Source organism: Stenotrophomonas sp. STEN021 (assembly GCF_056760175.1).
Map to the genome: position 1 here is coordinate 1 of NZ_JBRREH010000040.1, position 41169 is coordinate 41169.

The window sequence follows — 41169 nt, forward strand, 5'->3', positions numbered from 1 at the left end:
GTTAGGGCGCGGTTGCTGCATTGCGCCCAAGCATGTACTTGATGGCATGTGCTTGGCTACCAAGTATGAGAACTACTGGTGCAAAGCAAGTTAGCGTGGATTGCCAGAAGTAGCCATCTTTGTGATCGAGGGCAGCCCAGAGAAGGGAAATGACAGCGGAACCGATAAGGGTTGGGAGTGTGTACGCGCGCATAGCTACAGACCGCGAACGAAACACGAGCCAGATGATGGACACGATGCTTACGAGCCAAGCGATTGGGAAAATGATTTCGACACCCATGATCTGCGCCCTAACTCTTAGTAGACCGCCTAAAAGCGGTGTAAAACCGAGTATGCCCAATTCATTGCCACTTTTGAACCGAAAAATCCCATAAGGAAACAACGGTTTACACGATTCTCCAGTCCACGCCGTCATCGCAAACTCCAAGCTTACTGCCGCTCGGAAGCCGTGATATGGAATACACCCCTGTCTCAGCGGGCGTAAAAGCCGCTAACCCGCCGCGATTGCTGGATCAGGTCCGTCAGCAAATTCGGGTTCGGCATTACAGCTTGCGCACCGAGCAGGCTTACGTTGGCTGGATACGACGCTTCATTCTTACCAACGGCAAACGCCATCCACAGGAGCTTGGTGCTGCTGAAGTGGGGGACTTCCTTACCCGCCTCGCGGTCGTGAAAAACGTGTCGGCTTCTACGCAGAATCAGGCGTTGTCGGCGTTGCTGTTTCTTTATCGCGTGGTACTGGACATGGAACTGCCGCGCCTGGATCAGGTGGTGCGTGCCAAGCGGCCGCGTCGTCTTCCGGTGGTTCTGTCACAGGAGGAGGTTGCGCGACTGCTGCAAGCCATTCCTGAGGGTCAGACGGCAATGATGGCTCAACTGCTGTACGGCACCGGCATGCGCTTGATGGAGTGTGTTCGGCTTCGTATCAAGGACGTGGATTTCGGGCGCAACGAAATTTGCGTGCGCAGCGGCAAAGGCAACAAGGACAGGCGTGTTCCTCTGCCGGTTTCGCTTTGCGAGCGATTGCTGCGGCAACGCGAGCGAGCGCTGCTGATGCATCGCACGGATCTTGACGAAGGAAAGGGGCGGGTACAGCTGCCCTATGCGTTGGCACGCAAGTATCCGAATGCAAACGCAGAGCCGGGTTGGCAGTACCTGTTTCCATCTGCGCGGCTGTCTACCGATCCGCGAACCAGGGCAGTAGGACGGCATCATGTCAGTGAAGAGCCGTTGCAGCATGCGGTGAAATCGGCAAGGGCCCTTGCAGGCATCGCAAAGCCCGTAACCTGCCACTCGCTGCGGCACTCCTTTGCGACGCACCTGTTGGAAGCCGGTCACGACATCCGCACTGTGCAGGAGCTGCTGGGGCACAAGGATGTCGCTACCACCCAGATATACACGCACGTATTGGGGCGGGGGGCGGGCGGTCTACTCAGCCCCTTGGACCGCCTACCGGGAGTGCGGCCACTCCCGGTGTGATGGCAGCAATCAACCGTCCAGCAGTGCTTTGTTGCGTACCGCACCCTTGTCGGCACTGGTAGCGAGCAGGGCATAGGCCTTCAATGCTGTGGTGACCTTGCGCGGGCGCACTTCGACTGGCTTCCAGCCTTTGCCATCCTGTTCGCTGCGGCGACGTGCGAGCTCTGCATCGTCCACCAGCAGGTTGATGCCGCGCTGCGGGATGTCGATCAGGATGCGGTCGCCATCGCGGACCAGGCCGATGGTGCCGCCTGCGGCGGCTTCCGGCGAACAATGGCCGATGCTCAGGCCGGAGGTGCCTCCGGAGAAGCGACCGTCGGTGAGCAGGGCGCAGGCTTTGCCCATGCCCTTGGATTTCAGGTAGCTGGTTGGGTACAGCATCTCCTGCATGCCCGGGCCGCCCTTGGGGCCTTCGTAGCGGATCACCACCACGTCGCCGGCCTGCACTTCGTTGCCGAGAATCCCCTTCACCGCGGCGTCCTGGCTTTCATAGACGCGGGCATTGCCTTCGAATACGTGGATGGATTCGTCCACACCCGCGGTCTTCACCACGCAGCCATCGGCAGCGAGGTTGCCGTACAGCACGGCCAGGCCGCCTTCGCTGGAGAATGCATGGGCAACGTCGCGGATGCAGCCCTCGGCACGGTCCACATCCAGCGACGGCCAACGCGTGGACTGGCTGAAAGCCACCTGCGTCGGAATACCTGCCGGGCCAGCCTTGTAGAACTGATGCACGGCTTGGTCCTGGGTCTGGGTGACGTCCCATTGCGCGATGGCATCGCCCAAGCTGCGACTGTGCACGGTGGAGGCATCGGTATGCAGCAGGCCGCCGCGTGCCAACTCGCCGAGGATGGCCATGATACCGCCAGCGCGGTGCACGTCTTCGATGTGGTACTTCTGCGTGTTTGGTGCCACCTTGCACAGCTGCGGCACGCGCCGTGACAAGCGGTCGATATCGCGCTGATCGAAGGCCACTTCGGCCTCCTGTGCGGCGGCCAGCAGATGCAGGATGGTGTTGGTGGAACCGCCCATGGCGATATCCAGCGTCATCGCATTCTCGAAGGCTTCGAAGGTGGCGATGCCGCGCGGCAATACATTGGCTTCCTCGCCGCCGTACCAGCGATGGCAGAGCTCGACGATCAGCCGGCCGGCACGCTTGAACAGCGCCTCGCGATCACTGTGCGTAGCCACGAGGGTGCCGTTGCCCGGCAGCGACAGGCCCAGTGCTTCGGTCAGGCAGTTCATCGAATTGGCGGTGAACATGCCCGAGCAGGAACCGCAGGTGGGGCAGGCGCTGCGTTCTATTGCGGCCACCTGCTCATCGCTGACTTTGTCATCGCCGGCGGCAACCATCGCATCGATCAGATCGAGCTTGTGGTCGGCCAGCTTGGTCTTGCCAGCTTCCATCGGGCCGCCGGAAACGAATACCGCGGGGATGTTCAGGCGCAGTGCGGCCATCAACATGCCCGGGGTGATCTTGTCGCAGTTGGAGATGCACACCAACGCATCGGCGCAGTGGGCATTGGCCATGTATTCGACCGAGTCGGCGATGATCTCGCGGCTGGGTAGTGAATACAGCATGCCGTCATGGCCCATCGCGATGCCGTCATCCACGGCGATGGTGTTGAATTCCTTGGCCACGCCACCGGCTGCTTCGATCTCGCGCGCGACGAGCTGGCCAAGGTCCCTCAGGTGCACATGGCCTGGTACGAACTGGGTGAAAGAGTTGACCACCGCGACGATGGGTTTGTGGAAATCACCATCGGTCATGCCGGTGGCACGCCACAGGGCGCGGGCGCCGGCCATGTTGCGGCCAGCGGTGGAGGTTTTAGAGCGGTATTCGGGCATGGCAGGCGAGCAGGGCGGACGTGCAGAAGTGCAGTGCGATTGATTCTGCATGAAGTTCCCGGTTGCAGCTGCAACCATTGGTTTGCGGTGGTTTGAGGGTGGAATGGGGCGGTTGGTAGGGGGCTTGAATGCTGCCGGGTAGGGCAAGTGGCAGAGCCAAAGCCAGAACCAGAACCAAAGGCAGGCAAAGCCAAAGCGGAAGCGGAAGCCAAAAGCACCCCTCCCCAACCCTCCCCTGCGCTGCGCGCAAGGGAGGGGGCTGTTTATTGCGCTCGTTCAGGCCGCGAGCGAGCTGCCTTTACCCCCTCCCTTGCGCGCAGCGCAGGGGAGGGTTGGGGAGGGGTGCTTTGGGCTTTGCTCTTCCAACGCACCGCCAGTGCCGATGTGCCGAATAACGAAGCAATCCAAAAATGCCCAAACCCCTGCCGCTCCAAGCCTTCCCGAGCATCAGCTGAAAACCGATTCAGTTTCGGGAGTTTTCCGGTTTCCGCCTTGCAGCCTTCATCGGGCATTATTGGGGATCAAATTGACGGGGAACCGACCATGAAGCGATCCAAGGCCACTGCACTGGTGCTGATGAGCGCCGTGCCGCTGCTGCTGACCGCCTGCCAGAAGGAAGAAACGGTGCAGGTGCAGGAAGGGCTGTACACCTCGGTGGAGGCTTGCAGCGAGGCCACCGGCAATCCGTCCAGCTGCCGCGAGGCCTTCGCCGCCGCGCAGAAGCAGTCGGCCGATGCCGCGCCCAAGTACGCCAGCAAGGAAGAGTGTGCCAAGGAATACCCGGCCGAGCAGTGCGTGCAGCAGCAGACCAGCGCAGGCACATCGTTCATCGGCCCGATGATGATGGGCTTCTTCATGTCGCAGATGCTCAACGGCAGCCGTGGCGCCGTGGCCGCGCCGCCGGCATCGCAACCTGCGTTCAAGGACAACGCCAATGGTTGGGCCAAGCCGGCCGCACCGGGCGGCACCGGCGGTTTGAACACCGGTAGCGGCATTGGTGCAGGCAAGGCTGGCCTGGCGCCGGTCAACGCCACCCCGAACCGCGCGGTAACCGCCAGCCGTGGTGGTTTTGGTGCGCGTAGCGGCGGCCGCAGCAGCGTCGGCGGTTGATGCAGTGAAACGCGTTGCAATTGCCGAGCGCGGCAACTGGAAGGCCCGTGCCGCGGAAGCAGGCTTCCGCTTCCACACCATCGACGGCGCGCCGTACTGGGATGAAAGCGCGTACTACGCTTTCACCCTGCGCCAGATCGAAAACGACATCGAAGATCCCAGCGCCGAGCTGCATGCGATGGCGATGGATCTGGTTGGCGAGGTTGTTGGCAGCGACGCGCTGATGGCGCAGCTGGCCATTCCCGAAGCGTTCCGTGACTGGATCGCCGAGAGCTGGCGCCGGCGTGATCCGCATTTGTATGGCCGTCTGGATTTTGCCTACGACGGAAACGGTCCAGCCAAGCTGTACGAACTGAACTACGACACGCCGACATCGCTGTACGAAGCATCGTTCTTCCAATGGCAGTGGCTGGAAGACCAGCGCAATCGTGGCGCATTGCCGCAACAGGCTGATCAGTTCAACTCCATCCATGAGACCTTGGTCGAGCGCTTCGCTGAGTTGACCTCGAGGCTGCCACCGCCGCTGTATTTCAGCGCAGTGGGGGAGTCCGAAGAGGACCAGGGCACGGTCGCCTATCTGCGCGATTGCGCGGCACAGGCCGGGCTGCATGCAGCGGCGATTACCATCGAAGATATCGGTTTGTCCGAGGACGGCCGCTTCACCGATCTTGATGATGTGGTGATCGGCAGCCTGTTCAAGCTGTATCCGCTGGAAGACTTGATGCGCGAGGAATTCGGCGCGGCCTTGCCGCGTTCGGGCGTGCAGTTGCTGGAGCCGGCGTGGAAAGCGGTGCTGAGCAACAAGGGCATCCTGCCGTTGTTGTGGGATCGCCATCGTGGCCATCCGAATCTGCTGGAGTCCTATTTCGACGATGGCAGTGCCTTGCCGGCCGGTTGGGTGCGCAAGCCATTGCATTCGCGCGAAGGCGCCAATGTGGCGATGCACATGAGCGACGGTAGCTGGCAGGAGAGCGAAGGGCCGTACAACGGGCCGAGCATTCGCCAGGCGTTCCACGCCTTGCCGGTGTTTGATGGCAACTACCCATTGGTGGGGAGCTGGGTGGTGGGTGACCGCGCCTGTGGTGTTGGCATTCGCGAAGACAATAGCCGCATCACCCGCGACAGCGCCCGTTTCCTGCCGCACGCCATCATTGATGATGCGCCGCAGGGCACAACGCGGATCTATCTGTAGGAGCGGCGTACGCCGCGAAGCAGGCGATGCTGGAAATGCCTTATAGAGCCGAGCCATGTTCGGCTGGGGCGTTACCGGTGACGCTTATGCCGAGCATGGCTCGGCTCTACAGGTGGGCATTGCTGGTGAAGCTTCTGCCGAGCATGCCTCGGCACTACAGGTGAGCATTGCTGGTGAAGCCTCTGCCGAGCATGGCTCGGCACTACAGGTGGACATTGCTGGTGAAGCTTCTACCGAGCATGGTTCGGCAATACAGGTGGGCATTGCTGGTGAAGCTTCTGCCGAGCATGGCTCGGCACTACGGGTTTGCGGCGGTGATGCGCCTTACAGCAGACCGTCGCGCTTTACTGCCAGATAGCGTTCTACCAATGCCGCCGGCAACTCTTCCGCGGTGACGTCCAACACCATCACCCGATGGCTACGCAGCGCTTCGTGCGCATCACTGCGTTGCTGCAGGTAGGCGGCAATGGCACCGGCCTGTATCGCATCTGGAACGGTTTCCACTTCGCGTGCCAGTGCCTGATCCAGTTCGCGTTCGCGCAGGCTGGCTACACAAACGAGGTGCCGCTTCTGCAGCAGGCGCACGGCGGCCAACAGGTCTTCGATATCTTCATCGCGCACGTTGGTAACCAGCATCACCAGGCTGCGCCGCGATTGCCGCAGCGACAATTCGGTCGCCGCCGCGAGATAGTCGGTGGCTACCGGCTTGGGCTGCAGGTCGTAGCTTGCGCGCAGCAGGCTGTCGATTGCGCCCATGCCGCGCTTGGGTGCTACCCAGCGGCTGTCACCGCCGCTGGCGAACAGGCCAACGCCGTCGCCTTGACGCAGCGCCAGATATGACACCACCAGCGAGGCATTGAGCACGTGGTCGAAATGCGACAGGCCACCTTCGTCGGCCATCATTCGGCGGCCGGTGTCGATCATCATCACCAATTGCTGGTTCTTTTCGTCCTGGTATTCGCGCGATATCAGCTTGCGCGCGCGCGAGGTGGCCTTCCAGTCGATCTGGCGCAGGCTGTCGCCGATGCGGTATTCGCGCATCTGATGGAAATCTGTGCCTTCGCCGCGGCGCCGCTTCAGGTGTGCACCTACCAGTCGTGACGCCATCTCCGCGCTGAGCAGGGCGAAGCGGGTGAGTGGTGCGAAGTTGGGGTAGACGCGCACGGTTTGCGCTGTACCGACGGTACGCTGCTGCCGCCACAGGCGCAGCGGTGAATGCAGGCGCAGGTGCACGCCATCAAACACGAAGGTGCCGCGATTGGCAGGGGTGAAGCGGTAGCTGAAGCGCGTTTCGCTGGCCTTGCCCAGTTTCAACCGACGCGGCAGGCCGTTGCTGTTCCAGCCATCGGGCAGCAGGTCGAATACGTCGACGCGTTGCTTGCCGTAGGAATCCAGCTGCAGCCAGGTTTCGCGCTCAACGCCCAGGGCGAGGGAGTCGGGCAATTCGCGCCGCACCTGCGGGCTGGGCTTGCGCCATAGCAACGCGAGGTCGATCAGAGCAAGCAGGGCAATTGCCGCAGCGCTGATGGTCCATGCCTGCATGGGCAGGTAGTGCAGGGCCACTGGCAGGCCAAGCAGGCTCCACAGCATCAGCAAGGTGATCAATAGGGGGGCGGGTCTCACTGCGTGGCCCTGGTTGTCTGGTGTGTTGATGCTGAAGAAGAAAGAGCTGCGGCAAGTGCGAAAGCACCCCTCCCCAACCCTCCCCTCCGCGCTGCGCGCGCAAGGGAGGGCGCAGGAGCCAGAGCCCCCCTCTCCAGCTCTCCCCTTCGTACTGCGCGCGCAAGGGAGGGAGCTGAGGCAAGGGCTTCGTTTGGCATGCTGGCGCTTCTTGCCGCGTTGCTCACTTGCGCGGCGCCTCCACCTTGGCGAGCAGGGCGGTCAAGGCGTCGTCGGCGGATTGGCCTTCGATCTGCAGTTCCGGGGCCAGCGCGATGCGGTGGCGCAGTGCCGGTTTGGCGATCTCGCGTACGTCGTCCGGGGTGACGAAATCGCGGCCGGACAGGACCGCCTGTGCGCGGGCGGCGCGCACCAGCGCGATGCTGCCGCGCGGACCTGCGCCCAGGGCGATACCCGGCCACTTGCGGGTAGCCGCGACAATGCGCACGGCGTAATCAATCACCTGCGGGTCAACCGTGATCGCGGCCACTGCTTTCTGCAGCTCCACCACATCGGCGCCGCTGAGTACGCGCGGCACCTGGGTGAGGTTGAAGTCGCTGGCGGTGCGGCCAGTGGTGATGGCCTGCACCATCTGTTTCTCGTCTTCCAGCTGCGGGTAGTCGATCAATACCTTCAACAGGAAGCGGTCGAGCTGCGCTTCCGGCAGCGGATAGGTGCCTTCCTGCTCGACCGGGTTCTGCGTGGCCATGGTCAGGAAGGGCGGAGTCAGGGCGAAGGCCTTGCCCTCAATGGTGACCTGGCCTTCCTGCATCACTTCCAGCAATGCGGACTGGGTCTTGGCCGGGGCGCGGTTGATTTCGTCGGCCAGCAACAGATTGGTGAAAACCGGGCCACGACGGATCTTGAAGCTCTCGGTCTTGGGGTCGTAGACGGCGTGGCCGCTGACGTCACTGGGCATCAGGTCCGGGGTGAACTGCACGCGTGCGTAGTCCAACTCCAGTGCCTGTGCCAGGGCGCGGACCAACAGCGTCTTGCCCAGCCCAGGCACGCCTTCTATCAGTACGTGGCCGCCGGCCAGCAGGGCGATCAGGATCTGGTCGAGCACATCGCCCTGGCCAATGAAGGCATGGCCTACCGCTTCGCGAATGCGCTCGACGCGTTCAATCAGATCCGTGTTGACGGGCGCGGGAGCAGGTGCCGGCGCGGGTGCATCGCCGGGGAGGGCAGGCGGAGTGAACTCGTCGGTCATAGCTGGTTTCTCATCTGGATGAGCAAGCGGATACGGTCACGCAGGGCGATGTCGTCCTGCGAGGGGGGAGTCTGCAACGCGGTCTGCACGCGGCTGATCGGCCACTGCAGATGATCGGCAATGGCTTGCGCCTGTGCGTCGCCGCTCAGCGCGGCAGCCACCGGGGCGCGACGGCGCAGGCGGGCAAGGAATGCCTGGCGAACGGCGTCATGCAACAACGGAGATTTCCGGTAGAGGTGCATGTGCTCGCCGCTGGCGCGCACATGCTCCAGCAGCGAGCGACGGTCCTCGCGCGGTGAGGGCAGCAGCGCGCCGAACCGCTGGCAGCGCATCCACAGCCACGCCAGCAGTGCGAGCAGCAGCGGTACCCACACCGGCCAGCCGCGCTGGAACAGCGTCTTCCACAGCGATGGCAGTTCCATCGCGTAGATCAGGTAGGTGGTGCCCTTGCCGTAGTTGGGTGCCAGCACCAGCCGGGCCAGATCGCGGTGCGGGATGTCGCGCAGGCCGGTGTCACTGTTGTTGCCACCATTGAGCAGGAAATCCATGTCGCCCAGCACATCGACCCGGCCAAGGCCGTAACGCAGGCGGACATATGCCAAGGTGCCGTCGTCACCAGCGTCGGTCCAGCGGCGCTCGGCGCGGGCTTTCTCGGCGAGGGTGAAGCGGTTGCCGCTGCAGAACTCGTTGTGCGATTCCTGGCCTGGCACCTGCCAGATCTGGCAACGCGCCGGGACCTCACTGGGGACCACGCCAAGACGTTCCAGCAGGCCTTGTTCGTCACCATCCAGGTCTTCGTCGGCGTCGGGCGCCTGCAACAACAGGTGGCCACCGAACTGCACCCAGTCCAGCAGGCTCTCAACCTGTGTCGGGGTGAGCAGGCGTGGGTCGTCGAGCATCAGCACGGTATCGACAGGCTGCAGTTGCATGGCGGGCAGGTCGAGCTTGCGCCGGGTTTCGGCCTTGCTGCCGTCGCGGATCAGGGTTTCGCGCAGTGCATACAGCGCGTTGTAGGTGGGCTCGCCATAAGCGGGCAGGGTGATCTCTTCGCTGGTTCTCTCGAAGTTGCGCAGGAACCAGAACGCGATCAGGCCGGTGAGCAATAGCAGCACGATGATCAACGTATTGCGCAGCACAGCGTTCATGCTGGCCACCCATACTGCTGGTGCAGCTCCTTGATCAACGTGTCGAACTCGTTGTCGCTGGGCAGGCGGCCGGCATAGGCGGCGTACTGCCAGGTGCGCACCATGCGTGCGAACAGGCTGCGGTCAGCTTCCTGCGGCATCTTGCGTGATGCGCGCAGGCATTGTGCTTCGGTGGCACCCGGCGGCAGCACGACATTGCCGCGTTCGGCCAGCACTTCCACCGAAGCACGGTATAGCAACGCCAGTGCGTGCCGTGGCTTGCCCTCGCGCCACAGCCGGCGTGCGCTGCCGAGGATATCCGGCGGCAATACTTCTGGTAGCTGCAGGGCTTCCTGCAGTGCCGGTGCCTGCACCTCGCGGCTGCGACGGCCATCGGCACGGAACCACGGCAGCCACCAACGAGCGGTCAGGGCGAGTATCACCAGCAACACGCCGAGCAGTATCCACAGGATGCTTTCGGCGATCAGGGCGGCGAACTTGGCAATGGCGGCGAAGATTGGGCCGACATCGGGATTGTTGCTGTCATCGGTATCTGGCTTCTTGTCCGATGCCTTCCTCACCCAGCGGGTGACGCTGCGCTTGGCACCGAGTTGCGGGTCTTCATACGCGCGTGCCGCAGCCTGACGGAAGCCGGCGGTGTCGGCTGGCGCGGCACCGAACAGCTGTTGCGGCGTGGTTGCAGTAGCGGCAGCCGGTTCGGTTCCTGCCTCTGCAACGTCTTTGTGATTGCCGTGATTGCTGGTGTTGTGGGTATCGCTGCTGTCCTGCGCCCGGGCCTGTAGCGATGGCAACGCGAACACCGCCAGCAGCAGTACCAGCATCGGCGCCAGCCCAGCCAGCCGCTCACGCAGGCGACGGAAGGCGATTTCCACATCCCAGGCTTCCAGCTGGGTGCGGCGGTTGAGGTAGAGGCCGAAGCCGGCACCGCTGTAGAACGGGCCGATCAAGGTCATCGCCAACCATGCCAACAGGTTGAAGCCTATCCACGCCCAGGCCGGGGTGTCCTGACCAATCAGTTCCCAGGTGGCGCGCAGCGATTCGGACAGCAGCTCCACCGGCACGAACATGAAGACCAGAGCGACGCCGGCAAGCTGCAGCATGGCCTCGAAATGCCAGCACACCCAGGTGAGCAGCGATGCATGGCCATAGGCGGCACCGCCAAGTGCATGCCGGCGCCCGCGCCGCTGGCTGGCGTCGCCACCTTCCAGCAGATCGACCGGCATCAGCAGCGAACGGGCAGGGCTGAGTCGGCGCCAGCCGAGGTAGGCGCCGAGACCGCGCCAGCCCCAGTTCCATTGCGCACGCAGGGTCTGGCCGGTAGTGGGCTCGGCACCGAACGCGCCGCGCGAGATCACATACAGCGGAATGCGTTCGAACGCGGGCTTGAGCCACCACAGGATCAGGCTCGACAGCCAGAAATTGTCCAGCCACCAGCCCACAAGATTGAGCAGCGCAAACACCGGCAGCGTCAGCAATAGCCAAGGTTTCCAGATTGCAGCGGCATGCCGGCGGACCAGGGCGGTACCCAGCTCCATCGCCTCCCATTGCGAACGCGCACGCAGCACGACATCGAGCTGATCAATCCGCATGACCACCTCCACGCCCGCCACGCCACAGCCACAGCAGCACCAGCGTCCACAGCACGGCAGACACACTGAGCTTGCCCCACATCGGCACCCAGGCAATCGATGACCAGAATGCCTCGATGAAGGCTGCCACCAGCAACATGAAGGCCACGCCCAGACATAGCCGCGCGCCAATCACGCCGCCTTCGATCAGTGCATCGATGCGACGCTTGCGGCCTGGTGCCAACAGGCGCAAGCCCAGCTGCAGGCCCGCACCGCCGGCAATCACAATAGCGGTCAGCTCGAAGGGCGCGTGGCCGACCACAAAGCGCCAGAACGGATCACCTGAACCTATCTGCTGCAGGTGCCCGGCCACCGCGCCAATGGTGATGCCGTTGAACAGCAACACCAGGATGGTGCCGATGCCGGCCAGCAAGCCGCTGGCAAAGGTGCGCAGGCCGATGCTGATGTTGTTCATGATGTAGTGGCCGAACATCGCCCAGTCGGTGCCGCTGTCGCGGCCCAGATTGTCGGCTGCCGGGTCGTACATCTTTTCCATCTGCGCGAGCTGATGTGGATCCATCAGCATGTGGATCAGCTCAGGCTTGTACTGCAGCAGCACGAAGATGCCGACCAGCGGAATCACGAACAAGGCGCAGGCCACCCACATCGCACCGGCCTGGCTGCGTACGGCGCTTGGGAAATCGGCGAACAGGAATTCAAGCGCACGCTGCCAGCGCGGTGCCGGGGTGCGGTACAGCAGGTTATGGCCGCGCTGCATGAGCTGCTGCAGTTGTTCCACCAGTTGCGGGCTGTAGCCACGGCGCCGCGCCAAGGCCAGTTGCTGGCAGAGGCGGCGGTAGCGCTGCGGTATGGTTTCATCGCCGGGCAAATCGGGACCGGTGCTGCGCCGCTCCTTTCGCGAGCGCTCGCCACGGCGCTGCAACCAGTCCTCGAACTGCTGCCATTCGTGCTGGTAGCGGTTGACGAATTGTTCCTGCCTCATCGCCGCCCCAGCAACCAGTTGGCCATTGCATACAAACGCACCACGCCGGCCTGGCCGCGCTCCTGGCTCAGCCCGCTGACGATGTCAGCCAGCTCACGCTGGCGTCCGGGCGACAGTGCCGGTGCGCGGTCGGCATAGGCGATCAGCGCGGCCTGCTCGCCCGGCTGCAAGGGCAGGGATGGCGCCAGCACGGTATCGATACGGGCCGGTGGCGTAGCCGGGCGTGGAGGTGTGTGGACCACCAGCGAACCGGCGACCAGGTCGCCGAGCCGACGGCCGTGTGCATCGAACAGGCAGGTAACCAGGCCCAGCGCATAACCGAACGGCAGGGCGTCGACAGTGCGCAGCAGGTTGCGCACGATCGCCGGCATCCAGCCCAGTGGTGCGCCGTCGCGGGCGACCACGCGCAGGCCCAGCACCTTCTTGCCCAAGGTGCGGCCGAACCACACCTCCAGCACGATCGGGTAGGCCCAGAACATCAGGAACATCAGCCCCAGGTAGATGCCCTGGCCCAGTTCGCCCAGTGCGACCAGCACGGGGCTCATTACCGCCAGCACGCCAAAACGCACGCACAGGTCGATCAGCCAGGCCAAGGCGCGCGGCACTGGCCCGGCGGCGGGCAACTGCAGGGGCACGCCTTCAGGCGTGATGACTTCGCGATAGGTGTCCAGCATCGGCCGCGCTGTGCTCATTGCAGCGGCTCCAGCAGCGAATGCTGGTACTGCGTGCGGCGGATGGATGCCCGGAGTCCGGCCCGGACGGATGCCTGTGGCATTCGTGTCTCTGCTACGTCCTTATCAGAGTGCTGACTTTAGCTGGCGGCAGCTTGAAAACCCAGCCCAACGCAGGCAGCGGTGGGCCAGGCAAGGTGGGTTTCAGCGCACGGTGCGGTTGTCCTCGCCGCGTACGAACAGCTTCCTGATCGCACCGCCGAGGAACAGCACGCCGATCAACAGCAGCTTCCAGAACTTGGCCAGCAGCAGGCCGAGCTTGGCAAAAAGGCCGGCTTTGGCCGCCAGCCCACCGCCAATCAAGGTCGCCACGCCATACGCGGCGACCTTGTCTGTGCTGGGGTTGTGGTCGGCATAACGCGCGCCCTGGTCGAACTCGGCCATTGGCAGCAGCTTGTCCATGCCCTCGCGGACGAGTGCAAGCTCAGACATCCCTGAAACTGCATTCAAGCTCAGGTAGCCGTGGCGGCCGAGCACACGGATGTCGTAATTGAGGGTGTGATCGGGCTGGTCGTTGAAGGCCAGCTCGCGTGCCCAGTAGAGCTTCTTGCTACCTGCCTCATAGCGGGGCGGCACTGCCCAGCCCACCAGGTCGAGCGAGCCATAGCCTGCCTTCACTCGCTCCGGATTGCTGTCGCGGGTCTCGGCCTGCATGGTCTTGAGCAGGTCGGCGTAGTCGATCTTGCTGGCATCTTCGTCGGACACGTAGCCATCGTCGGACCAGGTCACCACCACTGCCCAGCTATCCGGTTCGGTCAGGCCCGGGCTGCGCGGCACGATCATGCCCAGCACGCTGTCGTCGGGCGGGTTGCCCCACATGTCCTCCAGCACGCGGCGTGCGTCGGCCTTGTCCAGATAGCGGAACTCACCATCCAGATTGAAGTGGGCCTTGGCTTCGGGTACCTCGATCTGCCCGCTGCGGAAATGCAGCGACTGCTCGAACTGCTCCGCGCTCATGCCCGATTCTTCCTGGGCGGAGGCGGCAAAGGAAACCGCACACAACAGCGCCACAGCAGCCAACAGGCGCTGCGCCACGATTTTCATCGACTTCATGTCAAACCCTCAAAGGCGTCCCCACGCCGGGCCGGCAGTGTGCACCCGCAAGGTGGTTGCCGACAATGCCTGCAGGCTCAGCCCTGCATGCCGCGGTACTGGTCCTTGACCCTGACGTAGTGGTCGGCCGAATAGCGCAGGCCTTCGATGTCCTTCTCGCTGAGCTGGCGCATCAGGCGTGCTGGATTGCCTGCCCACAATTCGCCGCTGCGCACCACCTTGCCCGGCCCAACCACCGCGCCGGCGGCGATGAAGGCATTGGCTTCGATCACCGCGCCATCGAGGATGCAGGCGCCCATGCCGATCAGGCAGTAATCGCCGATCGTGCAGGCGTGGATGATGCAGCCATGGCCGACGGTGACGCCTTCGCCGATCAACGTCGGGTAGCCACCCTTGTTGTAGGGGCTGTCGTGGCTGACATGGATGATGGTGCCGTCCTGCACATTGGTGCGTGCACCGATGCGCACGTAGTTCACATCACCACGGATCACCGTACCCGGCCACACCGATGCATCATCGTCAATCTGCACATCACCGATGATGGTGCAGGCCTCGTCGATATAGACGCGCTCGCCCACGGTGGGGGTTTTGTCGAGGAAGGGGCGGAGTGCGGGCATGCTGGAACTCGATGTCGGTGAGGCGTTGATGCGGATGATAGCGCGCGCCTTGTTTGCGGTTTTGCGCAGGGGCTTCAGGCGCTTTGGTTATTGTCTGGAAATCAGCTGCAGCGGAGATGCATTGATGTGAGCGATGTTACGCGGTCGCCGTTGGGATGCTCGCGAACGGCACCCCTCCCCAACCCGTCCGGCCCGAAGGCATAGCCTTCGGTCGTTCATCAGGCCGCGCGCCAGTGGCGCGCAAGCAGGCGCTCTTCACCCCCTGCGCTATGCGCAAGGGAGGGGGCTGTTTCGCGTGTTCTTTCAGCTGGCCGAGCGCCGCTTCTGCTCCCTCCCTTGCGCCGAAGGCGGAGGGGAGGGTTGGGGAGGGGTAGCTTTCAAGCTTCAGCAACCAAAAACCAAAGGCCAACCTAAAAACTCAAGCTACCTTGCCGCGTCGCGCCCGCTCCAGATGCACCAGCAGCAGCGAAATCGCCGCAGGTGTCATACCCGGAATGCGCTGCGCCTGACCGATGGTCTGTGGACGTACGCGCTCCAGTTTTTGCAGTGCCTCAGCCGACAATCCGCGTACCGAGCCAAAGTCGAAACCTTCGACAATCGCAGTGTTCTCATGCCGCTGCTGGCGTTCGATTTCTTCGCGCTGGCGGTCCAGATAACCGGCGTACTTGACGCTGATCTCCACCTGCTCGGCCACGCGTGCGTCTTCCACGCCGGGGCCCAGCGAGGGCACCTGCATCAACTTGGCGTAATCCAGTTCCGGGCGCTTGATCAGGTCCAGCACATTGGTTTCGCGGCTGACCGCCACGCCGGTGGTTTCGGCGACTTCGCGGCCCAGTGCATTGCCCGGCGTCGCCCAGATGCCACGCAGGCGCGCGCTTTCATTGGCGACGGCCGCCTGCTTGGTTTCGAACGCGGACCAGCGGCGGTCGTCGACCAGGCCCAGCTTGCGGCCGGTCGGGGTCAGGCGGGTGTCGGCATTGTCTTCGCGCAACTGCAGCCGGTATTCGGCGCGGCTGGTGAACATGCGGTAGGGCTCGCTGGTGCCGTGGGTGATCAGGTCGTCGACCAGCACGCCGATGTAGGCTTCATCGCGACGCGGGCACCAACCGTCCTTGCCTTGCACGAACAAGGCGGCGTTGATGCCGGCCAGTAGGCCCTGCGCGCCGGCTTCTTCATAGCCGGTGGTGCCGTTGATCTGGCCGGCGAAGAACAGGCCGTTGACCTGGCGGGTTTCCAGCGTGTTCTTCAAGCCGCGCGGATCGAAGAAGTCGTATTCGATGGCATAGCCGGGGCGGGTGATGTGCGCCTGCTCGAAGCCACGGATGCTGCGTACCAGTTCCAGCTGCACGTCGAACGGCAGCGAGGTGGAAATGCCGTTGGGATAGATCTCCACCACGTCCAGGCCTTCCGGCTCGACGAAGATCTGGTGGCTGTCCTTCTCGGCGAAACGCACCACCTTGTCTTCGATCGACGGGCAGTAACGCGGGCCGATGCCTTCGATCTGGCCGCTGTACAGCGGTGAGCGATGCAGGGCGCCACGGATGATGTCGTGGGTGCGCTCGCTGGTATGGGTGATCCAGCAGCTGACCTGCTGCGGATGCTCGCTGACGTTGCCCAGATAGGACATCACCGGCAACGGATCGTCGCCGGGCTGTTCATCCATCACGCTGTAATCCAGCGAACGGCCATCAATGCGCGGCGGCGTGCCGGTCTTCAGGCGATCGATGACGAACGGGCGCTCGCGCAGGCGTGCGGCCAGCGTGGTCGCCGGCGGGTCGCCCATGCGGCCAGCGGTGTATTGGGTTTCGCCGATGTGGATCTTGCCGGCCAGGAAGGTGCCGGCGGTCAGCACAACGGCGGCAGCGTGGAAGGTCAGGCCAGTCTGGGTGACGGCTCCACGCACGGCGTCGCCTTCGATCACCAGATCATCCACCGCCGCCTGGAATACGGTCAGGTTGGGCTGCGCCTCGACGATGCCACGGATCGCCATGCGGTACAGGTTGCGATCGGCCTGGCAGCGGGTCGCGCGCACGGCCGGGCCTTTGGAGGCATTGAGCGTGCGCCACTGGATGCCGGCGCGGTCGGCGGCATGCGCCATGGCCCCGCCCAGCGCATCGATCTCCTTGACCAGGTGGCCCTTGCCGATACCGCCGATGGCCGGGTTGCAGCTCATCGCGCCGACGGTTTCGACGTTGTGGGTCAGCAGCAGGGTGCGGGCACCGCCACGCGCTGCAGCCAGGGCCGCCTCGGTGCCGGCGTGGCCGCCGCCGATGACGATGACGTCGTAACGGTAAAAGGAGTCGCTCATGGGCGTGAGATCGGTAAGGAAGTGTGAAGTCCGTCAGACGGGGTAATCCCACCATGCGACGGCGTGTGTGGTGATTTTACTGCCAAGCGCAACCAGGTACGCGTCAACCCTAAAGTTGGCACGCAACCTGCAGCTAATACATTGCACCCAACGTGGCATGCGACATAGGCGCAACAAGGTCGGAATTGGAACAGGGGCCGACCGAAGCGTACGTTGGGGTAGCAGGGGGCCGGTAGTCGGGGGACTACCGGCCTTGCAATCCAGCAAGGCCCGCCTTGGCGGGAAAGCGTTAAAAGACAAAGCCCCGGCCTAGGCCGGGGCTTTGTCTTTGTAGGCGCCGATGCCCGACAGGGCCGGAACAGGGGGGATCCAGATTTCCTGACGGACATCGACATTGAACTGTCTGGGCGAGACCGGTTTAGGTCACTATGCGACGCAAGCGGTCACCCGTAGGACCAAGAATGCCTGCATTTGCGGCAATTGCAACCTTTTTATGGTTCCTGGGTTTGGGCTGCACGTGGCTGCCGGGTTTGTGACGGCTGTCGGGCCGGCATCGGTCGTGCCTGAATAGCCGGGCGCGCCGCCTGCGGCCGTTGCATCGCCTGTTGCATGGGCTGGGCCCGCTGCATCGGCTGGCTGTTGGCGCGCGGCTGCGGGCGGGTCAGGTTGTCCAGATCGCGCCATGGCGACTTGTTGCCGCCGCCATTGACTGGCGGTGGCGGCCGGGTCGGACGCCCATCGTTGCCACCATTGCCGTTGCCCGGCGGACGCGGACGGTTGTAGTTGGGCCGGTAGACCGGGTAACCATAGCTGCCATAGCCGTAATAGCCGCTGCCATAGCCATAGCCACCATAGCCATAACCACTGTCCGGATACCTGTAGGGATAGCTGTACTGCACCGAAGGAGAGCCGTGGTAATACCCGCCCGAACCGCCGCCTACGTAGTCATACGTGGCACAGCCAGACAGGCCCAGCAACAGGCCGGTGGAAACAATCAGGCGCTTGATCATAAAAAATCCCCCCCTCGTGGGTATGGCATCCAGCTTCGGGCCGCTGCGTTGAATCGGCCCTTAATTCGCGTCTACATGGCTGAACATACAACGTGTGCGCAGGTGAGATGGTCGTGGGACTGGAGGCTGGGCTAACCTTTCACCATGAATGAACTTCCCTTGCCCGGATTTTCCGAGGTTCTGGCCGCCGCCGCGCGGATTGCCGCCCATGCAACGGTTACTCCGGTGCTGCGGGCGCGCGCGCTGGATGCATTGGCCGGTGCCAGCCTGCACTTCAAGGCTGAACACCTGCAGCGCAGCGGCGCATTCAAGTTCCGCGGGGCCTGCAATGCGGTGTGGTCGCTGGATATGGAGCACGCCAGCCACGGTGTGGTGACGCATTCCTCGGGCAACCACGGTGCGGCGCTGGCCTTGGCGGCGCGCTCACGCGGCGTTCCCTGCCATGTGGTGGTGCCTGAGGGCGCGGTGGCGGCCAAGCTGGCCAATATCGAACGCAACCAGGCCACGCTGTGGCGGTGTGCACCGACCCAGGCCGCTCGTGAAGCCGAATGCCTGCGTGTACAGCGCGAAACCGGGGCGACGCTGGTTCATCCCTACACCGACCCGCGGGTAATCGCGGGACAGGGCACTGCTGCGCTGGAGTTGATCCGCCAGGTCGGGGCACCGTTGGATGTGCTTGTGGTGCCTGTTGGTGGCGGTGGTCTGGCCGCAGGCAGCCTGCTGGCGATGCAACAACTATTGCCGAACTGCGAACTGGTGTTGGCCGAGCCTGCCGGCGCTGCCGATACCGCGCGTTCGCTGGCGGCGGGTGAACACCTGATCGATTTCGTGCCGGATACGTTATGCGATGGCCTGCGCGGTGCGCTGGGCGCGCCCAACTTCGCGTTGCTGCAGGGTGCGGCACAGGTGATCAGCGTCGATGACGCCGACACCGTGGCCGCCATGCGGCTGATCTGGCAGGTAATGAAACAGACCGTGGAACCGTCCTCGGCGATCACCTTGGCAGCGGTGCTGGCCCAGCCGCAGCGCTTTGCCGGTCGCACCGTGGGGCTGGTGTTGTCTGGTGGCAATGTCGATCTGGATACCTTGCCCTGGATGCAGGCATGAAGTCAGCTGTTCGGCGCACCGGGTTGATGGGCTGGCTGTGGCGCTTGTGTGTGTTGCTGCTGTTGTGGCTGTTGGGTGTGGCGGCATGGATCATCTGGGTGGGCGACCGTGACCAGGCCGCGCCTGCCGACGCCATCATTGTGCTCGGCGCTGCGGCCTATGACGCCAAGCCTTCACCGGTGTTTGAAGAGCGCATCCGCCACGGCCTGGATCTGTACCGGCAGGGTTATGCACCGAAATTGATTTTCACCGGTGGCTTTGGTGGCACGGGCGCGCGTTTCTCCGAATCACAAGTGGCGCGGCGCTATGCGCTGAAGCAGAAGATTCCCGGCAACGATATCCTGATCGAGACCCGTTCGCGTACCACCCGGCAGAATCTGGTCGAAGCCAAGCAGGTGATGGCCAAGCACGACATGCACAAGGTGATCGTGGTCAGCGACCCGCTGCACATGGCGCGCGCGCTGCGCTTATCGAAGGAGCTGGGTATTGATGCACTGGCATCGTCCACGCCAAGCACGCGTTTTCGCAGCTTCCACACCAGCTGGCGTTTTCTGCTGCAGGAAGTGTATTTTTTCCATCGCGATCTGTTTGTAAGAGGGGCTTGAGCGGTTGGGCATCCGCTCCCCGTTCTTGTGGGAGCGGCGTAAGCCGCGAAGCTGACGCACCGTCCGATGGATTGTCTGCAAGGCCGCTGCCGAGCATGGCTCGGTACTACGGAGCGGCATTTGCACCGTAGGAGCGGCGTGCGCCGCGAAGCCAACGGCGCTTGGCGATCGATTGGCATGCAATCTGATGATCTACGAGCTTGGCGGCTGCGCCGCACCCTCTCCTGCCTTCGGCATCCTCTCCCACAAGGGGAGAGGAGAAGGTCAACTGCCAAAGCCAAAGCCAAAGCAGATTGCTTTGAGTTCCGAATCCCGAACCCTTACTCCGTCGTCTTGCGCCGAATAGGAATCGAAGACAGCGGCACGCTCGCCACATCCTGCCCTTGCTCGCGAATCGGCGCGCCCGGTGCCGGTGCCCAGGCATGCGCATACACCACTTCCCAGCTGCTCGGCAGCTTGCCGTCAGCGCGACGCATCGGCTCGTAAGCATCGCGTGCGGCAGCAAAACGGCTGCGCCCGGTCAGGGTGTGGCGACGGTTGTGCATGGCGTTGGTGGCGCCAATGGCCTTGAGCTCGCGCATCAGCGTCGGCAGGTCGTCATAGGTCAGGGTGAACATGTCGCGATCCAGTACCGGATCGCGGAAGCCAGCCATCATCAAGGCGTCGCCGAACTGGGCGATCTGCACGAAATGGCTGACATGCGAGGTGTCATCGGCCTGCGCAAAGGCCTGGCGCAGTTCCACCAACGTGTCATGCGCGAACGTCGAACAGACCAGCAGGCCATTGGGCTTGAGCACGCGGCGGAAGCCGGCGAATACCGCTGGTAGATCTTCCACCCACTGCAGGCACAGGTTGCTGTAGATCACGTCGACGCTGTTGTCGGCCAGCGGCAGGGCGCGGGCGTCGGCGCAGACGCGTGAGAAAGGGCGCCACCAGCCGGCCTGCTTCTTGGCTTCGGCCAGCATCGGCAGGGCCAGGTCCAGCGCGATCACCTGCGCCTTCGGCCAGCGCTTCTTCATGGCCGCGGTGGCATGGGCCGGGCCGCTGCCCACGTCCAACACCACCTGCGGTTGCCGGTCTTCCAGGTAGTCCAGCGATTCCAGCAGGCGCTTGGCCACTTCCTGCTGCAGCACGGCGGCCGCGTGGTAGCTGCTGGCGGCGCGCGAGAAGGCACGGCGGACGTGTTTGGGGTCGAACAGAGAAGACATGGCGGTGATTCGGTTTCGTAATTCAGGAGGGGAGGCGCTGCTGTGCTCAAGCGGCCAGGGACATCATCGGCCAGCCAGCGCGAATGGCCGCGTAACCGCTCACGCGCAGCCAGCAACAAACTGTTGCAGCAGTCCGGCGACGTGATCGGCGTGGCCAAGGAATGGGGCGTGGCCGCCGCCGTCGATGCTGTGGGCGCTGTGCAGGCCTGCGGGCGCCAATGCGGCGGCCTGGTGCATGGCCTTGGACGGCACCAGCCGGTCGCGCTGCCCGCCTATCCACAGGCCGGGTTTGTGCAGGCTGGGCAGGCTGCCGCGCAGGTCGCTGCGCTCCAGCAGGGCCAGGCCTTCGTGCAGGGCGCGTGGGGCCGGTTCGCCGCGTTCGACCAACGCATCGCGCAGGGTGCGCAGTTCGCTGCGGGCGTGCTGCGAGCCCATCACGTCCAGCGCGAGGAAGCGTTCGAGGGTGCCACGGTAATCCTGTTCCAGATCGCGGCCGAACTGTTCGAACACCTCAGGCTCCACTGCGTTGGGCCAATCGCCATCGCGGACGAAGCGCGGCGTGGCCGCCAGCATCGCCAGCCCGCGCACCTGCGGCAGCGTGGCAGCGCCGTGCAGGGCGACCAGCCCGCCCAGCGACCAGCCACACCACACCGCCGCCGGGGTGGCGCTGGCGATGGCATTGACCAGGTAGGGCAGGCGCAAGGGCGTGGCATCGTCGCGGCTGTGGCCATGCCCGGGCAGGTCGACCACATGCAGTTCGAAGTGCGGCGCCAACCGTTCAACCAATGGCGCGAAGATGCCGCCATGCAGTGCCCAGCCGTGGATCAGGACCAATGCCGGTCCGCTGCCGGTGACGTGGATATGCATGGCGTTACAACCGGTTCTCAGGCAACAGTGTTCAGGGACTTCTGGTACAGCACCACGTCGCGGGCCTTGGCGATGGCGTCCACCAGCGCCTTGACCTGCTCGACGGTATGCAGCGCCGACAAGGTCACGCGCAGGCGTGCCTTGCCTTCGGGCACGGTCGGCGGGCGGATCGCGCTGACCAGGAAGCCGGACTGCTCCAGCGTCGCCGACAAGGCCATCACCGTGGCTTCGTCACCGCAGAGCAGTGGTTGGATCGGGGTTTCCGAGGCCATCAGCTCCAGCCCGTTACGACGTGCGCCTTCGCGGAAGCTGGCGATCAATTCGGTGAGCTTGTCGCGGCGCCAATGGTCGCGGCGCGCGAGCTTCACCGCCGCCAGCGAGGCGGCAGCCTGCGCCGGTGGCAGGGCGGTGGTGTAGATGTAGGGACGTGCGGTTTCAGCCAGATGCTGGATCAGCGCGTCTTCGCCCACCACCACCGCACCGTGGCCGCCCAGCGCCTTGCTCAGCGTCAGCAGCTGCAGCGGAACTTCGTTCACGCCCAGCCCGGCATCGGCCGCGCAGCCGCGCCCATGTTCGCCGACCACACCGATGCCGTGGGCGTCGTCCACATAGAACAGCGCCTCCTGCATGCGTGCCACCAACGCCAGCGAGCGCAGCGGGGCGATGTCGCCATCCATGCTGAAGACGCCGTCGGTAACCAGCATGGCGGCGCCGTCGGCGGTGTTCTTGAGCTGGCGCATGGCGCCTTCGCTGTCCAGGTGCGGATAGCGGCGCAGGCGGCAGCCGGCCAGACGGCTGGCATCAAGCAGGCTGGCGTGGTTGAGCCGGTCCTGCACGCAGATATCGCTTTCTTCGCTGAGCAGCGCCTGCTGCACGGCCAGGTTGGCCATGAAGCCGCTGTCGAACAGCAGGGCGCGCGGATAGCCGAGCCAGTCGGCCATTTCGCGTTCCAGCTGCTCGTGCAGGCTGTGGTGGCCACAGACCAGGTGCGAGGCGGTGCTGCCGGCGCCTTCGCGGCCGGCGGCGTCCTGCAGCGCGGCGATCACCTCGAACTGTTGCGACAGACCGAGATAGTCGTTGCTGCAGAAGCCGGTCAACCAGCGCCCGTCCAGTTCCAATCGCACGCCGTCGCGGCGGCTGATGCGGCGACGGCTGCGGATGCGGCCCTGGGCAAGCCGCAGCTTGCGCTGGGCGTTGATGCGGTCGTGGATGTCAGGACGGGCCATGGCAAGGTTCATGGTCAAGCGGGCGGCTAGCGTACCCGGTTGCCTGTAAGAATGCCCCAAGCGGCGCCCCGGTGCGGGGCGCGGCCGGGATCAGGCGCTGCGGGCGCAGAGCGGGGCGATATCCAGGTGCACGGTACCGGGGTGGTCGTGGTCATCGGCGTCCACGCTTACCTGCATCGGGCTGATGCCGAGGCGAGCGAACAGGGCCTGGTCGCGCTCGGTATCCGGGTTGCCGGTGGTCAGCAGCTTTTCGCCGTAGAAGATGGAGTTGGCGCCAGCCAGGAAGCACAGCGCCTGCAGCTCGTCACTCATGCTCTCGCGGCCGGCCGACAGCCGCACCATTGAACGCGGCATCACGATGCGGGCCACCGCGATCATGCGCACGAACTCGAACGGGTCCAGCTCGGCGCTGCCGTGCAACGGGGTACCGGCGACCTGCACCAGGCGGTTGATCGGCACCGAGTCCGGGTGCGCCGGCAGGTTGGCCAGTGCCTGCAGCAGGCCGGCGCGGTGTTCGCGGGTCTCGCCCATGCCGACGATGCCGCCGCAGCAGGTCTTCATGCCGGCGTTGCGCACGTGCTCCAGCGTGTCCAGGCGGTCCTGGTACTGGCGGGTATGGATGATGGAGTCGTAGTAATCCGGCGCGGTGTCCAGATTGTGGTTGTAGTAGTCCAGCCCGGCGTCCTTCAGCGCCTGCGCCTGGTGGCCCTCGAGCATGCCCAGGGTGGCGCAGGTCTCCAGGCCCAGCGACTTCACCTCGCGGATCATCGCCGCGACCTTGGGGATGTCACGGTCCTTGGGTGAGCGCCAGGCCGCACCCATGCAGAAGCGCGAGGCGCCAGCCTGCTTGGCGGCGCGGGCACGGGCCACCACGCTGTCGGTGTCCATCAGCTTCTGCGCGTCCACGCCGGTGTCATAGCGCTGGGCCTGCGGGCAGTAGGCGCAGTCTTCCGGGCAACCGCCGGTCTTGACCGAGAGCAGGGTGGAGACCTGTACCTGTGCCGGGTCGAAGTGCTGGCGATGCACACTGGCGGCGCGGTGCAGCAGCTCGGGGAAGGGCAGTTCGAGCAGGGACAGCAGCTCTTCGCGCTTCCAGTCGTGGCGGATGACGGTGGACATCGGTGTTACCTGACAGATGGGGCGATGGAAGCGGCGCAGTCTGGTCAGCATAACCATTGCTGTCAACTATCAAGTGAATAGTCTGGTTTACAGGGTCGGGGGTCGGCTATCGGCCTTGCTGTTCCCGCCGCGCTGCCTGGTCTGTGGCGAGGATGGCGTGCCGGGGCGGGATCTGTGCCTGGCCTGCAGTGCTGGATTGCCATGGCAGCGGGCCGCTTGTTGGCGCTGCGCCTTGCCCTTGCCGGGTGCTGATGCGAATGGGTTGTGCGGTGCCTGCCAGCGATCGAGCTCGCCCCTGCAGTCGGCGCTGGCTGCCTTTACGTATTGCGCGCCGGTTGACGGCCTGTTGCTGCGGTTCAAATTCCACCATGACCTCAGCGCTGGGCGATTGCTGTCAGGCTTGTTGCTGGACGCAGTGCAGGCCGCCGAGCGCCCGTTGGCGATCGTGCCGGTGCCGCTGCACCTGTCGCGGCTGCGCCAACGCGGCTATGACCAGGCCTTGGAGCTGGCCAAACCGGTGGCGCGCGCGTTGCAGCTGCCATTGTGCCGGGGCCTGCGCCGGCGCCGTCCAACCCTGCCGCAATCGGAACTGGATGCATCGGAACGTAAACGCAACCTGCGTGGGGCCTTCATCGCGGTGGGGCAGCTGCCGGCACATGTGGTGCTGCTGGATGACGTGATGACCACCGGTGCCACCTTGCATGCGGCAGCGCTCGCCCTGCATCGCGCCGGTGTGCAGCGGGTGGACGCCTGGGTCTGCGCACGGGTGCCGTGATTGCCGCCGCCGTGATCACGAGGCCGGCCCTGCACCGCAACTGGCTTGAAATCGCGGATGTCATCTCTACATGCCATTACCACGGCTATAGGCCTAGACTGGGAATGAAAGGCCTTTACACCTGTTCAACATGAGGAGACAGACATGGGTGCTTCCCCGGGTTTTCCTGCTGGATCGCTGTTTGGCACATTGACGCGCAACTGGTGGGTGCTGCTGCTGTTCGGCCTGTTTGCGGTGATATTTGGGGTGCTGGCGGTGATGGCGCCGGTACGGACTGCGGCGGTTCTGGCGTGGTGGCTTGGCATCATGGCCATTGTTGAAGGCGTGGTGGTGCTGATTTCGGCCTTCAATGGCTCGGCACCGGTATCGCGTGGTTGGGCGCTGTTCTATGCGCTGGCATCGATTGCCTTCGGTGTATTGGCGGTGATCAATCCATTGGCAACGGCGAGCGTGCTGCTGCTGTTCCTGGCCGCGTGGCTGGTGGTTGGTGGCATCTACCGCATCGTGTTTGCCATCCGCGTGCGCAAGCAGATCAGCGGCGAGTGGATGCTGATTGTCAGCGGCCTGCTGGCGGTGGCCCTGGGCGTGATGTTCGCGCTCAACCCGATTGCCGGCCTGGCGGTGACCTCGCTGTGGATTGGCGTGCTGGCCTTGATCTACGGCGTGCTGCAGATAGTTGCAGCCTTCCGCCTGCGTTCGCTGGGCAAGACCATCGGCGCGATGTAGTGGCCTGCTTTGTAGGAGCGGCGTAAGCCGCGAAGCCCACAATGTCCGATGGCACAGCCCTCTCTGGATCTGATGGACTATCTGCTTCGCGGCTTACGCCGCTCCTACAACAGGACAACGGCACCGCAATAGAGAAACGGCCCGCAATGCGGGCCGTTTCTTCAATCCAGATACTGGCTGGCGACAATGCCGGCAAACAACACCGCGCCGACCCAGTTGTTGTGCAGGAAGGCCTTGAAGCAGGGCTCACGTTCTCGGTCGCGGCATAGCCAGAACTCGTAAACCACCAAGGCCATCGCCACGCCGATGCCGGCCCAATAGGCCCACCCCAAGCCCGCGCGCTGCCCGACCAAGGCCATCGCAGCAAAGAACAGTGCGTACAGGATGCCCTGGATGACCAGGTCCAGATCGCCGAACAGGATGGCGGTGGAATGCGAGCCCACCTTCAGATCATCGTCGCGGTCGACCATGGCGTACCAGGTGTCATAGGCGGTGGACCAGAGGATGTTGGCGGCGTACAGCACCCAGCCCAGCGGCGGAACCTCGCCCTGGATGGCGGCGAAGGCCATCGGGATGCCCCAGCCGAAGGCCATGCCCAGATACACCTGAGGCAGATGCGTGTAGCGCTTCAGGTAGGGGTAGCTGGCGGCCAGGAACACGCCGATGAAGCTCAGCGCGATGGTCAAGGCATTCAGGGTCAGCACCAGCGCGAACGCCACCAGCATCAAGCCGGCGAACAGCATAAGCGCCGCGCGGCCGGAGATCGCGCCGGTGGCCAGCGGGCGGTCCTTGGTGCGTTTGACGTGCGGGTCAAGCCAGCGGTCGGCGTAGTCATTGATCACGCAGCCGGCCGAGCGGGTCAGCCAGACGCCGGCACTGAACACGAACAGTATCCACAGCGGTGGCAGGCCGTCGGCAGCCAGCCACAGCGCCCACCAGGTGGGCCACAGCAGCAGCAAGGTGCCGATCGGGCGGTCGGCGCGCATCAATTTCCAGTAGTGCCCGAACCGCGAAGTGCCAGCTGCGGTGGACGGTGTAGTTGGGAGACGGCTCATGCGTAAAGGTTACCAGCTGGGCCGGTTTTTCCAGCCCAACTGCAGCGATCCATGGGTGGGGGCAGACCTGCGGATGCTTTTGCCGTTAGAATGCGCGTCCGCCCGGCTCGCCGGTCGGAGCACAATGCGCCCGTAGCTCAGCCGGATAGAGTAGTGGCTTCCGAAGCCATTGGTCGGGGGTTCGAATCCCTCCGGGCGCGCCAGATTGAAGTCCGAGCATGTTTCAGGATGTCCAAAACCCCGGAGAAATCTGGGGTTTTTCTTTGTCCGTGGTCCAGTCAGGTCCGGGGGCATCTATTGCAATCCGGGGCATCCGGGGGCAAGTTCGGGGGCATCCAGACCCCCGAAATGCGGACATGCCCCCAATGGCCCTGACTGACATCCAAGTACGTAAAGCCAAGCCTGTTGAGAAACCCCAGCGACTCTTCGATGGGGGAGGGCTCTACCTTGAGGTCACCCCAGCGGGTGGCAAGCTTTGGCGGTGGAAGTATCGCGTTGCTGGAAAGGAAAAGCGGCTGGCCTTAGGTTCATACCCGGAGGTGAGCTTGGCTGAAGCCCGTGAGAAGCACATGGCGGCGCGAAAGACTTTGGCTAACGGCATTGACCCTGGTGAGCAGCGGAAGCTCGAAAAGCTGGTTCGCAGCGGAGGCTCTGAGAACAGCTTTGGGGCGATCGCGTTGGAGCTTCTTGCTATGCGAGCCAAGAAGAACGCTAAATCCACGGCTGTAAGGAACGGAAGGATCATTGAGAAGGATCTCAATCCTTACATTGGTGATAGGCCGATCAATGAGATTTCCGCTGTCGAACTGCTTGCAGTGCTGCGAAAGATGGAGAAGAGGGGGGCGGTGGAGACGGCGCATCGAGCGCGTGGTATTGCAGGAATGGTTTTCCGGTACGCCATCGCTACAGGCAGGGCAGAGCGAAATCCTGCTGTTGACCTGATCGGCGCGTTGGAAGCGCCTCAAACGAAGCACTTCGCCAGCTTGACGGAGCCATCCGCGGTTGCGCCGCTTCTACGTGCCATTTGGGGTTACGAAGGTAGTGCCATAGTAACCGCCGCGTTGAAGCTCTCGCCGTTGCTATTTCCCCGCCCAGGCGAGCTGCGTAGCGCACGCTGGGCTGATATTGACCTTGATGCGGCGGAGTGGCGCTATGTCGCTACCAAGACCGACACACCGCACATTGTTCCGTTGTCCAAGCAAGCAATTGAAGTTCTCACTGAGCTGCGCCCTCTCTCCGGCCGGGGCCAGTACGTTTTCCCGAGCCTTCATGGGAAAGGACGTCCGATGAGCGAGAACACGATAAATGCGGCCATACGCCGGATGGGGTTTGACTCAAAAACCATGACGGGGCATGGGTTCCGTGCAATGGCGCGGACTATTCTTGATGAGGTATTAGGGTTCCGTCCCGACTACATCGAGCATCAGCTTGCTCATGCGGTTCGTGACCCCAATGGACGCGCCTACAACCGCACTGCTCACTTGGGTGAGCGTCGCAAGATGATGCAGGAATGGGCAGACTATTTGGACAAGCTGCGAGCTTAAAAGATTGCCTTGTGCCCAATGTCGCGTTGCCGCGTGGCGCAATTCGAACAGCGGTCTGCCGGAGTTTTTAGATGATTGTTTTTGTTCGGTTAGTCAATGAAGGCGTCGAAGTGTTCCGCCCGGTGGATGCTAAGCGAGTTTCCGATCACGTGTTTGAAATCATTGATGAGTGGCAGGGTCTGGACGAGGTTTGGGAATTCAATCATGGTGATAGTGTGCTCTGTGTTGAACATACCTTCCAGGATGGCTCGCAAGGTCTCCTTGCGGTTTCAGCTGTTCCATCTGGCATCACCAATTGATGTGTCTGTTTCTCGATACGCCCTGTTGAAGCGCTGTGAGCATCTTCTCCTGCTCCTACGACTTCATGCGACCCGTTGCGGCCATTCGTGGCTCGGTGGCCAATGTCTGCTGCGCAGAGATTGCAGTCAGCCTGTAGTCTTGCGTCAGCGCCCGCTATCGGTCGCACTTCGGTCATTCCGCTAGCACCAAAGATTTTGCCGCTCGCTCTTCAAAAATCAGTAGAATTCGCTTGCATTCCCCCTGCGGATACTCGGCGTGACGAGATGTATCTATGATGGGGCATAGGGCGAAGAGACGTTCCGTGCTGTGCTTGGGGAAGCATTGATCGGGAGTAGCCCAGTTCATAGGTGATGTTCTGGAGGACCTTGCTCGGTGAAGATCAGAAAAGTAAAAATCCAGAACTTTCGAGGAGTGAAAGAACTTGACTGGAGCCTCCCCAATGCCGACATCTTCTGCCTGATTGGTAAAGGTGATTCTTCCAAGTCCACGATCTTGGAGGCCATCAGATATGCCTTCCATCCCCAGTGGAACCTGACCCTCAGCGACTCTGATTTTCACCAGTGCAAGGTCGCCGACTCAATCGTCATTGAAGTCACCATCGGGGCCTTAACCGAAGCGTTCTGCTCGTTGGACAAGTACGGTCTGTACCTCCGTGGCTGGGATTCAGCGACGCTCAAACTCACTGACGAGCCTGAAGATCACTTGGAGGGTGTCTTGACCGTGCGGCTGACGGTCGACAAGGATCTTGAGCCCAAGTGGGTGGTTGTCTGTGATCGACACCCTGACGGTGTTCCGTTCAAGCAGGGCGACAGGAACAAGGTTAGCGTTGGTCTCATCGGTGCCTACAGCGAGAAGCAGCTTTCGTGGGCTACAGGCACGGCGTTGGCAAAGCTCACTGAGGCACAGAGTCTGAACGAGCTGCTGGCAACTGCCTCTCGCACGGCCAGAGCCTCCTTGGATGCCAATCGGCCTGTCACCCTCAAGAACTTCGATACTGCGGCTGAGAAATCGCAGGAGATTGCGAAGCTGTTGGGGGTGCCGGTGTCAGACGCCTACAAGGCTCACCTCGATCTGGCTTCTATCAACCTGAAAGTTGGTGGGTTAGCGCTCCATGACGGTGACATCCCTCTTCGTCAACTAGGTCTGGGGTCTCGGCGAATGCTGCTGTGCGGTATTCAAAAGATGGGTTTGGAAGAGGGCCACATCACGTTGTTTGACGAGGTGGAGTTTGGCTTGGAGCCGCACAGAATCACCCGTCTTATCAAGCACGTCCGAGAGGACAAGCGAGGTCAATACTTCCTCACCACGCACTCGCCCACGGTCCTGCGAGAACTGACTGTCAAAGAGCTATACGTAGTGCATAGCAAGGGTGGGGTAGTGCAGATCACTTCCGCAGCGAAGGACGGTCTGGAACAGCTTGAAGTGCAAGGAAAGATTCGGTCCAGCACTGAAGCGTTCTTGGCGAAAAAGGTGGTGGTCTGTGAGGGCGCTACCGAAGTTGGATTCGTGCGAGGATTTGACGATCACCAAGTCGGCAAGGGCAAGGACCCTCTGTCCTATCACGGCGTTGCCCTTCTGGACGCGAAGGGTGCCAGCAAGATCAAGGGCTTAGCAAAGGCGTTCAAGTCGCTCGGCTATGATGTTTCAGTGCTTGCAGATGCAGACGCTGAAGATCAGTTCTCTATGGCGGACGCTGCCGCGCTTGTGAAATTGGGTGTCTCGGTCCACATGTGGAGCGACAAGCTCTCCTTGGAAGAACGAGCACTCCAAGATTTGCCTTGGGACAGCGTACTGTTCAGCTTGAGGCTTGCTCAAGATGAGTTGGGCTTTGCTGTCTATGATCAGGTGCGCTCCAAGTTTCAAGAGGCGCTTGACCAGGACATCGCTAAGTGGGCTGATGGTGCGAAGCTGCGGACCGTGATTGGGGTTGCAGCTAAGAAGGGCGGCTGGTTCAAAGACACCACGCGGGGCGATCAGTGGTTCAAAGTCGTGAGCCCTGCGTTCAACGACGCCGCATTCTCAAGGAGGGACTTGGCAGTCAAACTGGGGGCGCTTTGGACTTGGGCAGAGCATGTCTGAGGAATTGGCCCTCAAGCTCAACGACTTCACTACCAAGGGGTATGTGATCGCGCCGGCCGGCTACGGCAAGACGCACCTCATTGCCATGGCAGTGAAAGCTGCCAGCAAGAAGCAACTGATCTTGACCCACACCTTCGCGGGTGTGAACTCCATCAAGGCCAAGATGACGGCTCTTGGCGTGCCGTCTTCCAAGTACCAGATTGACACGATTGCGAGCTGGTCGCTGCGGCTCTGTTTGGCCTATCCGAAGAATTCCGGTTGGAAGGTAGAGCACCCCACAAGCAAGCAGTGGAAGAAGCTCTACGAGTGCTGTTCTGGGCTACTGGGGAAGCAGTTCCTTCGCCGCGTCGTCGCTGCCACCTACGCCGGCGTCTACGTGGATGAGTACCAGGACTGCTCGGATATGCAGCATGGCCTTGTCTGTGTCTTTGCTGAGTTCATGCCCTGCCGAATCTTGGGCGATCCGATGCAGGCCATCTTCGACTTTGGTGGTGACGAAGGCAAACCCGTTGATTGGACGGTAAGTGTCTATCCGACGTTTACCTGCCTCGGTCAGCTAGATACTCCGTGGCGCTGGAAGACAACAGGTGACCCGAAGCTTGGGGATTGGCTCAAGAAGGCGAGAGAGGCCCTGGAAAAGGGTCAAAAGATCGATCTTTCAAATGGCCTGCCTGCATGTGTGAAACGTGCCCATACGCCCCCAGAATTCCTGGCGTCAAAGCAGTACTCCTCTCTCATGGACTTACTTGGGAATCACGATAGTGTGATTGCTCTGCATGGTGGCGATCAGCAGTCCAAGAACAAGACCCATCTGTTAGCAAGAACCATGGGTGGAAAGTTTTCTTCCATTGAAGAGGTTGAGGGCAAGGATCTTCACTCGTTCATCAAGAAGCTTGTTGCAGCCCAAACAACCCAGCAGGGCTTCCTCCTAGCTTTGGCTTTTTCCAAGAAGTGCTTCACTGGTATAGGGGACATTTTGACGGCCGGGACGAAGAAAGGTGAGGTCGCAAAGCAGAGCAAAGTCACCAAGTACCCGTTGGTCCTTCATGCTGCCAATGCCTATCTGAACAGCCCAACAAGTGCTCACCTTAGAGCATTCTTCTTGGCGTTAAAGGACAACCCTAAAACGTCAGCCTACCGTCGTGACCTGCTGTATCGCTTTCTCAACGTTCTGAAGATTCACATTGACGGTGGCGGTGCGACACTGGTTGACGCGGCAAACCTGTACCAACGTGAAATGAGGCGCACGGGAAGGCCCATCAGCCACCGTAAGCTCATCGGTACAACGTTACTGGTGAAAGGGCTTGAGTATGACCATGCAGTCATTCTCGATGCAGACACTCTGGACGCGAAGGATCTGTATGTTGCAATAACCCGTGGCGCCAAGACCCTGACGATAATTGGCGAGAAGCGGTACCTGCCGGTATGGTGAATCGGCTAAGTTTTCCTAGATAACCCAAGGTAGCGTTAGGTCATGCTCAGAATTCTGCAGAAGCCTCAGCGCAATGACTGCTCTGGGTATATCTCAGCAGTCATTGGTTTTTGCTGATTTGAACGACAGCATCCGGCCAAAAGCGGTCTTTCAACAACTTGGTGGCAGGTATAGAGGCAGGGGCACGGCGGCTAGCTCTTGCCGATTTACTGTGTCCTTGGTGGTAAGCCCGAGCCACTGTGCTGGAAGAGCGCTACGATCCGGCCCGAATCGCACGATCACGATCTCGGCATGCAATGTCATGCCATTCGAAAAAGTCAGCGTCTGCATGGCACTGTTATTCTGCGCGGAAGTGAGCGTCACGTTCCGGGTTACCTCCAGAAAAGGGGATACGCCCGCACCGACTGCCTTCTTCGTGCATTGCTCTAGCAGGTGCACCAGGAAGCGGTTGAGCGCATAAGCCTTGGAAAAGCACGCATCCTTGATGCACAGGTGCACGCTGCTCACGTCCTTGCGCAAGCTGGAAAGCACAGCCAGCTTGACGTACTGATCTCCCGCGAGCGATGTGGCCAGTTTTTGATAGGCGGCGTCGAGGATGGGTAGCTCCTGGTTACGGAAAGGATCCGTCGCCGTCCAGATAGCGTTGAGCCCATGCTGTGCCTCCATGGCTTGGATATCAGCCAGCGCCTCGGGCAATACCTTGTTCGTGTCCTTGGCCAAGAGCCGATCCCAAGTGGCGAGAGGATGGTCGTCAATCGTCGCCGCTCGAAGCGCATCTTGCAGGCCACCATCGCCACCGCCGATCACTACCACTCGCGGCGGTGAGGACAGGCCACAATAAGGTTTTCGAATGTCGTCATTCGCCCAGAAGGCGTTTCCCTGCAGCAAGACGTTACCGCTGCTGTCAGTGACGATGTTGTTCTCCGCTCCCATGCCCGCAGCCAGTAGCACGAAACGTGGTATCAGCGGGGTGTATGGCTTATGGCTTCCACCCCAAGGAGTGCCGCCATAAATGGTGACCGCACGCGTGTGCTTGCGTGGATGTCGCTTTTCCGCGATACACCGTTCGGTTTCGAGCCAATGCTTGACGTCTCGATTGGTTGCGAGGCTGTTGATCCCTACCTGTAGCCTAAGTCGGCCGCCCGAATTGGCGATGGCCTGCTTGAGGATCGGCTCCCAATCCTTGACAAGATCATCTGGATTGGCCGGGAAGCTGGTGCTGAATGGCAACGCCGTCGGTTTGCCAGCAGCCCAAGGAAACAGCGCCTCATTCACTGGCGGAGGCATTTCTTGGCAGCCATGTACTGCCAGTGGCCATTCGTACATGTACGGACCCACGTATCGCGTGGCAACACCGCGCTGCAACCGGAAAGGCGCATCTACCGAAGCATCGACGATTTGGACCTCCACACGGTGGCGCGCAAGCACCATGCCCGCCACGACGCCAGCAACCCCGGCACCGACGATCAGCGCCTGTTGGCCGGGCTGGAATTGGTTGCCCGCCACAAGTGCTTCCGCAAGCGCCACGGCGCGATGGATCTGATCGCGCATGCTGACGTGATGCAAATTGCTCGACAGGTCAAAGAGGTTCGGTCCGACCTTGTAGGCCAACAGCGGTAGCGCTGAGACACTGATCATCCGTGAGCTCCTTCTTCCGGAAGTCCGGCGCTGAATGCAGCGTCAAGTAAGGCATCCTGCGCGTCATCGGATAGGCAGAACAGTACGCTGTGCCCAAGGATCTCGGACAATCCCGCCCCGCCGCCGTCACCGGACTGCGGTCCGGTGGGTCCTCCAGGTGTACCACCTTCATCGCCACCACCGTCAAAGCTTGGCGAGGGCAAATCGTTGTCAGGCAAGATGCGACCGTCGCTCCCAATTGACAGCACGCCGATTTCCGCGAGGCCGGCGAGCACTTCTTCCATTTGCTCAAGTCTCTCTGGGCCTACTAAGTTCTTCCCTTCCTTCGACCGCATGTTCTCGCGCTCCACCTCAAGCAGTCGGAGCAGGTCGCGAGCCGTTCGGGCCTGTCCGTTCCTGACGAATTTCAGGACGTGGTAGACGTAGCTGTGTCGAAGAGCCAATGCGTTCCCCTGGGTCGTAGGTTGCCCCCTGACGGGGGCCGTAAATCAAATACTAGTCGGAAAGACGCCATAGCGCTTTCAATGGCCGATGCATGCTTCGTCCCGCCCAGTACTAATTTGGCGCCTATGAGCTAACCATGATCCGTGGGGGTGCATCGCAAATATGCAAGCGGGGCAACATAAGCGAAGCCCTTCGAGCATGTCTCATCTCGAATGGCTGTTACGGGTCGCATGACGCCCTGCGGCCAGGATGAGTCGCTCGTGATCGACGTGCTGGACCTCCGCTTCGGGTCGGCAGCTGCCGTCAGCACCTATCAATGCCAAATGACTTCACGTGCTGGAGCGGGTTCAAGGTCATGGCACCGAAGGTTCCGGTCCCGATAGCCTTGTCCCGCTGCGGCTGGGGCTTCTCCTTGTATAGGGGGTTTCAGCCACCATCTCGCTGGGCGGCTTACAGGCATGAAGCCCACTGCGCGCAACTAGGCAAATCGCGCACCGAACTCATTGATCTCGCGATATGCCATGACGCGAGGGTTCTTGGTTGCCAAGGGGAACTTGCTGACCACGACGTGCTTCACGGAGCTTAGGCCAAACTTGTCCAAGAGGAGATGTTGACGGGCCTCATCCTTCTCTAGGGCTTTGGCGTAGGATCTATCCAAGCTCCTGTTGTAGCGTAGGAACAGCTTCTGATTCTGCTCCATGCGAGCCAGATCTAGAAGATTGTTCTTGCATTGTACGTTGTAGATGATGCCATCCTTGAGTGCGATCACATCGAACTCCTGGCACTGAATCCGCTTGACCTGCTGAATATTGAAGTCCTGATCGGCCAATGCATTCCTCACCAGCGTCTCGAAGTTGAAGCCAGCGCGTATCTGAAAGCGCTTGACTCGGTTGAGGCAGACGGTCGCCCACTTCAACGCAAACCTCGAAAGCAAGGTCACCGTGGTTACTGCATTTCCGCCCACGATAATGAAGGGAGCGAACGAGTTTACGGCCTCTTCGAAGCTGTCACCTGCGTACACGAGCTCTCGCCGCGCGGTTGTCGAAAGCGCACAAAGACTCATGAGGGAGTTGAGCTCAGACTGGCTGATCCGGATGTGATAGTTGTCCTGAGCACGCTCGCTGCACGCGACGATGAACCTGGCCATTGGGCTGAACTCCGTCGTTCCTAACGCAAACTCGGCGTACATGGCCTCCATTGTCATGAGGTCATTACATAACTCCGCTGCGGAGAAGATCTGACCCTTGGGAACGGAAAGGCGACCCTGAAGTTTGCCAGAGTCGATCTTGTCGCGTTGCACCTCGGTCATGGACAGCCTGTCGGGCTCCAGGTAAATCTCATCGAGCGTGTCGAAGGAGTAGTTTCCATGACACATGGTGGGTCCTGCCGTCAGCACAAAGTCATCGTGCATCTTCGCGAGAAGTAGTTTGCGATACAGAGTGGTCAGCCCGACACAACTCATCTCGACGATGGGGAGAAACTGATTCAACGCATCTAACGGCTGCACCCTCTGCGCACCCTTGCAGTAGCTGGGCATGCAATACAGGAACGCTAACATCTGACGGCGACGGGATTGAAGATAATCAAGCGCCCCATCGACACTGCGGAGTTTCTCTCCGCACGGAAATCCCCGCTTGCGAATGCCATCGCCAACGACGGCAATCATGGTCAACGTACGGAGGTATCGATCAACAACAGGCGGAGCAAGTTCCGTTAGCAGCATTGTCCTAATCTGGAGGCGATGCGCCAAAAGCCAGTTGGGGTCATCGAGCCTAATCGCTCCCAGCTGGTAGACGAGGTTTTCAACTTCGAGCCCGAACATCGGGATGTTGATGAACTCCTCAATGCCACGCCAAGTCTCTATCCACGCAGATGTTGCGCTGCCGACCTCAAAAGAAGCCAAGACGCGTCGGATTCCACCCGCATGCTGGTCGATCTGACTTACAAGGAGTTCCTCGGCGTCAGCGCCGGACAGTTCCTGAAATGTAGTATCCATACCTTCCTCAATCCCCAGCTCAACTTCCTTCATCGTCCCCGAACTACGGCTTATGAGGAACTCAGCCTTCTCTGCTGCGGCCAATCCTCTGGGACCAGTGCCGGTGGTTTGACCCAAGGATTCTCCACGAGCGCATCCTGGAACCACTGGTCTCGTAGATTCGCGTGCTCAGTAACGATCAGCTGGAACCCTGGTGCATCCTCTCGCGTGAATTTATAGAGCAGATCGAACAGGCGCCGCACCGCCACCATGTCGGCGTCAGCTTCCGTCCTCTGGATAGAACCGTCCGCCTGCTCGTAGACCTGTTCGGAAGGAAAGTAGACTTGCGTCGGCTGGTCGATCAACAAGAAGCGCGGGATGGGTCGATTGTTCTTGGCCGCAAACAGATGCAAGGCAAGTAGCGCCGACAGGTGATATGCCAGATGATTCTCACCGCCGCCGGTCCTACTCATCGGCACCGGCCGCTCTGGCCGATCAATCACGACAGTGAGGTTCATCAGGTCAAACCGGGCCGGAAACTCGCAGAACTCCGCGTCGAACTTGCGGATGTACTGCGAAACTTGGCTTGAGATGATGTTGAGGATCGAGCTAAGTCGATCACTACTATCATCGGCACCAATGCTCTCTTGCAGGGCCTCAATCGTCGACCTGAGGCGGCGCTGCTCAGCTTGGAGCCTCGCGAGTTCATCGTCCGGAGTGAGGTTCTCCAGAAACAGGCTTACGCGACCCACTACCCGTGCCGCTGCCGCGTTACGCGTGCCCATCGTCGCTATCATTTCATTTGCCGCGATGGCTCCGGCAAGCTCGGCTTCCTTCTCCCTGATCGAACCTGCAACCCCTCTCAGCTCCTCGTCCAGCCCCTTTTGGTAGGCATCGAGCTTGGGACGCTGACCAGTAGCGATCAAAAGTTCAGCATCGAGGGACTCAAGCTCCTTGAGGAGCACCTTCGCAACCGGTGATTCAAGCGCCAGATTCCGCTCGCTGAAGGGCCACTGCCACTCTCCAGTCGCGGGATTCCTCGGCAATGCCTTGATGGAGGACAGACGATCGCGCTGTTCGGCAGCTTCAGTCTCGTAACCACTCGCACGCTTCGCGAAACGACGGGCCGCATCGATTCGGCTCTGAACGTCACCCCGATCCTTCCGGAGCGCCTCGATTTCTTGTTCCAGTGCAGAAGTTCTGCTTCCGTCATCCTCGGAAGCCTGCTCAGGCTTCCACCGGAGCGCGCTCTTGAGGATTTCGATCAGCCGATCAGCGTCGGCTCCCTCGATGTTGTCACTGAGCACCCCCACCGCCTTAGCTTCTGAGTAGAGGCTGATGGCTCGCTCGTGAGAGGTGTTGATAGCCTCTCTTGCCTGCTCCAGCAGTTTCGCATTGAGCCTTAGCTCGCGCTGCACGACACGCAACTTCGCTTCGAGTTCATAACGATCGTTGGATGAGATACCCAAGAGTATTGGAAGAGTGTCGCGGATCGCTTGGGGCTGGAACTGCTCGTTCTGTCGGTAGAAGAGCTGATCCTTGTTAGCTACCAATCCTTGCTTCTGGAATAGGTAGTAGAACGTATGTTTTACGTTCGCCTCAAAGCTGTCACGACTTTGATCAATCGGGACATCGGTCTGGTTGGTCGGAATACCCAGTAGGCGAGACAGGAGGTCTACAACTGCCTCATCATCGGTGTTTTCGCTCAGCTCCTCAAATGCGGGAGCCTTAAGGTCGCTCCCCAGGCGCACCATTGCCGTACTGCAGCTCGCACCGCCACCGCGCGGCGTGGGCTTGGCTACAAGCACCTGCTCTCGATCAAAATGGTAGATCACGGCGAACCACGCAACCTTGTCTCGGATGATGCCTTCCGGAACATTGAAGGTCGACCTTCCCATGCAGTACTCCACGATCTCCGACAGGGCGGACTTGCCGGTGGAGGACCTGCCGGTGATGACATTGAGGCCATTTACCTTGAATTCCAGGTCGCGGCGCTGCCCGTCGTGGCTGTAGATATGGATGGACTTGATCTTCATGGACGGATTCCGAAAGTCGTGTAGATGGTTACGCGGTCGGCGATGGTTGCGAACTCCTTGCCCACGAACCGTGCTACGCGCTGAGAGGCAATGGTCTCCGCGGTTCCCTTGGTGTCGACAGTCTTTCGCAGTGTCTTGTCCACAGTGCGGATCCTGCCGTCATCGGAGACAGTGATGCAGCCTCGCTCCATCATTAGGCCGAATGCTTCCAAGGCATAAGGAAGCATGGCGGTCGCCCTCTCCGCGAAGCCGACGTGTACCTGGGGATTCTTTTCAGCCACCTTGAGCAAGTAGCCACGTGCCCATGCGGCCAAGGATTCGCGCGAGTATTTGTGTAGGCACAGGGGAAGGATAAGCAGCGTCAACGAATAGGGCATGCCCCGGTCATCATTCTCTTCAAAGCCCTGAAGAGCGCGGAAAAGAATCAGACCGCAGAACGCTGGATTGAAGAGGTTCCTGATCTCGAAGGGACGCTCGTCCCAGGGCTTGATCTGAATGGTACCTTGTACTTGGGCATTCATGCGGTCACCTCCAGTGCCTTACCTACGCGGCTAAGGAATCGCGGGTGCCAATAGACTCTTGGTTCAGGCGCATTGGCCAGGATGTGGTAGTTGCCACGCGTGACGTAGGGTTCGGTGACGCGCTCTCGGATACGCAGTGATTGAATCTTTCCGCTCTCAAGGTCCGCCCATTTGTACAGCTCTTTCCCCGCACGCTTCAGCGCGTCTTCCGCACTGTGCTCGTCCAGCTCCTCGAAGACCACGTCCTTGAAACGCCTCCACTCATCGACAAGCCTATCCTCGTAGCCTTCGATCTCACCGGACACAAGAAGGTGTTCACGTGCCCATTCGGAGCGCTGCGCGAATGCGCGATAGAAGTCGAGGATGGCGCTGTAGATTCGGTCTCGCGAGATGCCAATCTCCTTCAGCTGCCGCACGAATTGTCGCGAGTCGCCATCGATGTCTATGTCCTCCTCGGGCATCTTGCCCGCGAAGGTGATGGGGAGATTGTCGGATCTGTACTCCTCGGACAGGGAAAACAGCTTTTCTGAGATCTCGGCACCGACTACAGCCTCCGTCCTTGCGCCGGTCAGCAGCAGGATGACCTGTTCATTCCACCACCCTTCCAGCCGCTCAAACACGGCGCTCCTATGCGGGGGACGGATGATTCGCATGGACGGCCCTTCCTTGATCAACGTTGGAATGTCATCAATTCGTGGACTGCGGTCGAGGATCAGGATGCGCGCAAGAAAGTCATTCTTTTCGACATCGCTAAGCTCGTTGAACTCCTTTTCGATCTTCCCGATAAGTTCTGACTTCGACTTGGCAAGAGCTTCTTCAGCTTGCTCTCGCGGCGTCTTCAAGGTGGCCACACCTGGAGTCTTGCAAGCCAGGAAGCTTGTAAGGAACGAACCTGCAGCGACCTCATCGGTCGTGAACAGGAAGAACTTCAAATTTGACTTGGCGCGTCCATCTCGCTTGTACCTAGCAAGCCAGATACGCACGGACTTCCAGAAGTCCGTGGATAGATCAGTCAGGCGTTCGCCGATAGCCTTGTGCTTGAGCGAGGCGAGCGACTTTCCGCCATCGCCGTCTTCGAAGTCTACGTCGTCGTCCTTTTCAAAGAGGACGGTGGTGGCTTCCGGCAGCAGGAGCATCTGATGCAGGGCCAGTCGTCCTTGATAGATGTATCCCAACCCCTGCTCACCGGCAGCGTACTTGTCGCTAGATGACTCAACCATGCCCAAGTCCTTTCCTTGATTCTCGGCTTGCAGGTATGACGGAATAGCAGGGGCGGATGCTTCTTCCTTCGCATCGTGTCCTGTTGTGGCTTCATTGTCCCTGTGACTATGGCCGCAGTCACCTCCCCACTCGGCTGTCGCCAGCGATGGTAGCAAATCGCAGGGAGACAATGTCTCTCCCCGCATTCCATAGATATGATGGGTCGTCTGGCCTGCTTCTATAATGCGGGGCATGGCTTGCAACTATGATGGCACCGGCTCAGGCGTGGGGCTTCTAGTTCCATGCCTGTTAGAGTCACGCAAGCGCTGGCCATGCTCATCCAAAGGGCGGCGAAGCGCAGTACTGCTAGTCATACCTGATGACACAATTTGGATGAGTTTGGAGTCCGACTGGAATCCGAAAAAGAGTTGCTCGGGAAATTCGACCGACCGAACTGATGCCCGCTTCAGGCCGGTAGCCGTCGGTTGCCATGTCAGGCATAACTGTCGAGCGGTTGCGTTGCACCCTTTGATTAGAACTGATTTCAGACCCTTAGTACTACGCTGAAGCAGGATCCCCCTGCTTTGCGTGTGCGCCGCGCATCGGCGTATCGCTTCGAGTACTAAGCATGAAAGATAAATCCGAGTTCCTCTACTGCGTCTTCATCGTGGCTGCGGCCATCTTGTCGGCCGTAGCCCGTTGTTCGTTTACCCGCCCCGACCAGTTCGGTCGGGACTCTTACGACTAACCCCCCAATCCAGATAGACCCACAAGGCCCGGCATCGTCCGGGCCTTGTGCGTTAAGCCGTCTATGAAAGGAGACCGAGATGCATCACGTTGAAACCATGGCCTATGCAGGCCAAGTCCCATGGCATGGCATCGGAAGCCAGCTGGCTCCAGGGCAGTCCATTGAAGTATGGCGCGAGCGCGCCGGCATGAATTGGTCCTTGGAGGAAGCCGAAGTGCGATTCGCCGCCGAGGCTGAAGATCAGTATCCGGTGCGGGCGTTCCCCGGGCAGAAGGTGCTTTATCGCTCTGACACCAAGCGACCGTTGGCCGTGGTGTCCAAGCGCTATCAAGTCGTCCAGCCGCGGGAGATCCTCGAGTTCTACCGCGACCTGACGCGGTACAGCGGCTTTGAGCTGGAAACGGCAGGCGTTCTTCGCGGCGGGCGGAAGTTCTGGGCATTGGCCCGTACGGGGCAGGGTGTGGCCCTAAAGGGACAGGATCAGGTCAATGGCTATCTTCTTCTGGCTACGGCCTGTGATGGAACGCTGGCTACCACCGCCCAGTTCACCTCAGTTCGCGTGGTGTGTAACAACACCCTGCAGATCGCTGTTGGGGATCGAACCGGAGCCATCAAGGTCCCGCACCGCAGT

General features: G+C 61.5%; 36 protein-coding genes and 1 tRNA gene. 15 read left to right on the forward strand and 22 right to left on the reverse strand.

Features of this window, described 5'->3' with window-relative positions:
• Positions 1-453: 453 nt before the first annotated feature.
• A complete protein-coding gene (locus ACVOL0_RS10410) occupies positions 454-1479 on the forward strand; it encodes an integron integrase (RefSeq protein WP_481549030.1) in 1026 nt (341 codons plus the stop codon).
• Positions 1480-1488: 9 nt separating this feature from the next.
• Here the strand turns inward: ACVOL0_RS10410 and ilvD are convergent, their stop codons facing one another.
• Positions 1489-3327 (reverse strand): dihydroxy-acid dehydratase, encoded by a 1839-nt coding sequence (gene ilvD, locus ACVOL0_RS10415; RefSeq protein WP_481549031.1) that lies wholly within the window; start codon positions 3325-3327, stop codon positions 1489-1491.
• A gap of 543 nt (positions 3328-3870) precedes the next feature.
• On the opposite strand from ilvD, the gene ACVOL0_RS10420 reads away from it, so the two are divergent.
• From ACVOL0_RS10420 to ACVOL0_RS10430, 3 genes are read left to right on the forward strand one after another with little or no spacing between them, the layout of a single operon-like run.
• Positions 3871-4437 carry a DUF1190 domain-containing protein gene (locus ACVOL0_RS10420; protein WP_481549032.1) on the forward strand — a complete coding sequence of 189 codons (567 nt, stop codon included), beginning with the start codon at positions 3871-3873 and terminating at the stop codon, positions 4435-4437.
• A gap of 4 nt (positions 4438-4441) precedes the next feature.
• Positions 4442-5629 carry a glutathionylspermidine synthase family protein gene (locus ACVOL0_RS10425; protein ID WP_481549033.1) on the forward strand — a complete coding sequence of 396 codons (1188 nt, stop codon included), beginning with the start codon at positions 4442-4444 and terminating at the stop codon, positions 5627-5629.
• Positions 5630-5684: 55 nt separating this feature from the next.
• A complete protein-coding gene (locus ACVOL0_RS10430) occupies positions 5685-5987 on the forward strand; it encodes a hypothetical protein (protein WP_481549034.1) in 303 nt (100 codons plus the stop codon).
• Here the strand turns inward: ACVOL0_RS10430 and ACVOL0_RS10435 are convergent.
• The 8 genes from ACVOL0_RS10435 to ACVOL0_RS10470 all read right to left on the reverse strand — a co-directional run bounded on the left by ACVOL0_RS10435 (position 5954) and on the right by ACVOL0_RS10470 (position 14615).
• Positions 5954-7252 (reverse strand): DUF58 domain-containing protein, encoded by a 1299-nt coding sequence (locus ACVOL0_RS10435; RefSeq protein ID WP_481549035.1) that lies wholly within the window; start codon positions 7250-7252, stop codon positions 5954-5956. The two genes, ACVOL0_RS10430 and ACVOL0_RS10435, sit on opposite strands and share 34 nt — an antisense overlap.
• A 220-nt stretch (positions 7253-7472) precedes the next feature.
• On the reverse strand, positions 7473-8498 hold the full coding sequence (locus ACVOL0_RS10440; RefSeq protein ID WP_481549036.1) for an AAA family ATPase: 1026 nt from the start codon (positions 8496-8498) through the stop codon (positions 7473-7475).
• A complete protein-coding gene (locus ACVOL0_RS10445) occupies positions 8495-9643 on the reverse strand; it encodes a DUF4350 domain-containing protein (protein ID WP_481549037.1) in 1149 nt (382 codons plus the stop codon). Before ACVOL0_RS10445 ends, ACVOL0_RS10440 begins: the two co-directional genes overlap by 4 nt.
• On the reverse strand, positions 9640-11232 hold the full coding sequence (locus ACVOL0_RS10450; protein ID WP_481549038.1) for a DUF4129 domain-containing protein: 1593 nt from the start codon (positions 11230-11232) through the stop codon (positions 9640-9642). Before ACVOL0_RS10450 ends, ACVOL0_RS10445 begins: the two co-directional genes overlap by 4 nt.
• A complete protein-coding gene (locus tag ACVOL0_RS10455) occupies positions 11222-12214 on the reverse strand; it encodes a stage II sporulation protein M (RefSeq protein ID WP_481549039.1) in 993 nt (330 codons plus the stop codon). Before ACVOL0_RS10455 ends, ACVOL0_RS10450 begins: the two co-directional genes overlap by 11 nt.
• Positions 12211-12906: an RDD family protein gene (locus tag ACVOL0_RS10460; RefSeq protein ID WP_481549040.1), complete on the reverse strand. Its 696-nt coding sequence runs from the start codon at positions 12904-12906 to the stop codon at positions 12211-12213. Before ACVOL0_RS10460 ends, ACVOL0_RS10455 begins: the two co-directional genes overlap by 4 nt.
• A 183-nt stretch (positions 12907-13089) precedes the next feature.
• On the reverse strand, positions 13090-13998 hold the full coding sequence (locus ACVOL0_RS10465; RefSeq protein WP_481549041.1) for a DUF2167 domain-containing protein: 909 nt from the start codon (positions 13996-13998) through the stop codon (positions 13090-13092).
• A gap of 77 nt (positions 13999-14075) precedes the next feature.
• The gene (locus ACVOL0_RS10470; protein WP_481549042.1) at positions 14076-14615 is read right to left on the reverse strand and encodes a gamma carbonic anhydrase family protein; all 540 of its coding nucleotides are present in this window, start codon (positions 14613-14615) and stop codon (positions 14076-14078) included.
• Here ACVOL0_RS10470 and ACVOL0_RS10475 point away from each other — a divergent pair.
• Positions 14614-14745 carry a hypothetical protein gene (locus tag ACVOL0_RS10475; RefSeq protein WP_481549043.1) on the forward strand — a complete coding sequence of 44 codons (132 nt, stop codon included), beginning with the start codon at positions 14614-14616 and terminating at the stop codon, positions 14743-14745. The genes ACVOL0_RS10470 and ACVOL0_RS10475 overlap by 2 nt on opposite strands.
• Positions 14746-15033: 288 nt before the next feature.
• Here ACVOL0_RS10475 and mnmG read toward each other — a convergent pair whose 3' ends face one another.
• Together mnmG and ACVOL0_RS10485 are read right to left on the reverse strand one after the other, a co-directional pair.
• Complete coding sequence (mnmG, locus tag ACVOL0_RS10480) at positions 15034-16923, reverse strand: tRNA uridine-5-carboxymethylaminomethyl(34) synthesis enzyme MnmG (RefSeq protein ID WP_481549044.1); 1890 nt, start codon at positions 16921-16923, stop codon at positions 15034-15036.
• A gap of 491 nt (positions 16924-17414) precedes the next feature.
• Entirely contained in the window at positions 17415-17933 is a 519-nt protein-coding gene (locus ACVOL0_RS10485) for a hypothetical protein (RefSeq protein WP_481549045.1), read from the reverse strand.
• A 144-nt stretch (positions 17934-18077) separates the two neighbouring features.
• Between ACVOL0_RS10485 and ACVOL0_RS10490 the strand changes: the two genes are divergently transcribed.
• Both ACVOL0_RS10490 and ACVOL0_RS10495 read left to right on the forward strand, forming a co-directional pair.
• The gene (locus ACVOL0_RS10490) at positions 18078-19040 is read left to right on the forward strand and encodes a pyridoxal-phosphate dependent enzyme (RefSeq protein ID WP_481549046.1); all 963 of its coding nucleotides are present in this window, start codon (positions 18078-18080) and stop codon (positions 19038-19040) included.
• Positions 19037-19645 (forward strand): YdcF family protein, encoded by a 609-nt coding sequence (locus ACVOL0_RS10495; protein ID WP_481549047.1) that lies wholly within the window; start codon positions 19037-19039, stop codon positions 19643-19645. The genes ACVOL0_RS10490 and ACVOL0_RS10495 overlap by 4 nt, the downstream gene beginning before the upstream one ends.
• A gap of 320 nt (positions 19646-19965) precedes the next feature.
• On the opposite strand, the gene bioC is transcribed toward ACVOL0_RS10495, so the two are convergent.
• From bioC to bioB, 4 genes are all read right to left on the reverse strand, one after another.
• Entirely contained in the window at positions 19966-20853 is an 888-nt protein-coding gene (gene bioC, locus ACVOL0_RS10500) for a malonyl-ACP O-methyltransferase BioC (RefSeq protein WP_481549048.1), read from the reverse strand.
• A 99-nt stretch (positions 20854-20952) separates the two neighbouring features.
• Entirely contained in the window at positions 20953-21720 is a 768-nt protein-coding gene (gene bioH, locus ACVOL0_RS10505; RefSeq protein ID WP_481549049.1) for a pimeloyl-ACP methyl ester esterase BioH, read from the reverse strand.
• Positions 21721-21737: 17 nt separating this feature from the next.
• Complete coding sequence (gene bioF / locus ACVOL0_RS10510) at positions 21738-22946, reverse strand: 8-amino-7-oxononanoate synthase (RefSeq protein ID WP_481549050.1); 1209 nt, start codon at positions 22944-22946, stop codon at positions 21738-21740.
• A 90-nt stretch (positions 22947-23036) separates the two neighbouring features.
• A complete protein-coding gene (gene bioB / locus ACVOL0_RS10515; protein ID WP_481508107.1) occupies positions 23037-24065 on the reverse strand; it encodes a biotin synthase BioB in 1029 nt (342 codons plus the stop codon).
• A gap of 16 nt (positions 24066-24081) precedes the next feature.
• Here bioB and ACVOL0_RS10520 point away from each other — a divergent pair, with 16 nt between their 5' ends.
• Positions 24082-24840 carry a ComF family protein gene (locus ACVOL0_RS10520; RefSeq protein WP_481549051.1) on the forward strand — a complete coding sequence of 253 codons (759 nt, stop codon included), beginning with the start codon at positions 24082-24084 and terminating at the stop codon, positions 24838-24840.
• 144 nt (positions 24841-24984) lie between these two features.
• Positions 24985-25566 carry an HdeD family acid-resistance protein gene (locus ACVOL0_RS10525; RefSeq protein WP_481549052.1) on the forward strand — a complete coding sequence of 194 codons (582 nt, stop codon included), beginning with the start codon at positions 24985-24987 and terminating at the stop codon, positions 25564-25566.
• A 161-nt stretch (positions 25567-25727) separates the two neighbouring features.
• Here ACVOL0_RS10525 and ubiA read toward each other — a convergent pair whose 3' ends face one another.
• Positions 25728-26621, reverse strand: coding sequence for a 4-hydroxybenzoate octaprenyltransferase (gene ubiA, locus ACVOL0_RS10530; RefSeq protein WP_303747878.1), 894 nt, complete (start codon positions 26619-26621; stop codon positions 25728-25730).
• Positions 26622-26747: 126 nt separating this feature from the next.
• Here ubiA and ACVOL0_RS10535 point away from each other — a divergent pair.
• From ACVOL0_RS10535 to ACVOL0_RS10555, 5 genes are all read left to right on the forward strand, one after another.
• Positions 26748-26824, forward strand: a tRNA-Arg gene (locus tag ACVOL0_RS10535).
• Positions 26825-26986: 162 nt separating this feature from the next.
• Complete coding sequence (locus tag ACVOL0_RS10540) at positions 26987-28165, forward strand: tyrosine-type recombinase/integrase (protein WP_481529638.1); 1179 nt, start codon at positions 26987-26989, stop codon at positions 28163-28165.
• A gap of 71 nt (positions 28166-28236) precedes the next feature.
• Entirely contained in the window at positions 28237-28464 is a 228-nt protein-coding gene (locus ACVOL0_RS10545; protein ID WP_481529637.1) for a hypothetical protein, read from the forward strand.
• A 373-nt stretch (positions 28465-28837) separates the two neighbouring features.
• Entirely contained in the window at positions 28838-30544 is a 1707-nt protein-coding gene (locus ACVOL0_RS10550) for an ATP-dependent nuclease (protein ID WP_449368399.1), read from the forward strand.
• On the forward strand, positions 30537-31976 hold the full coding sequence (locus tag ACVOL0_RS10555) for a UvrD-helicase domain-containing protein (protein WP_481529636.1): 1440 nt from the start codon (positions 30537-30539) through the stop codon (positions 31974-31976). Before ACVOL0_RS10550 ends, ACVOL0_RS10555 begins: the two co-directional genes overlap by 8 nt.
• A 150-nt stretch (positions 31977-32126) precedes the next feature.
• On the opposite strand, the gene ACVOL0_RS10560 is transcribed toward ACVOL0_RS10555, so the two are convergent.
• The 6 genes from ACVOL0_RS10560 to ACVOL0_RS10585 all read right to left on the reverse strand — a co-directional run bounded on the left by ACVOL0_RS10560 (position 32127) and on the right by ACVOL0_RS10585 (position 39810).
• On the reverse strand, positions 32127-33614 hold the full coding sequence (locus ACVOL0_RS10560) for a hypothetical protein (protein ID WP_481529635.1): 1488 nt from the start codon (positions 33612-33614) through the stop codon (positions 32127-32129).
• The gene (locus ACVOL0_RS10565) at positions 33611-33898 is read right to left on the reverse strand and encodes a hypothetical protein (RefSeq protein ID WP_481549053.1); all 288 of its coding nucleotides are present in this window, start codon (positions 33896-33898) and stop codon (positions 33611-33613) included. The genes ACVOL0_RS10560 and ACVOL0_RS10565 overlap by 4 nt, the downstream gene beginning before the upstream one ends.
• Before the next feature lie 638 nt (positions 33899-34536).
• On the reverse strand, positions 34537-36171 hold the full coding sequence (locus ACVOL0_RS10570) for a hypothetical protein (RefSeq protein WP_481549057.1): 1635 nt from the start codon (positions 36169-36171) through the stop codon (positions 34537-34539).
• Positions 36105-38069 (reverse strand): DUF3732 domain-containing protein, encoded by a 1965-nt coding sequence (locus tag ACVOL0_RS10575; protein ID WP_481549054.1) that lies wholly within the window; start codon positions 38067-38069, stop codon positions 36105-36107. The genes ACVOL0_RS10570 and ACVOL0_RS10575 overlap by 67 nt, the downstream gene beginning before the upstream one ends.
• Positions 38066-38590 (reverse strand): three component ABC system middle component, encoded by a 525-nt coding sequence (locus tag ACVOL0_RS10580; protein WP_481549055.1) that lies wholly within the window; start codon positions 38588-38590, stop codon positions 38066-38068. The genes ACVOL0_RS10575 and ACVOL0_RS10580 overlap by 4 nt, the downstream gene beginning before the upstream one ends.
• Complete coding sequence (locus ACVOL0_RS10585; protein WP_481529630.1) at positions 38587-39810, reverse strand: ABC-three component system protein; 1224 nt, start codon at positions 39808-39810, stop codon at positions 38587-38589. The genes ACVOL0_RS10580 and ACVOL0_RS10585 overlap by 4 nt, the downstream gene beginning before the upstream one ends.
• A gap of 807 nt (positions 39811-40617) precedes the next feature.
• Here ACVOL0_RS10585 and ACVOL0_RS10590 point away from each other — a divergent pair.
• Positions 40618-41169: DUF932 domain-containing protein (locus ACVOL0_RS10590; protein WP_481549056.1), on the forward strand; the 552-nt coding region annotated here is incomplete at its 3' end.

Coding starts and splice junctions, on each gene's coding strand:
- ACVOL0_RS10410 (WP_481549030.1), top strand. CDS start 454: ATGGAATACACCCCTGTCTCAGCGGGCGTAAAAGCCGCTAACCCGCCG.
- ilvD (WP_481549031.1), bottom strand. CDS start 3,327: ATGCCCGAATACCGCTCTAAAACCTCCACCGCTGGCCGCAACATGGCC.
- ACVOL0_RS10420 (WP_481549032.1), top strand. CDS start 3,871: ATGAAGCGATCCAAGGCCACTGCACTGGTGCTGATGAGCGCCGTGCCG.
- ACVOL0_RS10430 (WP_481549034.1), top strand. CDS start 5,685: ATGTTCGGCTGGGGCGTTACCGGTGACGCTTATGCCGAGCATGGCTCG.
- ACVOL0_RS10440 (WP_481549036.1), bottom strand. CDS start 8,498: ATGACCGACGAGTTCACTCCGCCTGCCCTCCCCGGCGATGCACCCGCG.
- ACVOL0_RS10445 (WP_481549037.1), bottom strand. CDS start 9,643: ATGAACGCTGTGCTGCGCAATACGTTGATCATCGTGCTGCTATTGCTC.
- ACVOL0_RS10450 (WP_481549038.1), bottom strand. CDS start 11,232: ATGCGGATTGATCAGCTCGATGTCGTGCTGCGTGCGCGTTCGCAATGG.
- ACVOL0_RS10455 (WP_481549039.1), bottom strand. CDS start 12,214: ATGAGGCAGGAACAATTCGTCAACCGCTACCAGCACGAATGGCAGCAG.
- ACVOL0_RS10460 (WP_481549040.1), bottom strand. CDS start 12,906: ATGAGCACAGCGCGGCCGATGCTGGACACCTATCGCGAAGTCATCACG.
- ACVOL0_RS10465 (WP_481549041.1), bottom strand. CDS start 13,998: ATGAAGTCGATGAAAATCGTGGCGCAGCGCCTGTTGGCTGCTGTGGCG.
- ACVOL0_RS10475 (WP_481549043.1), top strand. CDS start 14,614: ATGCTGGAACTCGATGTCGGTGAGGCGTTGATGCGGATGATAGCGCGC.
- ACVOL0_RS10470 (WP_481549042.1), bottom strand. CDS start 14,615: ATGCCCGCACTCCGCCCCTTCCTCGACAAAACCCCCACCGTGGGCGAG.
- mnmG (WP_481549044.1), bottom strand. CDS start 16,923: ATGAGCGACTCCTTTTACCGTTACGACGTCATCGTCATCGGCGGCGGC.
- ACVOL0_RS10485 (WP_481549045.1), bottom strand. CDS start 17,933: ATGATCAAGCGCCTGATTGTTTCCACCGGCCTGTTGCTGGGCCTGTCT.
- ACVOL0_RS10490 (WP_481549046.1), top strand. CDS start 18,078: ATGAATGAACTTCCCTTGCCCGGATTTTCCGAGGTTCTGGCCGCCGCC.
- ACVOL0_RS10495 (WP_481549047.1), top strand. CDS start 19,037: ATGAAGTCAGCTGTTCGGCGCACCGGGTTGATGGGCTGGCTGTGGCGC.
- bioC (WP_481549048.1), bottom strand. CDS start 20,853: ATGTCTTCTCTGTTCGACCCCAAACACGTCCGCCGTGCCTTCTCGCGC.
- bioH (WP_481549049.1), bottom strand. CDS start 21,720: ATGCATATCCACGTCACCGGCAGCGGACCGGCATTGGTCCTGATCCAC.
- bioF (WP_481549050.1), bottom strand. CDS start 22,946: ATGGCCCGTCCTGACATCCACGACCGCATCAACGCCCAGCGCAAGCTG.
- bioB (WP_481508107.1), bottom strand. CDS start 24,065: ATGTCCACCGTCATCCGCCACGACTGGAAGCGCGAAGAGCTGCTGTCC.
- ACVOL0_RS10520 (WP_481549051.1), top strand. CDS start 24,082: ATGGGGCGATGGAAGCGGCGCAGTCTGGTCAGCATAACCATTGCTGTC.
- ACVOL0_RS10525 (WP_481549052.1), top strand. CDS start 24,985: ATGGGTGCTTCCCCGGGTTTTCCTGCTGGATCGCTGTTTGGCACATTG.
- ubiA (WP_303747878.1), bottom strand. CDS start 26,621: ATGAGCCGTCTCCCAACTACACCGTCCACCGCAGCTGGCACTTCGCGG.
- ACVOL0_RS10540 (WP_481529638.1), top strand. CDS start 26,987: ATGGCCCTGACTGACATCCAAGTACGTAAAGCCAAGCCTGTTGAGAAA.
- ACVOL0_RS10545 (WP_481529637.1), top strand. CDS start 28,237: ATGATTGTTTTTGTTCGGTTAGTCAATGAAGGCGTCGAAGTGTTCCGC.
- ACVOL0_RS10555 (WP_481529636.1), top strand. CDS start 30,537: ATGTCTGAGGAATTGGCCCTCAAGCTCAACGACTTCACTACCAAGGGG.
- ACVOL0_RS10560 (WP_481529635.1), bottom strand. CDS start 33,614: ATGATCAGTGTCTCAGCGCTACCGCTGTTGGCCTACAAGGTCGGACCG.
- ACVOL0_RS10565 (WP_481549053.1), bottom strand. CDS start 33,898: ATGGAAGAAGTGCTCGCCGGCCTCGCGGAAATCGGCGTGCTGTCAATT.
- ACVOL0_RS10575 (WP_481549054.1), bottom strand. CDS start 38,069: ATGAAGATCAAGTCCATCCATATCTACAGCCACGACGGGCAGCGCCGC.
- ACVOL0_RS10580 (WP_481549055.1), bottom strand. CDS start 38,590: ATGAATGCCCAAGTACAAGGTACCATTCAGATCAAGCCCTGGGACGAG.
- ACVOL0_RS10585 (WP_481529630.1), bottom strand. CDS start 39,810: ATGGTTGAGTCATCTAGCGACAAGTACGCTGCCGGTGAGCAGGGGTTG.